Below are 57,671 nucleotides of genomic sequence, written 5' to 3' on the forward strand. Positions count from 1 at the left end.
CTTTTTACTTTATTACTTGATCTTATGCGTTGGCAAACTCGGCAAAAATCTTCCTTTCCCTTGCTTCCCCTATCCGGATTTTTGGCATTTATCGTCGTTTGTCTGATTATTTGGGCAAGTTCTCTCTATCCTCGTTCTAATGCTCTCGTGGGGGGTGATTATCTCCCCGCACCTTTTAGGGAGTTTCAACCAGAATGTGCGGATTATGTTCGAGAAAATAGTTCTTTTAAGGATATATCGAGAATTTTTGATTGTAAAACCTATAAAAACCTCTCCGATCGCGTGATTTTTTCCCTATCTCTCCAAAAAAACGATATTAGTCTCGATAATTGGCAAAATAACTCGACCACAGCGATCGAATTAGCCCCCTGGCCGGCAATTCATCCCCGCGCTCAAGAAACAAAAGTACCGATCTTAATGTATCACGACATTTTACCAAAAAAAGAGGTATTTTTTGACGTTACTCCCGCCGAATTAGAAGCCCATTTTCAATTTTTGCAGGAAATCGGGGCAACTCCTATCAGTATCGATTGGTTAATTTCCCATCTGCGGACAGGTATCCCCCTTCCTGCTAAACCGGTTTTATTGACTTTTGATGATGGTTATGGGGGACATTACCAGTATGTCTATCCTTTATTGAGAAAATATGGCTATCCTGCCGTTTTCTCGATTTATATCAATAAAATGACTCAAAAAACTGGCAGAACCAGTGTCACTTGGCAACAACTCCGGGACATGGCCGCCGATCCTCTAGTACAAATTGTCTCCCATAGTGTTAGTCATCCCCGGGATCTCAGATTATTGTCCGATGCAGATTTGGAGCAAGAAGTCAAGCAATCGAAACAAATCTTAGAAAAAGAATTGGGCATTACCATTAATTATTTCACCTATCCGGAAGGGAAGGCGGACGATCGAGTGAAGGAATTCGTCAAAAAAGCGGGTTATCGGGCGGCTTTATCGATGAATGACCTCGATGAGCATTTTGCGGGACAATCCCCCGATTTACTCACTATTGGACGCTTTGGGCAATCGCGCACGCGAGAAATTGTACCGCAAGCTTGGGGAGGTGATCCCTTGCCCCGTACCGATGGCGGTTTTAACTTTGCCACCACCATCCAAAAACGGGAAGTGGAATTTCCAACCAATACACTTGTTCTGATTAGTGGCGGGATTCCCAAAACCATCCACGCTGATAGTCGTTATCAAGTGGAGGAGATTATCGCTGGCACAGAAGCGATCGCCGCTGTGGACGGCGGTTTTTTCTCTCTCAAGGAATTGGACTCAAATCAGATGATCGGGCCGGTTTTAAGCGAAAATGGCGGCTTTATCCCGGGATATGAGGGAGAAATCGGCAAGTTAGAGGGTCGTCCTTTAGTAATCATTACCGATCAATGGGTGCGTTATCTTCCTTTTGATCGGGCCCGTCATAATACCCTAGAAGGAATCGCGGCGGAGGCTGGAGATGATCTCAAGGTTACGGATGCTTTTGTCGCGGCCGCTTGGTTAGTCAAAGATGGACAACCACAATCACGAGAATCCTTTGGTACACTTTACGGTTTTGATGCCCTGCGTCACCGGGCTTTTTGGGGGATTAATCAGGCAGGACAGCCAGTAATCGGGGTTTCCAGAGAGCCGATCGATTCGATGGCTTTGGGAGAATTATTAGTACAGGCAGGTTTTCGGGAGGCGGTGATGTTAGACTCAGGAGCAAGTACCTCCCTCGCTTATCAGGGCCAATCGCAAGTGCATTATACTCCCCGTCCCGTTCCCCACGTTGTCGCTTTATTTCCCCCCACAGAAACCTATATTGTTCCCATTAGTCATGTGGGTATTCCCTGCGTAATTTTCGCCGATTCCTGTGCCGCAGCAAGTTAGGGGACAATACTAAATCCGTTAACTATAGGTAACAGATCACGATAGGCAAAAGGGGAAATAAATAATCAGTCTTTAATAACCGGATTTAGTAAGCTAAGACGCATTTATAGCACTTATTCTTAAGATTAGCCGAATCTCCCCCAATCCCTTTACTGTTGCCTCTTGCCCCTTGCCTCTTGCCTCGTCTCAACAAGCAATTTAAATGCGCGGGCAGCTTATCAAGTTGGGAACTAGGAAGAGAGGTCAACTCCTAGTCCCCTATTTTTTGGAATATCAATTCCGCTTAAGGTACTTCAGTCCAGCGCCTAAGCTTCCTAGTACCAGCAAACTCAGCACAGTTGAGGGTTCGGGAATCGGGGCAGGGGCAGGGGCAGGGGCAGAAAAGTTAGAAATCGTCACACTAGCCCGTCCGAAGAGGTTGTCCGCAGTGGCAATACGGAAACCGAAACTGTCGCCAGCTAGGACGTTAAACGTCGATGTCCCGCTCTGAGTTGTACCTCCAGAAGGATTGAGTGGGATAGTCCCTACCCCGTTGACGAGGACAATGAAAGGGTCACAGAAACTATTAGGAAGATTGCTACAGGAATCATTCACCAAAAGATCCGTAGTCGAATAGTTCCAATTAAACGTCACCGTCCCAGCCGCAGCCGCAGTGGTGGTGTAGTTTGTGGTTCCAGAACTGCCAGAACCATTGTTCCCCCCAGTCAGGCTAATAGACGCGGGAGCGCCGCTGGTATCGACGAACCCGTCGGCATTACTATTGGTCAATGTCCAATTAATGGGATCGTAAGCGTCTTGGAAACCGAACACTGTTGCGGCACTAGCACTAGAAGCAGCGGCTAGAGTGAGGCTAACAGTAGTGACAGTCATTGCGGTCATAGACCGCAATGACTCGAATAATTTTGGCGATTTGGTGGCCATGGCCCTAAAAATAAATTAAATTACAGCCCAACTGTACAATCGGTCAAAATATTTTTCAAGAGGATTTGTATAGAAATATTACAATCCTATCTATAGAAATAAGTAAATGGTTGGTTCTCTTATTCTTTGTGTGATCAGTTCAATTTATAGCATTTCTGATTCACAAGAGGTACAGTCTCGATCCTGAACAGCTTAATCAGCAAAGGTTTAACTGTGCCGCACAGATGCGAGAAACGCTATATATAAGTACCTAAGCAAAATTAATTACACATATCTAACCACCTCTTGCCTCCTGCCTTTTGCCTTTTGCCTATCTTCACTAGGAAATTAATTTTGCACGACTACTTAGTAGCGATCGATCTTTGTGTCCTTTGTGCCTGGAGTGGTTCTTTCCACTCATTCCCCCGCAAATCTACTCGAATCTGGCGCTGCTGATTTTTTATCTCAGTTTGAAGAGGGGCTAAAAACTGGCGCAATGTGGACATCGATCGAAAGACTAAGCTAAACTGGTAATGACTATGTATTAGGGCGGAGGTCAACGGATACAACTATGGACAATTTGGAGGTAAAACAAAAACCAATCCGGTGTTTAGAAGATGCGATCGAAAGGTGTCAAACTTTAGGAATGCGGGTTAGTCGTCAGCGTCGCTATATTTTAGAATTGCTGTGGCAAGCGCAGGAACACCTATCAGCGCGAGAAATTTATGATCGTCTCAATCTGCAAGGAAAAAACATCGGTCATACCTCAGTGTACCAAAACCTAGAGGCCCTATCGGGTCAAGGAATTATCGAATCTGTGGAACGCTGGGACGGCAGACTCTACGGTAACATCAGCGACTCCCACAGTCACATCAACTGTCTAGACAGCCAAGAAATCATCGATGTGCATATCCAACTTCCCCCAGAATTAATTAAACAGATCGAGGCATCGACGGGGGTAAAAATTACCGATTATCGCATCGATTTCTATGGCTATAAACAAAATAAATGAGCCAGATAACTGTATAATTGACCCTGTGAATAGTATCCGTTGACAGGCTGCAACTCTTGTGATTGATCGCCCTCTCACCTTAATTATCATCGATAATGACCCGATTTTCCGCTTGGGTCTGGTGCAGGCCCTGTCGCAGATAGAAAATATTAGTATCGTCACCGAAGGGGATTTAGAAACAATTTTCGCCTTGACTCTGAATCCCTCCCCCGAAATTATTATTATCGATCCTCTCTTTGATTGGTCCTACTGTGAAATTCTCCACTCTCGCTATCCCGAAAGTAAAATTGTTTTATTAACCTTTCCTCTCGACTCCCGACAGCAACTAATCGCCAGAGAATTAGGCATCGCCGGTTATATTCCCAAAGGCACAAACCTAGAGCAATTTATCACTATTTTAGGGCAAATTTCCCGGGATGAATCCCACGATGTTGTCCCTTCCCCTCTCACCATTGCTACCCGTGCAAGTTTAGCCCCTAGCCATTGGTTAATCAGTGCCGGCAAAACGGGATTAAATCGCATCGAAAGTGAATTACATTTAATTGATCTGCATCTTAATCAACAGTCTTTATCCGGCTTTGATCGCTTTTATTGGCAGGGGAGAAAACGAGAACTTTTAGCAGCCCTATGGCTAGTGAGAAAACTAATTCCCCTGGAGGGTAGCTATTACAATTCAGCTGCAGTCACACCCCCGGTAATAATTAACAATATCGATCGAGAATTACCAATTTTAAGCCGCGAGCGTCCCCTGTGTGTTTCGGCGGTTTTTGAGTCCACTTTAGCGGTCATTCGATCGCCTGTAATTAATAGAACCAAGATTAGTTTTGAAATTGATGTTTTACAGGATAATCGGCAACGGGAATTATTGTATTTAGTTCTCGATGAAATTCGTAAAAATGTCGATGAAATCAGATATTTACAGGTTAGCAGTGGGGAATTAACCAGTCGCTTAAATCTGATTATTTACGATATCTGGGAGAAAGTGACCCGTAAATTTTTAGAAATTAATGCCTCGGTTTATGAGGAAATTAGTAAAGGCAGACTTAACGAAATTATTCTGGAAGAAAGAGAGGCAATTCAAACAGAAATCCTCAATAAAATTCCTTTTGCTCTTGACTTATTTTCCTATTTAGTGTACGAAAATAGTTTAACTATTGACGGAGTAGGATACCGGGCTAATGCTCCTGAAACTATCGCCAGAGCCGAAATTCTGCTGCAAAATCTCATTCATAATATTGCCAATGCAGTGACGGTAATTATTCTCAATAACTTCTCGGAATCGGAAAGAATCAAACAAAAACTTTACCGATCAGAATTTCTCATCGCCAGAAAATTAGCTAAAATCCGCAATGAATTATCTTGGAAATACCGACGGCAACAATATTGGCAAGAACCTAAAGATATCTTTGAAAGTCAATATCAATTATTTCACTATAGCGATGGACAAATCAAATCCCTAGCCATTTATTCCCCCCGACAGGAAGAATTGAACAGTTTAACAGGCATACCCTGGTTAGCTTCGATCGCCTTAGAATTAAGAGACTCCTTATCTCCTCGTTTACGCGCTTTTTTTCGGGTGGTGGGTAAGGGAGTAGTCTATATCCTTATCCAAGTTATCGGTAGGGGTATTGGTTTAGTAATTCGCGGGGTTTTACAGGGAGTCGGTAACACTTGGCAGGAAGTCAAAGGTAAAAAGGGATCATGAATTATGAATTATGACTGATAACTGATAACTGAAGTGACCCTAACTTTTACAATTCCTTGTCAAAACTGTATTTATCGCGAATTTGTCCGACAAAAAACTGTCCTTTCGATGGTGCAGACTGAAAGTCTTTATATACTGCCAAAGGTAGATCATGATAAAGATAGATACCACCGTGATTAAATTCCACTTTCAGAATTTTTTTTTCCTGATCGTAGTCAAAAGATTTAATCGCTGTACTTTGACTTTTTAATAAGGGGAAAGCAATCACATCGCGAATACTGGCAGAATTGGTTAATAACATGATCAGGCGATCGATGCCAATTCCTAAGCCTCCCGTGGGGGGCATTCCGTATTCTAAAGCGGTTAAAAAGTCCTCATCAACTCCCTGCGCTTCCAAATCGCCGGCCGCTTTTTTGAGTGCCTGTGCTTCCAGTCTTTGCCGTTGATCGATGGGATCGGTTAACTCAGAAAAACTATTAGCTAATTCCCGTCCAACCACATATAATTCAAATCTTTCCACGAGGTCAGTTTTTGAGCGATGGGGTTTAGCTAAAGGGGAAATTTCCACGGGAAAATCTAGCACAAAAGTGGGCTGTATTAGGGTTTCTTCGACTTTTTGTTCAAAAGCTTCATTTAGGAGCTTACCGATGGTTTTACAGTCCTCTGGAACGCCAATGCCAGCATTTTCTGCGGCAATACGAGCCGACTCGAAATCCTCAAAACTATTCAAGTCAACCCCAGTTATTTCTTGGACTAATTCGTGCATAGTCACTCGTCGCCAAGGAGGAGTTAGGTCAATTTCCCTGTCTTGATAGGTGATTTTCAGCGTACCTAAAACATCCTGTGCGGCGTTAACAATAATGTTTTCGGTTAACTCCATCATGTCATAATAATCAGCATAGGCCTGATAGATTTCGATGGAAGTAAACTCGGGGTTGTGTTTAGTAGAAACCCCTTCATTGCGAAAAATTCGGCCTAACTCAAAGACTTTTTCAAAACCACCGACTATCAATCTTTTTAGATGTAATTCGGTGGCAATGCGGAGATATAACTCCATCTCCAGCGTGTTATGATAGGTGATAAACGGTCTAGCATCGGCTCCTCCCGCTTCACTTTGTAGCACAGGAGTTTCAATTTCAATAAAGTCTTGTTGATCTAAATATCTCCGAATAGCAGCGGTAATTTGGGCGCGACGGCGAAAAGTTTGTCGCACTTCGGGGTTAACAATTAAATCCACATATCTTTGTCGATAACGCTTTTCTACATCGGTTAACCCGTGCCATTTATCCGGGAGAGGTAAGAGGGATTTGGTGAGAATTTCGTACTCGTTTACATAGATAGATAATTCGCCGCGTTCTGTGCGTTTAATCGTCCCTTTTGCTCCTAAAATATCGCCTGTATCGGTTAATTTAATCACCGTGTTAAAGGCATTCGGCACAGCGGCCATGGTTTCACTAATGCGTTTTTTATCGAGGTATAATTGAATCGTTCCCGTTTCATCTTGCAGGTTAAAAAAGGCTAGTTTACCCATAATTCTTCGGGCAATAATCCGACCAGCAATGGCTACTTCTGTGCTAATTTCTTCCCCCGGTGCTAAGTCAGCATACTGCTCTTGTAATTGTTGAGCGTGAGCGGTAGATTTCCACTGATAAGCGTAGGGATTTAAGCCAGCTTTTTGCAATCCTGCCACTTTTTCTAAACGAGCGGCCCGGATTTCTTCGAGGGTAGAGGAGGGTTGATTTTCAGGATTTTGTGCTTGAGATGCCATCGTTTTCTAAGAGGAACAATTCTGGGGTGTTTTTAGGTGTTGGGGATTTCAGTTATCAGTTATCAGTTATCAGTTATCAGTTATCAGTTTACTGTTCACTGCTCACTGCTCACTGCTCACTGAAAAATTATCGTCCCATTTCTCGCTTTAATTTTTTCAATTCTTCTTCCATTTCCCATTCTTTAAATTCTAGATCGAGATTATCGTAGTTCGATCGCTGATAGTCCGATTCTTGGGGTTGATCCCAAAAAGTGGTTTCCCAGTCACGGGACTGATTTTTAGGGGCTTTTTCGGCTTTAATTTGCACTTCTTGACGACGTTGTTGGACCTGTTGTAGTAACTCTTGGGATTGAGTCAGACGTTTTTTTACCCCTTCCATCCGTCCCCAAAGTTGATTACCCTGACGAAATAGGGCCGCCTCGCGTTCACTAGCAGCCTTAACCAAGTCCTGCCGTCCGGCGGCCTTAGCCTTATCAATTCTAGCGTGCCAAGTTTGGATATCTTGGGCAGTGGCCAAAATTTGCTGTTCGAGACGTTGACGCTCATTTTCTAGGGCGCTAATCAGTTTAGCAGTATCGCGCTCCTGTTCGCGCAGTTGTTCCACCAGTGCCTGTAATTCTAATTGGGGATGACTTCTGAGAAATTCTTCCAGTTGGGTTTCAAGAAAGCGACTGACATCATCAAATAGATTGCCCATCTGTGCAGTATCCTAAATTTGCAATTAAAGTCTAGGAGCGATCGATTTTAATCCCCCTCTTTTCAGCATAGGCTAGATCAACCCTCGGTTTAAATATATTTGGGAAAAGTAGTACAAAGATGTTATTCGGATGCAGGTTAGGGACGGGGAAACCAGTATAATAAAACTAGAGTGATATTTCCAGAAAACCTCTTAATTGTTTGACTTAAGTGACAACTTCACCAGCTTGGACAGAACGCATCGGTTATCAACGGGATTGGGTGTGGCGCGGTTGGCAAATTCGTTATAGTTTTATGCCAGCAAAAAACCCCCAAGATGCCGATAATCCCCCTTTAATTTTACTGCACGGATTTGGAGCGGCGATCGAACATTGGCGCCATAATATTCCTATCCTCAGCCAAAATCATCGAGTTTACGCGGTAGATTTATTAGGTTTCGGTGGTTCCCGTAAAGTGCAGGTTCCCTATACCGTTAATCTCTGGGTGGAACAAATACACGATTTCTGGCAAACTTTTATCAATAGACCGGTGGTATTAGTGGGAAATTCGATCGGTTCTTTAGTTAGTATGGCCCTAGGGGGTAAATACCCGGAAATGGTAGCCGGATTAGTTATGCTCAGTTTACCCGATGTCAGCCGTCGGCGGGAAATGATCGCCGATTGGTTATTAAATATCGTCACTCCCATCGAAAACTTTTTCACTTCGCCTTGGCTATTAAAACCGATATTTTACTATCTGCGTCGTCCGCAAGTCTTGAAAAAATGGACAGGAATCGCCTACGAAGACAAGAAAGCAGTTAGCGACGAATTAGTACAAATTATCGCCGCCCCCACCCTAGATGAGGGGGCAGCCGAGGCCTTTATTTCCCTAGCACAAGCTGTTAATCATCCCGAATATTGTCCACCAGCAAAGTTAATTTTACCACGCTTAGAAATCCCGATTTTATTATGTTGGGGCAAACAAGATCGTATGGTTCCCGTCCAGTTAGCTCAGGGTTTTGTCTCTCTTAATCCTAGGATAAAATATATAGAATTTGAACAGGCCGGTCATTGTTTACAGGATGAATGTCCCGACCGTTTTAACCCAATTTTATTAGAGTGGCTAGAATCTGTTGCTGTTCTTTGAGAGAATAGGGAGAGTGATTGTTGGTGATAGTCCTATGCAAACCTTGGAATCGACGCTCAACCCCCCCGCAACTGCCTCCGAATTCGACACCACGATTCACCGACGCAAAACCCGTCCCGTCCGGGTAGGTAGCGTTACCATCGGTGGTGTTTATCCCGTGGTCGTGCAGTCGATGATTAACGAGGATACCCTTGATATAGATGGTTCCGTGGCCGGTATCCGTCGCCTCCATGAAATCGGCTGTGAAATTGTCCGTGTCACCGTGCCGAGTCTAGCCCACGCCGCCGCTTTAGCTAAAATTAGGGAAAAACTGCTCGCCACCTATCAACCTGTGCCGTTAGTAGCCGATGTGCATCACAACGGCATGAAAATCGCCCTAGAAGTGGCCAAGCACGTCGATAAAGTGCGGATTAACCCCGGTTTGTACGTTTTCGAGAAACCGAAAGCCGACCGCAGCGAGTATAGTCAAGCAGAATTTGATGAAATTGGCGAAAAAATCGCCGAAACCCTGAAACCTTTAGTAATTTCCCTGCGAGATCAAGACAAAGCGATGCGAATCGGCGTTAACCACGGTTCTCTGGCCGAAAGAATGCTCTTTACCTACGGCGACACCCCCGAAGGAATGGTACAGTCGGCTTTAGAATTTATTCGCATCTGCGAATCCCTCGATTTTCGCAATCTGGTGGTTTCCCTGAAAGCTTCCAGGGTGCCGGTGATGGTGGCCGCCTATCGTCTCATGGTTAAGCGCATGGACGAGTTAGGTATGGATTATCCCCTGCATTTGGGCGTTACTGAAGCAGGAGATGGGGAATACGGACGAATTAAATCCACTGCCGGGATTGCCACTCTCTTAGCGGACGGTATTGGTGATACGATTCGCGTTTCTCTGACGGAAGCTCCCGAAAAGGAAATTCCCGTCTGTTACAGTATTCTCCAGTCCCTGGGACTACGGAAAACCATGGTCGAGTACGTTGCCTGTCCTTCCTGTGGTCGCACTCTTTTTAATTTAGAAGATGTCCTACAGCAAGTGCGCGAGGCGACTAAACACCTCACCGGACTCGATATCGCTGTTATGGGTTGTATTGTCAATGGACCGGGAGAAATGGCCGACGCAGACTATGGTTATGTGGGCAAACAGGCCGGTTATATTGCCCTTTATCGCGGTCGCGAGGAAATTAAACGCGTCCCCGAAAGGGAAGGTGTCACCGAGTTGATTAATTTAATTAAAGCCGATGGCCGTTGGGTAGAACCTTAATTAGTTTTACCATTGGGGGTTGACCTCTGTTCAACCCCTGATAATCAGCTATAATAAAAAGCTTGCTAGAAATTGCCGCTCCAGAGAGTTCATGCTACCCACACGCGATTGTGTTCGTCAAACCCCCGCTTACACTCCGGGAGAACAGCCCCAAACTGCGGGATTTACCAAACTTAACACCAATGAGAACCCCTATCCCCCACCGGCGGAAATTTTTGCCCACCTGCAAGAGCAATTAGAGAAAGTCCGACTCTATTCCGATCCTATCTCCAAAGAGTTACGGCAAACGGCGGCGGAATTATACGGCATAACAGCCGATCGCATTATCGCAGGTAATGGGTCTGATGATATCCTCAATATCGCCCTGCGTACCTTTGTTAACCCCGGCGAAAGTGTTGCTTTTTTGGATTTAACCTATTCCCTTTACGAGACAATTGCCCGGGTACACGGGGCAAATATTATCGAATTTCCCACTAATGCTCAATTTGAATTAGCAGGACCGATTATTTGTCCGGAAGCGAAATTAATTTTTCTCGCTTCTCCTAATCCTCCCCTCGGTAAACATCTTGATCGCGACTATTTAGAAGCAACCTGTGCTAATGCCTCGGGAGTGGTATTAATTGATGAAGCTTATGTGGATTTTAGTGATGACAATCATCTCGATTTTCTCTCCCGTTACGATAATGTCATCATTAGTCGCACTATGTCGAAAAGTTATAGTTTAGCGGGGTTAAGAGTCGGTTTCGGTTTTGCTGCCGGGGCCATTATCGAACAGATGGATAAGGTGCGTGATTCCTATAATTTAGATCGCATCGCTCAAACTTTGGCCACGGCAGCTTTAAAACACCATAATTATTTTGAGCAAGTTTGGCAAAAAGTCCGTCAAACCCGCAGCCGTTTAATTACTTCTTTGCGCGATTTGGGATTTATTGTTTTTGACTCGGAAGCTAATTTTATCCTCGCTTCTCCCCCACAGATTAGTGCCAGTGAGTTATATAGTCAACTGAAAGAGCGTCAGATATTAGTACGATACTTTAAACATCCTCGCATTCAGAATTATGTGCGGATTTCTATCGGGACTGATCAGGAGATTGATTGCCTTTTATCTGCTATTCAAGAGATTATGGGAACAAATTAATCTCTATTTTCGTCAGGGTTTTATTGGCACTTGAAACCCTGATAACTTCTTGAAAAAAAGGCTAGATCGATCGGAACAAAGCAGCGACAAACAAGGGTCTAATGGCCTGTCGTTTCTCCCGATTACTAGCCTTGGCTATCAAGATTATTAGTCCGACAAAAGGATTAAATACTAGCGCGCAAATTTTTGAACTTATGCAATTTTATCCCCAAGGAATCACAGTTCAAGAATTGAGCCAACGCTTAAATCGTCCCGTTTCTATGCTCAATCTTTGTCTGAAATCTTTGGTCGCTTCTAAAAAAATCCTCGCCAGAAAAAATCATAATCAGTGGGTTTATACTGTTGATAAAAAAGCTTAGTTTATCCAGATAAACATACTTAGGATATAAAAAAAGTGCTTATTATTAACCCTATTGCTGAATAACTATTTTAGGCTGTAGGTAGTATTCATCCTCTCTGACAACTATCTCACCAATGCCGAGAAATTGAGCATCTAAAGACTCCACAGCCACCAGAGAACCGATTATAACATTTGTATCGGTGAGATTAATTTTTCTGCCGTGAAACCAATCGATAACTCTCTCTGGTGTCAAAGAAATCCAGTCCAGATGTGCCAAGGCAATGCGAGGCGAAATTAAACCCTCAGAATTAGCCATTAAAGCTTCCAGATTAATACTATCGGCTAATTGAAAACCACAGCTTTCCGTGCGAGTTAAACTGGCTAAAGTGCCACCCACAGCTAACACCTTACCCAAATCTCTGGCTAGGGAACGGATATAAGTCCCCGATCCACAGTGAATATCTAGCTCTATTTGCGGAAATTCGCCCTCTAACCAGCCTAAAACCGTTATTTGGTCAATTTTGACCTGACGAGGCTCCACTGCGATTATTTCCCCTTTGCGAGCCAACTCGTAGAGACGGCGACCATCCTGGTGAATAGCACTATACATCGGCGGAATTTGGGCAATATTGCCAATAAATTCCGCTAAATGAGGCTTAACAGCCTCTAAAGTTAAATCGGGCCAGGGACAAGTAGCGATCGCTTTTCCCGTAATATCATCCGTATCGGTGCTGAGTCCTAACTGAATTTTTGCCCGATAAGCCTTATTTTCGGGTAAATAGGGCAGTAATCGGGTGGCAGCCCCAACGGCGATCGGTAAAACTCCCGTAGCCATAGGATCTAAAGTTCCGCCATGGCCGACTCGTTTTGTCTTCAGAATTTTGCGGACTTTGGCCACGCAATCGTGAGAAGTCCAATCGGGGGGTTTATTGAGATTTAAAAAGCCAAACATTATAAATTATGAATTATGAATTATGAAGTGGGGTGATGGGGTGATGGGGAGAATAGATAAAAGCAATCTCCTCAATTCTGAATACTGACGGCTGATAGCTAAAAATCTGACGTATTATATAATTGCATAACTTCACTTAAAGGTAAACGGGAACGAACACCGATAGAAAGGTCAGAAAAATGACCCAGATCATAATGATCAACGGCAGCGCGAGCAATCATAGCGGCGTTATCGGTACAGAGTTTAAGTGGCGGAAAATAGACGGTTAAATGATGATTTTTGGCGGCAGTTTCCAGATGATTTCTCAAGGCACTATTAGCAGCCACTCCTCCCCCGATCGCAATAGTTTGTAAGCCATAATCTAAGGCACAATTGATTGTCCGACGGGTTAAACTTCTGGCTACCGTATCTTGAAAACTAGCGGCTATATCAGCTACAGGTAAATTATCTGGCTCGAATTTCTCTACTAAGCGCAAAACAGCAGTTTTTAAACCGCTAAAACTGGAATCGTAGGCATGAAAACCGCCGGTTGGTAAAGATATTTTACCTTCAGGTAAGGGAAAAGCTTGGGGATTACCATCTTTAGCCATGCGATCGATGATCGGACCACCCGGATAACTTAAGTTTAATAATCGTGCCACTTTATCAAAAGCTTCTCCGGCTGCATCATCTCTAGTGGTTCCTAATTGTTGATATTTACCGCAGGCCTGCACATGGATTAAACTGGTATGACCCCCAGAGACTAAAAGAGATAAAAAAGGAGGTTTAAGATCAGATTCAGCCAGATAGGAAGCATAGATATGACCTTCGAGATGATGAATACCGATAAAGGGTTTATCGTGAACAATAGCCAGGGTTTTGGCTGCTGTCATTCCCACCATTAAAGCACCTACTAAACCGGGGGCAACTGTGGCGGCTATTCCATCAATTTCTGACCAATTTAAACCCGTTTCTTGCCAAGCTTTTTCTAGACAAAAATTAATGGTTTCTAGGTGTTGTCGGGAGGCCATTTCTGGCACAACACCGCCATAGAGACGATGGAGATCAATTTGAGAAGAAACCACACTACTCAACACCAGATTATTGTTAACAATAGCCACCGCCGTTTCATCGCAACTGGTTTCGATCGCTAAGATAATTGTCATAAATTAATCAGTAATAGGACAAAATTAACTTCTTGGTTAGGATGGGCAAAAGGCAAAAAGCAAAGGGCAAAACTGCCTCCTGTCTTCGTTATCGTTCAGCAATTTCCATAGCCACCACCGCCGGGGGTTTCAATAATAAAAATATCACCAGCGTTCATTTCTATAGTCGCTGTGCTGGGCAATTCTTCAATAGTTCCATCCTTTCTTTCCACGGCATTACGTCCTATTTTACCGGCTTTTCCTCCCGCTAGTCCAAAGGGGGAAATTAGGCGATTACCCGATAAAATATTAGCAGTCATCGCCTCTTGAAATTTAATTTTTCTTATCACACCATCACCTCCAGAATATTGTCCCTTACCGCCACTATCGGGGCGAATACTAAAACTTTCCACTAACACAGGATAGCGCATTTCTAATACTTCTGGATCGGTGAGACGGGAATTAGTCATTTGGGTTTGTACGGCAGCGGTTCCCGCAAAATTTACCCCCGCACCAGAACCGCCACAAATAGTCTCATAATATTGATATTTTTGATTGCCAAAAGTGAAATTATTCATCGTCCCTTGGCTGGCTGCTTGAATGCCTAAAGCCCCGTATAAAGCGTTAACTATTGCCTGGGAAGTTTCCACATTTCCTGCTACTACGGCCGCCGGATAAACGGGATTAAGAAAACAACCAGATGGGATAATTAAATGGAGGGGTTTGAAACAGCCAGCATTTAAGGGAATTGCCTCCTCCACAAGGGTACGAAAAACGTATAAAACCGCCGCTCTTGTCACTGCCAGGGGGGCATTAAAGTTATTGTTTAACTGGTTAGATGTGCCAGTAAAATCAATGGTTGCTTGACAATTATCAACATCTATGCTAATTTTTACCTTGATGACAGCACCGTTATCCAGATAATAGGTAAATTCACCATCTTTCAGGACAGATATAGCTTTTCTCACCGCTAACTCGGCATTATCTTGAACGAACTGTTGATAGGCTTTAACCGTAGCTAATCCGTAGCGATCAACCATATTATGTAATTCTCTTTCCCCCTTGGCATTAGCAGCTATTTGTGCTTGAAAATCGGCAATATTTTGGGCGATATTGCGCGCAGGAAAAGGACTATTAGTTAAGTGATTAATTAATTCTTGTTCCCGAAACTGTCCCGCCGCTACCAGCAAAAAATTATCGAATAAAATTCCTTCTTCGCTAATATGGACAGAATGGGGAGGCATAGAACCGGGGGTAATGCCACCGATATCAGCTTGATGTCCCCGGGAGGCAAGATAAAATAATATTTCCTGATTTTGGCGGTCAAAAATAGGACTAATTACTGTGACATCTGGCAGGTGAGTACCGCCATTATAAGGATTATTAGCTAGATAAACATTCCCCGGACGAATCGTCTCACCTTTATCCTGAATTAAACTTTTAACACTATCGGACATAGAGCCTAAATGGACGGGAATATGAGGAGCATTAGCGATTAAATTTCCCACCTCATCAAAGATAGCACAGGAGAAGTCTAGGCGCTCTTTAATATTGACACTTGCCGCCGTATTTTGCAGAGTAATCCCCATTTCTTCGGCAATAAATTGATAGAGATTTTTAAATATTTCTAGATAAATAGGATCGGCAACGGTAGTTATTTCTGAGTGGTGAGAATTGAGAGGGAACATAGGAAAGTAGGTTATCAGTTATCAGTTCTTAGTATATCTGCTACAAAAGTAGAGTATCGAGCCGCTATCGGGCTAAAATATCGAGAATATAGGATAAATTTGACATAATTTTAAGTTTTATAGCTTGGATAGTTATCTCTCTTATTTTTTGTCTGATCAGTTTAACTTGTATAGGATCGATCTTTGTGTCTTTGTGGTTCGTTCCACTCGACCGCTAGACTATATCTTAGAACACATTTTACCCACCAAACCCAAGAGAGCCTCGGAGTTCCCTGTCTCGTCACCTCAAGGAAGATTTTTGATTTTTGCAGGAGAGCCACTGATACGGGCTGACTGAGATATAATCGCAGTCAGTACCAGAGGGTGAATTATGGATAAAACCAGCTTGATCGATAAAGTGAAACAAATGGCTAATAAACGGGATTATTTACTGCAATTGCGCGATAAACCCGACATTGGGGGACTGAGATTGGATGTTAATCAAGCTCTTGAGGAGTTAGATGAGTTACTCGATGAGTTTCAAGCAACTTTTCCTGAAGAAAAACTTAGTTAACTAACCGACTCGACAGAATTGAGGTTTGTCCGATTGTGCTAATTTTCCCAAGTCATCGATCGCTTCGATCGACTCTTGGGAAGATATATTTTTAGTATCAGCTCGATTTTTTTTTCCCAAAACCCTTGACAAATGGCGAGACTTGCTTTATACTTTTTATATAATGGGAATCCGTGCGCAAATATATATAGGGTTTTTGGGCAAAGATAAGAGAGAAAAAAATAGACTCCAAAACCGGGTTGAGTAGGAAGAGGATAAAGGTATGAAGACGGAAAATTTCTCTCCCCGACAAGCATTAAACAAAGCATTCCTAAGAGTCAAACCGAGTCGTAGTCAGGTAGAGAAGTTTCAAACCCACCTAGAACAACTTTTGGGGAGTATCAACGAGACAGAATCAGAGGAGTTCCATAAAAACCTGCTTGCAGACTTTCTCAAACACAGCTACTATAGTCCCCAACATTTCATCAACACCAAAGGAAGGAATGATTTAGTCATCCATAATGGGAAAGAGTCGCGGGATTCCGTGGGGGTAATACTGGAAGTCAAGAAACCCAGCAATAAAAGCGAGATGCTGCGGAGAGACAAACTCAACTGTAAAGCATTACAGGAATTACTCCTCTACTTCCTACGGGAAAGAATAACCGAGAAAAACCTAGAGATAAAACACCTGATTGCTACCAATATATATGAGTGGTTTATCTTCGATGGGAATATCTTCGAGAGACTATTCGCACAAAATCAGGAACTTGTCAGACAGTTTAATGACTTTGAGACGGGGAGACTAACGGGAAAAACCACCGACTTCTTCTACAAACAGATAGGAGAACCCTTCCTTAACTCCATACTCGATTCCCTGACATACACCCATTTTGACTTGCGGGAATACTCCCAAACCATCCGGGAGGACGAACATAACCTCATCAGTCTCTATAAAATCTTTTCTCCCGAACACCTCTTAAAACTCCCCTTTGCGAACGATAGCAACAGTCTCGACAAAAACTTTTATAGTGAACTGCTGCATATCATCGGATTGACAGAGATAAAAGAGGGAGGAAAAAAACTCATCCAACGTCTGCAACCGGCAGCGCGACAACCCGGTTCGCTGCTAGAGAACGCTATCAGTCAAGTGGAGAGTTTAGATAAAATCTCTCGTTTACCCAATCCCGAGGAATTTGGGGAGACGGAAGAAGAGAGACTATTGAATATCGGTTTAGAGTTGGGGATAACCTGGATAAATAGAATCCTCTTCCTCAAACTATTGGAAGCGCAGATAATTAGGTATCATCGGGGGGATAAATCCCTAGGGTTTCTCAATTTAGGCAAAATTGCCAACTATGACGACTTAAATCGCTTATTTTTCAGCGTCTTAGCAAAAAAACAGACAGAAAGAAGCAAAGACATCCAGAATACCCATACTCAGGTTCCCTATCTCAACAGTTCCCTATTTGAACCCACAGACTTAGAACAATCAACCATAGTCATCAGTAACCTGCGTTCGGAGAATTTAGAGATTTTTGCAGGAACAGTCTTAAAGGATAGTCAGGGGAAAAAGCGAACAGGAGAAATCAACGCTTTAGCATACCTATTCGAGTTTCTCAATGCCTACGATTTTAGCAGCGAAGGTGGGGAAGCGATACAGGAGGATAACAAGACTCTTATCAATGCGTCAGTGTTGGGATTAATCTTCGAGAAAATCAACGGATATAAGGATGGTTCCTTTTTCACCCCCGGTTTCATCACTATGTATATGTGTCGGGAAACGATTCGACGCGCAGTGATAGAGAAATTTAACCAGAGTCAGGGATGGGATTGTCAGACAATCGAGGATGTGTATAACCGCATCAAAGACAAAACGGCAGCCAATGCTATTATCAATAGTCTCAAAATTTGTGATCCTGCGGTGGGTTCGGGACATTTTCTTGTTTCTGCTTTGAACGAGATAATCGCGATTAAGAGTGAGTTACAGATTTTAGTGGATAAAGAGGGGAAAACTCTCAGGGATTATCGGGTTGAGGTGGTGAACGATGAGTTAATCGTCACCGATGATGACGGTAATCTGTTTGAATATAATCCCCGCAGTCGAGAAAGTCAGCGCGTACAGGAGACTTTATTTCAGGAAAAACAGCGTCTGATTGAGGGGTGTCTCTTTGGAGTTGATATCAATCCCAACTCGGTGAAAATCTGTCGGTTGCGTTTATGGATTGAGTTACTCAAGAATGCTTACTACAAAGCAGATAACGAGTTAGAGACGTTACCGAATATCGATATTAATATCAAGGTTGGCAATTCTCTGATTAGTCGCTTTGGGTTATCCAATGATTTACAAGTCTTTTCCCGCAAAAATCGTTTAAGTATCGAGAGTTATAAGGATGCGGTGAGAGTCTATCGCAACGCAGAGGATAAATCGCAAAAGCGTGAGATGGAGAGATTGATAAGTGAGATTAAGAGTAGTTTTCGTCAGACTTTACAGGGAGATAATCCTCTGAAAAAGCGCTTGCGGGGTTTGGAAACGGATTTATATAGTCTAGAGAATCAAATTTTGTTATTTGAGGAGTCAGCTAAGGAAAAGAAAGCGCGGGAAAGGAAGATTAGTCAGTTAAGGAATGAGATTGATAAGTTACGTCCGCAACTGGAGGAGATTGAAAGCGGTAAGATTTATCATAATGCTTTTGAATGGCGCTTCGAGTTCCCCGAAGTTCTAGATGATAAGGGGAATTTTATCGGTTTTGATGTGGTAATTGGTAATCCTCCTTATGGAGTGAAATTCAAGGAAATGGAAAAGAGTTTTTATAAAACAAAATATCCTATTTCGAGTCAAGGGAAAATCGATTCTTTTAAATTATTTTATGAAAGAGCTTATCAACTTTTAAAATCTCAATACTATCAATGCTATATTGCTCCTAATACATTTCTTTATAACACTCAATCTGAATCTCTAAGAAGTTTTCTTATTCAAAATACACATATTATTAAAGCTATTGAGTTGAGAAAGAATATTTTTGAAGATGCTCCTGATGTAGTCACTGTAATAAATATTTCCCAATATATTAAACCGAAAAAAGACTCAACTACTTCTGCGATGGTTGCCTATCCAGATTATAAATATAATAATCTATATGATGATGAATGGGAAATTATTCAAGAAATACCATACTCAATTTTTATAAATGATAGAGAGAAGAAAATTAATCTCAGAAGAAAACTTATATTAGATGAAATTATAAACAATATGAACAAATTTAGAAAATTAGGCGAGCTTTTTCAACTGAAACAAGGTACAAAACCCTATGGAGATAAGGAAAATAAAAATACTGACCTATTATCTAATAATCAAATAGATCAAAGCTGGGAACCAGCAATTAATGGAAGAAATATTGCTTCCTATAGTATAGTATTTGAAAACTTATACGTTAAGAGAAGCAAAGAATTACATAGTTGTTTGCCAAAAGAAATAGTAGATACTGAAAAAATTTATTTTCAGAGAATGCGAAAAATATCATTATTTCCTAGAATAGTTGCTTGTTATGATAGGGATGGAATTCATGGATTATATACTTGTTCTGTTATTTATAAGAACAATTTAAATACGGTAAATTTAGATTTAAAGTATTTATTGGGAATTTTAAATTCTCATTTAATAAATATTTGGTATAAAAATTTTGATACTGATCTAGAAATAAAGCTTGTCTCGGTAAAAAGTATTCCAGTAAGAGAAATTAGTCAAGAACAACAGCAACCTATAATTGCACTTGTAGATCAAATTCTCACGGCTAAAAAATCTAGTCCCAAAGCTGACACCAGCGAGTTAGAAAAAGAGATTGACAAAATAGTGTATGAATTGTATGGATTAAGTGAGGAAGAAATCAGGATAATAGAGGGAGAAATAAAATAAATATAAATGTAGCACAGAAAACGGGTTTCTCCGAGAAACCCGTTTTCTACTCATGCACTCATGCAAAAAGGGGAATAAATAATCAGTCTTTAATAACCAGATTTAGTATTACCTAGGATTATTAGTATCCTATAATACCAATGCTTAGGAAACTATAAAGAAAATCCCAAGATTGAGCGAGTACCTTGGCGAAAAAAGCTATAATAGAATAAAATGCCTAATTTTTTCGACAAAATTGTTATGATAGTTACCAATAAACAAGAGCTAGAAGAACTGATACAACAGGTAAAAAAAGCTCAACAACAATTTGCCAACTATAACCAAGAACAAGTAGATCTTATCTTCAAAAAAGCGGCATTAGCAGCCAACAACGCGCGCATTCCTTTGGCTAAAATGGCAGTACAAGAGACAGGGATGGGAGTAATAGAAGATAAAGTGATTAAAAACCATTTTGCCTCAGAAATCATCTACAACAAATATAAACACAGCAAAACCTGCGGCATTATCGAAGAAGATAAATCCTTTGGATTGCAAAAAATCGCCGAACCCGTGGGCATTTTAGCGGGGATCGTACCCACCACAAATCCCACCGCCACAGCCATTTTTAAAGCCCTAATTGCCCTGAAAACCCGCAACGGCATCATTTTTTCCCCCCATCCGCGAGCCAAAGACTGCACGATCGCGGCGGCCAAAATAGTCTTAGAAGCGGCCGTCAAAGCGGGTGCGCCGGCTGGTATTATTGGTTGGATAGATCAGCCATCGGTGGAACTTTCCCAAGCATTAATGCAACATCCCAGCATTAATTTAATCCTTGCTACCGGCGGTCCTGGTATGGTAAAAGCGGCCTATTCTTCCGGAAGACCTTCCCTAGGAGTCGGTGCCGGCAATACCCCCGCTTTAGTGGACGAAACCGCTCACATAAAAATGGCCGTTTCCTCGATTATTCTCAGTAAAACCTTTGATAACGGCATGATTTGCGCATCCGAACAATCGGTAATCGTTGTCGATAGCATCTATGAAGAAGTTCGACAGGAATTTATTGATCGCGGGGCCTATCTTCTTTCCCCCGAAGAAAGGGAAAAAGTCGCCGAGATTCTCCTCAAAGATGGTCATATCAACCCCGATATTGTCGGACAACCGGTAGAAAAATTAGCCACCATGGCCGGAATTTCCGTTCCCGAAGATACCCGATTACTAATCGGAGAAGTAGAAAATATTGGCTTAGAGGAACCATTTTCCTACGAAAAACTCTCGCCAATTTTAGCCATGTACCGGGCCAAAGACTTTGAAGATGGGGTAAAAAAAGCCGAAAAACTGGTCTTATTTGCCGGTCGAGGTCATACGGCCGTGCTTTATACCGCACCCTCCAATCGGGAACATATTAAGCGCTTTCAAGACAACGTACAAACGGCCCGGGTATTAATTAATACCCCTTCCTCCCAGGGTGCAATTGGTGATATCTATAACTTCCGTCTCGATCCTAGTTTAACCCTCGGTTGTGGCACTTGGGGCGGTAATTCCATCAGCGAAAACGTCGAACCTACCCACCTATTAAATATTAAAACCGTAGCCGAGCGCCGGGAAAATATGCTTTGGTTCCGAGTACCACCAAAAGTATATTTTAAATACGGAGCATTACCCGTAGCTATTCGGGAATTAGCCGGCAAAAAACGGGCCTTTATTGTCACCGATAAACCTCTTTTCGACCTAGGAGTTACCGCAACTTTACAGGAAATTTTAGAAGAAATCGGCATCACGGTTAATATCTTTTATGATGTGGAACCCGATCCTTCCCTAGAAACCGTCGAACGGGGGTTAAATGTCATTAATACCTTCAATCCCGATGTAATTATCGCTATCGGTGGTGGTTCCCCCATGGATGCCGCTAAAATCATGTGGCTACTCTACGAGCATCCAGAGATAGAATTCGAGAGCTTGGCCATGCGTTTTATGGATATCCGCAAACGAGTCTATGAATTGCCCCCTTTAGGCGAAAAAGCTCTCATGGTTTGTATTCCCACCACTTCGGGAACAGGATCAGAAGTGACTCCCTTCGCCGTCGTGACCGATCGCCGTAATAATATTAAATATCCTTTGGCAGATTATGCCCTAACTCCCAGCATGGCCATCGTCGATCCAGAATTAGTGCTGAATATGCCGAAAAAATTAACAGCCTACGGCGGAATTGACGCTTTAACTCACGCTCTTGAGGCCTACGTCTCGGTTTTAGCCTCAGAATATACTAATGCTCTTGCTCAAGATGCCATCCGACTGCTGTTTAAATATCTGCCCAGTTCCTATCATAACGGAGCTAAAGACCCGAAAGCGCGGGAAAAAGTCCATTACGCGGCGACAATGGCAGGAATGGCCTTCGCTAATGGCTTTTTAGGCATCTGTCACTCCATGGCTCACCAATTAGGGGCAATTTTCCATATTCCCCACGGTCTGGCCAATGCCTTGATGATTTCCCACGTCATCCTCTATAATGCCACCGATGCCCCCTTTAAACAGGCCACTTTCTCTCAGTACAAATATCCTAACGTGAAGTGGCGCTATGCCAGAATCGCTCATTCCTTGGGATTGGGAGGAGAAAGCGAGACCGAAAGTGTGGAAAGATTGGTATTAGCGATCGAATGTTTAAAACGGGAAATCGGTATTCCGGCCAGTATTAAAGAGGTAATTCCCGAAACTGAAGCCGAATTTATGGCCAAATTAGACCATTTAGCTGAACAAGCCTTCGATGATCAGTGTACCGGAGCCAATCCCCGTTATCCCCTGATTGAGGACTTAAAAACCCTGTTAATCCAAGCTTATCACGGCAATTTGCCCCTAGAGGTGGCGGTAAATGGTCACGGTGAGGTCAGTCTTGCCGATTTGAAGTTAGATCCGCAACCCTTGAGCTTGTAGGGATAGATTTTGCCTTGGATCCCCCCTACCCCCTAGTAGGGTTGATTCATGAATCAACCCTACCTATTGCCTATTGCCTTTCTTCACTGGGAAATTTATTTTGCACGACTACTTAAAAATTATCTTTTTTCCCCCGCAGCCGCGCAAACACTTGTACTGGTTCATTGCTATCCATAGTCATTGCCAAAGCGGGACTATCCCAACGCAAAAAAGGATTAGTCAGCTTTTCCGTCCCCAAAATTGCCGGAATCGTGGGAATATCTTCAGCGCGATCTTTCACCACTTCCCGATAACGCTGTTGCAGAGCAGCATTATTAGGGTCAACTGTCAAGGCAAACTTTAAATTATTTAACGTATATTCGTGAGCGCACCAAACCCTAGTCTGGTCAGGCAGCGATCGCAATTTAGTTAAAGAAGCCACCATTTGGCCCGGTGTTCCCTCAAATAAACGACCACAACCCCCAGAAAACAGGGTATCACCACAGAATAACTCGCCGTAATCTCCGGGGTTAACCGCGGGAAAATAATAGGCAATATGGGCGCGAGTGTGGCCGGGAACAAAGAAAACCTCGGCCCAGCGACCGGCAAATTCCACTCGGTCCCCCTCCTCTAAAAACAGCTGCTGCCCCGGAATACGACCGCGATCCTCCTTTCCCCCATAAACACAAAGATGGGGATAACGATTAATTAAAGCCTGATTAGCCCCCACATGGTCGCCGTGGTGATGGGTATTGAAAATAGCGACTAAATCCACCTGTAAAGCCTCTAATCGCCTGAAAACCGGTTCAGGTTCCGCCGGATCCACCACAGCCGCGATTTTTTGCGATCGATCGTAGAGGAGAAAAATATAATTATCGGAAAGGGCGTTAAGACGTTCGATCTCCATGGTAAAATCTTGGGCTAAAGTTTAACTCGATCATACCTATGGCAGCACCTTTTAGAAATCAGGCTAGAAGTCTCAACCACTAGGACAAAAAACTTTAATGTCACCGCTCAACAACCCCAAGAGAGCAGAAAAAAAGCGAACTTCTCTAGGGAGAAATTCGCCTTAATTTCCAGAAATTCTGAATTTATTAATTAGGCGCGAGCTTCGAGACGACCGTAGAAAATGCCGCGAATTTTCACTTCTTCAGCATCTTTTGCCCCTAAATCAGTGTCGGAAGGCTGTTCACTTTCAAAAACACCAGCAAACTCCCCAGTAGAAGCGTCAACTTTAGTTACCTGTAAAGACATAGTACCTTTACCCAGTTCCGTCGCTTTCACGTTAGCACGCTGGAAATCTTGACTATCAGCACTAGCGGGTAAAGCGACAGCATTATCATAACCCGTCACCACACCCCGACCTTTGGGATCCAAGAAACCAGCACCACGATAGGAAGGAACTTTAAAGTCGCCCTCAAAATCCGTGGAACTGTTGATAGAGCTAAATCCAGCTTCGGTTTTGCCAGTGAAACCTTTCATGGTAAAGAAGAAGGGAACTCTTTCACCTCCGGGCAATTGTACGGTAACGGGTTGGAAATCGATACCGTCCTCTTCCTTGAGGGTTAAAACACCGTCTTCACCTACGGTTAAGGTCGCTGTCATCTGTTCTAAACTGGTGGTATCTCTGGTTAAGAGTTTACCCGGAATAAAGGCAGCTGCTTCCCGCTTATTAACTGGTTCACCCTTGACAAAATATTCTTGGGGTTCCAAACATAAATCTGTCACCACATAACTTTCGCCGCTTTCTAAGGGGAGAGTACCCCGGGTAAACTCGGAAATCTGCGGACATTTGTTAGCTAATCCAGTGTTTAAAATTTCATCATAGGTTAGCTCGTTTCTATTCAGGACGGCACTAGGTGCGTCGCTACAAGCTGTCAACACCCCTAAGCACAAGGCTAAAAAGGCAACTAACAAGGCACGAAATCTCATCTATGTCAACCTCTCTTTGTCAATCTTTACAATTACTACCCTTGATCCATAGCCTGATCAATTATCGAATCGGTTGCGCCAATTCACCGAAACTCAGTTTATCAAAGATCAGTGACCATTGAGAAGATGGGAGGCAGGGGCAGCAGGCTCTGAGTAACTGATAACTGATGACTGATATGATCGGTGTGACTGTTTTCAGATGCAAAAATTTCGATGAATAGCCGATTGCCGGGAGATAATAGCCAATTAGATAGCCAACTGTATTCCCTTGTAACGACGGTGACAGCGATCGCCGAAGAACAGCAGGGAAATTGTAACGGTTTGTTAATGTTGCTGCGAACTTTAGAAAATTTACATCGGCAAATTCGCGAGCAGATGTTCGAGCCATCTTTACCCAATACCCGTAAGGACTTATACGGATTACTCCGGGATATTGAGGAAACCGGGGGATGGCCCTATATAGAACGGATGAAGTTACAAATGTTAATGGAAAAATTATTAGCCAGTGAAGTCGGCGCCCTCGATCCGGCAGCCAAAACCGATGATCGGGAAAAATGAAAAGGTGTTGGGATTTCAGTTATCAGTTATCAGTTATCAGTTATCAATGGGTAAGTTATCAGTTATCAGATTTGAATTTTAAGTGTGCAGTATTAAATAGAATTTTCCTACTGTGTTTTCACTGATTACTGATTACTGTTTACTGATCACTGAAAAATCCCCCATCTCCCCTATCCCCCCATTGCCTATCGCCAAGGGGTACGGAGCGGGGTAAAGTATTGGAAAAATGGATATTTAGGGGTAAATCATCACCACCGTGAACCCGATTAAATTTGGAACCGATGGCTGGCGCGGGATTATCGCCGCCGATTTTACTTTCGATCGAGTCGCTCTGCTCGCTCCCTTGGCGGCTCAGGTTTTAGCAGATAATTATGGTCAGATCACAGGTTCGCGGACAATTATCGTCGGCTATGATCGGCGGTTTATGGCGGAGGATTTTGCTCAAACTGCGGCGGAATCGCTGCAAAAAGCTGGTTTTGACGTGCTTGTCTCCCAATCCTACGCTCCCACTCCCGCTTTTAGTTGGGCAGCTCGAGCAGAAAATGCTCTCGGTGCGATCGTGTTAACCGCCAGTCACAACCCGGCTAAATATCTCGGTTTGAAGGTTAAAGGTTATTTTGGTGGTTCTGTCTCGCCAGAAATTACCCAGCAAATTGAAGCTTTATTGTCTAATCCGCCGCAGTTTAACGCCAATGCGGGTAAATTAAGCACTTTTGAGCCTTGGTCAAGTTATTGTCAGGGTTTACGCCAAAAAGTTAATATTGCCGCTATTGCCAACGCGATCAAATCGGGACAACTAAAAGTTTATTCCGATGTCATGCACGGTGCGGCGGCTACCGGTTTAGAGCGTCTTTTGGGGGTGGGGATCACGGAATTACGCGGCAATCGCGATCCTTTGTTCGGTGGCGGCTCTCCAGAACCTTTACCGAGAAATTTGAGGGAAATCATCGATAAGCTGGCTCAAAGCGCAAATTTAGCCCCTTTGCGAGTAGGTTTGGTCTTCGATGGCGATAGCGATCGAGTGGCGGCGATCGATGGTCGGGGGAATTTTTTAAGCACCCAAAATCTCATCCCGATTCTAATCGAGCATTTAGCCGGCAAAAAGGGAATGAGAGGAGAAATCGTTAAAACGGTAAGCGGTTCCGATTTAATCCCCAAATTAGCCAGTTTATACGGTTTATCGGTCTTTGAAACCCCGATCGGTTATAAGTATATCGCCGATCGAATGTTGACCACTCCTGTGTTAATTGGTGGGGAAGAATCCGGAGGTGTCGGTTATGGTACTCACATTCCCGAACGGGATGCTTTATTATCAGCTTTATACGTTTTGGAAGCAGTGGTAGAATCGGGCCAAGATTTAAGCGATCTTTACGCACAATTACAGGATAAAACCGGGTTTCATTCTCAGTATGATCGCATTGATTTACCCCTAGCTAATATGGAAGCTCGCGATCAGTTAATTACTGCTTTGGCTAAGGAACCCTTAAGGGAAATTGCCGGTAAACCAGTGACTGATTGTAATACTATGGACGGTTATAAATTCCGTTTAGAAGATGGCAGTTGGTTGTTAATTCGCTTTAGTGGCACAGAACCGGTTTTGCGTCTCTACTGTGAATCTTCAACCCTCGATCGAGTTGATGAAATTCTTGCCTGGGCAAAATCTTGGGCTACCTATATCTAGAATTTTACCATGGCGGTACGACGATCAATTAAAGTACCGCCATTAATTTTAGAATTTAACAAGATTAGAGAAAAAAGTTGACCGGGAGACAAGTAAGCTAGAGAGTGGAAGTAACCACAAAGACACAAAGGAGACAAAGATTGAGCGCTCCTATATAGGGTTGGTTGAAAAAGTTTTTCGTGGCGGTAGGTTTCGGCCGTGAGACTTCGGACGTTCGGCGAGTCCAAATAAACTTGAAGCATTATCTTTTTCCTTACTATAGTCATTGCAATTAAGATTGAGAATATCAATGCCAGAGTTCCTAAGGATTCAACCGGTCTAGATTGTATCAGACTTATCTGCAATGACTATATTTTTCATCCAAGTCAATTTATGAATGAAAGAAGATGGCTCTTAAGCGAGTAGTTATGATATATTAGCAGAAAATAATCGACGCAAGCCCTGCCAAGTAAGGATCGCCATAATTCAAAAAAGCAATTTTAATAAAAAAAGCTGGCTCTTCTAGATTCTGTGTGATAAGTTTAACTTACATAGGATTGATCGATCTTTGTGTCCTTTGTGTCTCTGTGGTTCATTCCACTCACTGCCCCAAGACTGTATCTTAGAATACACTTTACCCACCAAACCGGGGAGAGCCAAAAGCTTTTGGCTTTGTTGGATTCCAGGATATTTAAGGGTTTAGGCTCATTTAAACTACTAATTTGCTATAACCAGTCTAGGAGAGCCAAAACATCGCCATAAATCAAACAATCTACGCTATTGGGCAGAATGATAGTCCCTAAATCCAAGGACTCGACATTGCCGACAATGACTTGATCCAAGCGAGTTTTCGCAATTTCGGCCGCTTGGGCATTCAGTTCTATGCCAATATAATTAGCATTGGGATTAATTTCCTTATAATACTGCCCCAACACGCCTGCGCCACAACCCACTTCCACAATCACCGAGGCATCTGGCGGTAATAAGCGCAATAGGTCAGGATTCACCCGGTCATAGTAGTCCAGACTGGTAAGGGAAGCACTCGGCATTTCTATCTTCAACTCAGTTGCTCAAAACAACACAATAGGGACTCAATTTTGTTAAGTCCCCAGATAGTATATCAGTCCAACAGGAGACCACTAGCGGCAGTCTTGAAGATGACAACAAACCCCAAAGCCTATCCAGTCGACCTGAAGAAAATCAGGAGTCGCCTAATATCCATTGGGTTGCCACCTCAGTTTCCCCCCCAGGGAACTGCCGGACTTCAGCCGAGACAAAGTGGGAAGCCAGACTTTCGATCAGTTTAACCAGAGTAGAATCAGTCACCACGGCCACCTTACTGACGTACTTGTGATGGTCGCGTATCAGCCGGAAATGAGCGACCAGGGCACCAAAACTTTCCCAGCCAGTGAACGTAGGGACTTCAATGATTACGCCAGCAAGGCCACCAGTGGCTTCAATGTGGGGATCCACTGCCTCCGCAATCTTGACAAAATCTTCCGCCGCGAGCGCAGACTTAGGTTGCATATAGAGAATGCTATGCGCCGCATCCAAATTATAATCTATCATAGTTTGCCTCTCCCAAATGGTCGAAGTCTAACTACATACTATCACGATTGACGCTTTTACTCACATCTCTAGACGACTTATAATCGCCACACCGTAACTTATCTTAACAGCAAACAGGTATCTACAACCAACTTGCCAAAACGAAAAATTCCTATCTCACCATTAAGATAACTGTTATCGATGCTTAACAGCTTATCTAGACAAGAATTTTGGGAAAGCATGAAAATTATCGCCTACACCTATACTAACCCCCTGCTCGATAGTCCCCCCGATAACTCGATTTTGTCCTATTCTCCCGAACAAGTGTATCAAGATTTTGGCGATCGCTCACAACGCCAGCAACTACTCCGCGATTGTCAAGGAACCCCCCCCCAACTGCTGATCCTGCGTCGCCTAGCAGAATTGGGAGACAATGGCACAGAAGTTAGCAAAATTTTACAATCCTTAGAAGCCCTCGACATAGATATAATCGCCCTAGAAGACCCAGATTATAAGCTAAATTTTGCCAATATTCTGCAAGAAATATCAAAAAACGAACTAAGTAATCGTTTAAAAGCAGGTCACGCTCACAATCGTCTGCAAGCTTTGCCTCCCCCCGGAAAAGCCCCCTACGGTTATCGTCGTGGCAAGGAGCGTTATATACTCGATCGCAGTACCGCACCAGTAGTCAAAGACTTTTTTGATCGCTTTTTGATTTCTGCTTCCCTGCGTTCTACGGTGCGCTATCTAGAAAAACGCTACGGCAAAAAGATATCGGTAGCTACTGCCCATAAATGGCTGACCAATCCCGTTTATCGCGGCGATTTGTGCTATCTCGGCCAAGATATTATCCCCGATACCCACACTCCGATTATCTCCCGGGAAGAAGCAGCCCAGATCGATCGCATCCTGAGAAATAATCGCAAATTACCCCCCCGCAGTGCCAGCGCCCCGCGTTCCTTAGCGGGTTTAGTCGTCTGTAGTCAATGTCAATCCGGGATGACGATTACCAAAGTCACAGCGCGAGGAAAAGGCCTAGAATACCTCTATTTGCGACCATTGCAATGTCCCCGGACAAAAAAATGTTCGGCGATCGCTTATGAAAAAATTCTCGATAGCACAATCGAGCGCATTTGTCAAGATCTACCACCGACGATCGCTCAGATATCTTTACCTGATTTAGAGGCGATCAAACGGGGAATGAGCGAGGAAATAGGGCAAAAAAACGATATTTTGTCGCAATTGCCCTCCCTAGAAGCGGCGGGAATTTTAGATCAAGAAACGGCTAATCTACGGGCCTATAAACTGAAAAACGAGATCGCACAAATCCAAGGACGTTTAGACCAATTACCCCCGGATAACCTGACTATTATCGCTCGTGCCGTTGCTTTTCCGCAATTTTGGCGAGATTTATCGGAAATCGAGCGCCGTTTTTATTTTCGCGAGTTTATCCGTCGCATCGAAATCGAGAGAGAAACGGCTAATAATTGGCATTTACGTTTAATCTTTGTTTTTTAACAATCTGGGACAATCTTAAAGTTAGCTAAAAATTGCCGAATTTTTGAGCAATCAATGCTAAGAAAAAGGCCAACAGCGATCGATCTCAACTATGAGCAATAACAAAAGATTAACTAGGTATAAAAAAGGGCGAAAATCTTCCCAGACAAAACCCCACCTTTACGATTATCACTATAACCAACCTGGTACGATGCCGGGGTTAATCACCATCGATGAAAATGCCCTTGCTACGGAGATATTTTTAATTAATTATAACCCCCAACAAGCCACTAGAGTTAATAATCTCTTACCCCAAGACTGTCTTAAATATTTATCCAACGATTCCATCTCTTGGATCGATATCGTCGGTTTGGGTAATGAAGATAAACTGCAAGAGTTGGGGGCAATTTTTCATTTACATCCCTTAACCCTTGAGGATATAGTCAGTATTCCCCAAAGACCAAAAGTGGAAGAATGCGAGAATTATATTTTAATAATAGTGCCAATGGCCATCCTGATCGATCATCAGGGTTTTTTGCTAGAACAAATCAGTTTAATAGTCGGGAAGAATTATGTTTTAACCGTGCAGGAAGAAGGACAATACGATTCTTTAGAGGGGATTAGGGAAAGAATCCGTTTAAATAAAGGTTCCATCCGGCAGCAAAAATCGGGTTATTTAGCCTACTCGATTTGGGATGCCATTATTGACGGTTATTTTCCTGTTTTAGAGTCCTACGGAGAAAGAATCGAGGAGTTAGAAAACGAAATTTTAGCCAGTCCCACGGAACAGACTTTATCAAAAATTTACCAAATACGTCAGGAATTACTCTCCCTGCGACGGGCAATTTGGCCGCAAAGAGACACCCTCAATACCCTTTTACGGGATGAGTATATTGTCATCGATACAACGATTAAACCCTATCTAAGGGACTGTTATGACCATGTGGTACAAATTCTCGATGTTATCGAAAATTACCGGGAATTTGCCAATGGTTTAATGGATTTTTACCTGTCTTCCGTGAGTAATAAAATGAACGAGATTATGAAAACTTTAACGGTAATCTCGACGATTTTTATCCCTCTCACCTTTATTGTCGGTGTTTATGGCATGAACTTTAATACTGATAAATCCCCCTATAATATGCCCGAATTAGAATGGTATTGGGGCTATGTATTCGTCTGGGTGTTGATGCTAACCGTTGCTTTCAGTTTAATCATTTTCTTTTGGCGACGCGGCTGGTTTAAGAACCTATCGACAGGGAAGAAAAGATAAACTGTTAAGCAGATTAGACAGACGGGATGACAGGGCCAGCATCTAGCAAGAAAAAATGGCTATTGCAGAGAAATTAATAGTTTAGTATCTGCGGTATTTTTTAACACTTTTAGTTGATGGCTTCTAATTTTGTCTAACCAACTATAGTGCTGGTTGCGACATTGATAGACGATATCGATGTCACCAATCTCTGACTTAACCTGAGCCAAGTAGTTTTCTAGTTCGCTAATTTTCATAACCAATCTCGCTTGCGCTGAAGGACATCAACCCTAAACCAAGAATTATCCCTAAAGAATAGGGGTGACTACAGTTATTATTATAGGCCAATCACTTGACTAAATTAGCGATCAAAAGCTAAAACGGAAGCCTAGTCTCGTAAAATAGCAAGGGGCAAAGACCATCTTTTCCTAACTGGTTTGGATCGTTAAGGAAAAAAAGCGAGTAGGAGTGAGAAGAAAAGACTATCGAAGGGGGACTTCTACAGCATCAGTATCAACGGCATTGGTGGGGGAAGAAACTTCGGTTTGATTCTTCACTCCTCCCGGACGGCGAGTGCGATAATCAAGAACTAATCGCGATAATTCCGTGGTTAAAAGAGTGAGGACAATCCCATCATCAATCCAACCAATAATCGGGAAAACGTCAGGAGAAATATCAAGGGGGCTAAACAGATAAACCATAGTTCCCAGAATGATAATCCAACGATATTTAGGGTGAGTGATTTTGCTGCTGTACCAGTTGTAAAAAGATTCAACAATCGGTTTCATTAATTTTTCCTCATTGACTGGGATAATTTAATTTTGTCAGGTTCCCCTTGAGTCTGATAGTGCGGTTTTACCCCCCATTATGTAGGGTTATCCCCGCTAATTATCCACTAAAAAAGCCCAAAAGAAAATTCACCTTTATGGATGAGCCTGAAGTATTATTACTGGATGCTTAAGAGGGGAGATAGTGGCATCTTTTCCCCGTCCTGGCCTTGGTTAGCTAACCAGTCAACTATCTACTGGCCGCTGGAAAAATCCTAACGTATTCGTTCACGGATTTCCATCAATAGCTGACCCAGCCTATTCAATCCAGTTCCATCTCCACCATCACCCCAGTATCTATCATTTTTTGTCTGCTCAATCAGCTTTAGATCACCTGTTAAAAGTATCTTTTCAGTCAAGTCAGGATGTTGTGTAAATTTGGCATATAGAGCCTCTCGCATGACATCATCTTTTATGATTTGCCAATCTTGACGCAGTGGTCTGCGACGATCCCGTCCCATCTCGGCCGCCTCTCGTGCGGTTTTGGCTTGTCGAATTTCTTCTTCATCAGGAGTATTAACAAACTTCTGAGCCTGAAAATAATGTTCTGAGGTAGGCCATATTCTATCTTTTAGATAGATTGGGTATGGTGCGAAGTTCGAGAAAAACCCGTAAGGCTTATTTAAATGGTAAAACTTAATAGACTCACCCATAGCCTCCCTTGCATAGTCAATAGCATGATAACCTAATTTGGTATCGAGGACTGACTCCCCAAAAGGAAAACTTCCGATCTCGCTATTAAGATAACTGCTATAACCGAGTATTCTAGGAAAGTGATCGGATTTCAGCCTTGAATCTATGGAAACCCTCTTTCATCTAGTTACTTTTGCCTTTGTCTTCGCTTTTGGTGCCTCGGTGGGCAGTTTTTTAAACGTGGTCATCTATAGATTACCCCAGGGGATATCTCTAGTTTATCCCCCTTCCCACTGTCCGAAATGTCACCATCGGTTAGGTAAAAGCGAGAATATACCCGTTTTCGGCTGGTTATGGCTAGGGGGTCGCTGTCGCTGGTGCAAAACGCCGATTTCTGTCCGTTATCCAGCGATCGAAACTTTTACCGGTTTGTTATTTTGTCTGGTTTTGAGAGATTTTAGCTTTTCTTGGCAGACCCTCGGCCATTGGATTCTCCTCAGTTGGTTATTAGCTTTAGCTTTGATTGATTTTGACACGATGACCCTTCCTAACTCCCTCACCCAATCGGGATTAGTTTTAGGGATAGTTTTCCAAACTCTTTTAGGTTGGCAAAATAATCAAACTGTTATCTATCTCTTTTCAGCGATCGCTAGTGCGGTTTTAGGAGTCTGGTTATTTGATCTGATCCGGTGGGGGGGGAGTTTGGCCCTCGGACAACAGGCCATGGGGGGAGGAGATGCCAAATTAGCGGCTATGATCGGCGCTTGGTTAGGATGGCAAGCATTATTAGTCACCGCTTTTCTGGCCTGCGCTGTCGGGGCGGCCATCGGTATGACGGGCATTTTTCTTGGTAAAATGGGGAAAAAACAAGCTATGCCCTTTGGGCCATTTCTTGCCCTCGGCGCTCTGATGAGTGTCTTTTGGAGTGATAAGATCATCTCGGCCTATCAAACCATTTTTTTCCCTTTCTTGTAAAAAAAGCTATCTTGTAATTAAATCTTGATACAATAGTCTTCCGTATCTTGGATCACCATTAGAACAACTTCCAGTCTAGGGTAAGCCGATTGGCTAGAGGAAATGCTCAAAGCTCACCACATCCCCAGTCGCGTTATCGCTATTGGCCCCGGTATTTATTGCGGCCAGGGGCATCAGGCCGCCCTACAAGTCCGTCCCCAAGATCGCTGGACAGCACTTTTATTATTAAGTCCTCTAGAGGAAAGTCGATAAATTGTCTTTGTTTTAAACTATGTCTCTATTTGATTGGTTTGCAAATCGCCAAAAAACAGAACCCAAGGTTCAACAACAACAGGAACGAGAAATAGCCGATGGTTTGTGGACAAAATGCCCAAATTGCGGGGTTTTGGCCTATACGAAGGATTTATTAGCTAATCAACTGGTTTGTCTCGATTGCGGTCATCATAATCGGGTGGAAAGTGAAGAAAGAATTCGCCAGTTAGTGGATGCTAATAGTTGGAATTGCCTCGATGAACAGATTCGACCGACGGATCCTCTCAAATTTCGCGATCGGAAAAGTTATAGCGATCGCCTGCGGGAAACCCAAGAAAAAACCGGTCTGACGGATGCTGTCCGGACAGGAACAGGGACGATCGATGGTTTACCCTTCGCTTTAGGGGTGATGGACTTCCGTTTCATGGGGGGTAGCATGGGATCGGTGGTGGGAGAAAAACTCTGTCGTTTGACGGAACGCGCTACCGATGAAAGTTTGCCCCTGGTGATCATCTGCGCTTCTGGCGGGGCGAGAATGCAGGAGGGAATGTTAAGTTTAATGCAGATGGCCAAGATTTCCGGCGCCCTTAACCGGCATCGGGAAGCAAAATTACTCTATATTCCCGTCTTGACTAATCCCACCACGGGAGGAGTTACGGCCAGTTTTGCTATGTTGGGAGATATTATTATCGCTGAACCGAAGGCTACTATCGGTTTTGCTGGTAAACGGGTAATTGAACAGACTTTGCGGGAGAAATTGCCGGAAGGTTTCCAAACATCGGAATATTTGTTAAAACATGGGTTTGTCGATGCGATCGTTCCTCGTCCCCATCTCAAAAAAACTCTCGCTCAATTGATTAGTTTACATCAGCCCTTTTTCCCCTTGTTATCCCCCCTCAACAGTCATCTTCACTACAGTCAACCGGAGTTAATCCCTCTGAAAACAGTCCAAGGCCAAACAACAGTTTAACCTCTGTCAGACAGCACTGGAGTTGGCAGGGCCAGAGTTGTCATTCCGAGCATTTGTACTAAAAATTACCCGGTCGGCAGTTTCAATGTAGTACCGCTTACCTAACTGGGTTGACAGCGATCGCAAAGTCCAAAAAATTCGAGAGTATGGTAATAAACCTTGAATTGGTGGGATTTTTCGAGTTTTTCTTCCAATTCGTGAACGGGACACTCATTAAAGACTATAGACCGACCGCAATGAATACAGGTAAGATGGTGTTGATCCTGCTGAACGGAACTGTAGAGGGATTCTCCTGTGGCTAGGGTTCTCACCTGCACTGCACCCTGTAATTTTAGGGATTCTAGGGCGCGGTAAACAGTGGCTAACCCCATATTTTGGTCACGCTGACGGAGTTCCACAAACAATTCCTGAGCGGATACTGCCCGATTTAAGGTTTTGAGTAAGTGGATAATGCGCTCTTGCGATCGGGTGCGTTGGGATTTCATATCAAAAAGGTCAGCGATCAAAGTTAATTCTATGCCAAAAAATTATCAGTGCTTTATTTATGTTACCCTGCGCCCCTCGGTGCTCGATCCGGCGGGTACGGCGGTAGAGTCGGGATTAAAGCAATTAGGTTATGATACTGTGGCTGGGGTGCGAATTGGTAAGTATATTGAGCTTACCTTGACAGCAGCGGATGAAATCAGCGCCCGCGCACAATTGGATCAAATGTGCGATCAACTATTGGCTAATCCTGTAATTGAAAATTATCGCTTTGATTTGCATTGTCAGTAGATGGAAGTCAGGAGTCAGAAGACGGGAGGTAGGGCAAATAAGTAAAATTTACCTGTCACCTTCTGCTAAAAAACTTAACCAAGTTAAAAATTATGAAGTTTGGGATTATTGTTTTCCCCGGATCGAATTGCGATCGAGATGTGGCAACGGTGACGGAGGGGATTTTTCAGCAACCTACCCGCTATATTTGGCATCAAGAGACGGATCTAGGGGATGTGGATGTGATCGTGGTGCCAGGGGGATTTAGTTACGGCGATTATTTGCGCTGTGGTGCGATCGCTCGATTTTCGCCAGCGATGAAAACTGTCCGAGAAGAAGCCGAAAAAGGTAAATTAGTTTTAGGCATCTGTAACGGGTTTCAGGTATTAACGGAAATTGGGCTGTTACCCGGTGCCTTAATTCGCAATCGCGATTTACATTTTATCTGCGATCGAGTGCCGGTAAAAGTGGAAAATAATCAATCTGTCTGGACGCGGGGTTATCAACCGCAACAGGTGCTTAATTTGCCCATTGCCCACGGGGAAGGGCGTTATTATGCCGCAGAAGATACGTTAAAATCTCTGGAAGATAACGGACAAATTCTCTGGCGTTACTGTACTCCCACAGGAGAGGTAAATGAGTCGGGCAATCCCAACGGTTCGTTAAATAATATTGCAGGAATTACCAATAAAGCAGGAAATGTGCTGGGAATGATGCCTCATCCCGAACGCGCCGCCGATCCGCTGCTCAATTTGACCGATGGTAGTCTGTTATTTCGGCAGATAATCAATTGTTGTAGCGGGTAAGGGGTCTCCATTCAATTAATTTCTAAGTGCGAGTAGAGAAGCCCACATTATTTATTTTGGTGGGCTTTATTTTTGGTTTCCATTCAATTAATTTCTAAGGGTAAGTAGAGAGACGGTAGGGGTAATTCATGAATCAACTCTACCAAACTAGGAAGTTTCTATTCAATTAATTTCTAAGCGCAATTAGAGAGATTTCATTATAACATATACAAACAAAAAAGGAGTTTTTCCCGTCCAACTGTACTACTTTTTTGCGAAAAAAGTAGAGTTCGCTCGATTTTTAGGCTGTGAGATAAGGAAAATATCCCGATGGGGTATTTAGCCTTGTTGTCTTTATCTAGTCTGGTTAAGGCTTTAAACCACTAGGTAGGTTCTCGATTATGTCATGGTGACAGTCCTACCAAGTCTCAAAAATGTATCAAAAAGCACAAGGTATAGTTTCGCTTATATATAGCTATATAAGTGAAACTATACCTTGTGGTGAACCCTATACACAGTAATGGTTTTCAGTTTATAACCCAAAAATCACTTTACTAGTACATATATATTGATTAAATGTCGTCGCTTGGGTGTACTATATTTTTCAAAGGTACAAAAACAGGCAATAAATAGAATAAAAATAACCAACTAAACAAATAAAAGGTTTCCATCTAATTAATTTCTAAATGCAAGTAAAGAAACAGTAGGGTTGATTAATGAATCACCCCTACTAAGATGTTTCCATTCAATTAATTTCTAAGTGCAATTAGAGAGCAAATAACAAACAACAAACGAACAAAGGAGACAAAATGTTTCCATTCAATTAATTTCTAAGCCCGAGTAGAGAGTTAGAAGAGAGTACAGGTACAAAAATAGAATTTGAGCGGTTTCCATTCAATTAATTTTCAAGCGCAAGTAGAGAGCGTCTCCTCTTGCAATTTTACCCCTTGCTGTCACAGCAAGAGGTTTTATTTTAATTCAAATTACAAGCTTTAACATCCAATTTATTTCTTTTAGTCTTTCGATGGAAATAGCAAAAGGATTTCTGTTTCCTAGCGACAAAGTATAAAAAGGAGATTCAGGTACATTAGCAAGAGAAAAATTAAAAACACAAACCCAATAAGAAGACTTTACACCTAAAACCCCATTACTTAAGTTGCCTACAGCAATGATTTTATCTTGGTCATTCCTTAAAACAACAGTGCCACCAGACTCAATATCGCCAAAACCGCCCAATGCTACACACGGACTGCCTATTGTCCAAATACCGTTAATCGGAGCAACTTTATTAATAATTGCTACACTACCAGTCAAGGTATTAACTGGACTAGCAAAAGATGCCGACTGCATAGTTAATAACAAACCGAGAGAGAAGATTTTAGCTTTAATCATCATATAACCTTAGAGTCAATACAAATACTCTACAGTTTTAAAATTTCTTTTTCCTGAAAAAATTTATAATAAATTGAAATTAATTAGACCATAACCTATTAAGGTTGCTAAATTAATCTTAGGAATTTATTACCAATTATGTTGCCATTCAATTATAGCGTTTCTGATTCACAAGAGGTACATTTACGATTATGAACAGCTTAATCAGCAAAGATTTAAGTGTACCGCACAGATGCGAGAACCGCTATAATTTTTAAAGGCGAGTAGAGAGACAGTAGGGGTGATTCATGATTCATGAATCACCCCTACCAAACTAAGATGTTTCCATCCAATTAATTTCTAAGTGCGCAATTAGAGAGTAATTCGTCAAGACTTTTACGAATTTATTTTTGAGCGTTTGTTTCCATTCAATTAATTTCTAAGTACGCGAGTAGAGAGTTGGGCAGTTGAAAACTTGAAAGAGGGATAATTCATTTGTTTCCATTCAATTAATTTCTAAGCGTAAGCAGAGAGTAAGATTTTAGGGGAAGGGATAAGACGATTCTGTTACAAATGTTTCCATTTAACTAATTTCTAAGCGCAAGTAGAGAGAGCCAGTAGGCAAACGTCCGAACAGGATTGGGGTTTAGAAGCCAGTTGCGACGGATAAGTTAATTATAGCTAGATACGGTCGTAAATCAGCTATATAAACCGCCAAAATCTCTATCTTATGGTAGGTCAAGAGATTTTACCAGATAGGGGGTTGTATTTGCCTAACACTATCCAAAGATGATAATCATAGAAAAAAATCTATACAAACAGAAACTTAGACAGGATCAGCTTTTGAAGCTTTTTAGAAAAATCGGCTCTACCGAACCTGTCATGTAAAACTATCAACAACTCATGCTTGTAAAGCTTGTATCCTAAAACTTTTAGCTTTTGTCGGATTGATATTTATCAACTTTAGAACCTTGCTGAACAGAGAGGGAGCTTGAGGAATTTTCTACAGTGTAAGTTCGGAAGAACCTTAATTTCTAAGTGCGAGTAGAGAGCGGAATCTCAAACTGACTAGGTGGTAAAACATGACCAGTTTCCATTCAATTAATTACTCTAGCGAGTAGAGAGTTTGCCAGTCATTTAGCATCTAAATCGTCTCATAAACAAGGTTTCCATTCAATTAATTACTCTAGCGAGTAGAGAGAAAAACCATGGAACGCTTGGATGATCTTAACCAATTGTTTCCATTCAATTAATTACTCTAGCGAGTAGAGAGTTTAACTCTATGAAGCCATTATAGCGGTAAGCGCTTGAGTGAGATACAAACCAAGCTTTGCCTAGCATGGTTTATAGCTCGTGACACTGTACCTCATACGACTGCACACCGCTATAATTTTTATTAATGTGTTTCCATTCAATTAATTACTCTAGCGAGTAGAGAGGAAAAAGCAACAAAAGTTATTGAAAAAGCTAAAATTTAGTTTCCATTCAATTAATTACTCTAGCGAGTAGAGAGGATTTAAAGATTATCAATAATACTTTAGACATTCGGTGGGTTTCCATTCAATTAATTACTCTAGCGAGTAGAGAGTCAATGGAATTACCAGAACTTGACTACAGACGAAGAGATGTAAGTTTCCATTCAATTAATTACTCTAGCGAGTAGAGAGGTGGCTCAAAGAAGTCGCAGCGCTATCCCAGAAACAAGTATTAAGTTTCCATTCAATTAATTACTCTAGCGAGTAGAGAGATTACATCCTATACAATAATGGAATTGAAACACTTATGTTTCCATTCAATTAATTACTCTAGCGAGTAGAGAGGAAACAACAACATTAACACTTTATGCCGACTTTGACGTTTCCATTCAATTAATTACTCTAGCGAGTAGAGAGGAAATTAATATCACAGAAAACAAAATAAAGATAACCTCAGTTTCCATTCAATTAATTACTCTAGCGAGTAGAGAGTTAATCATGCACCATGTAATCGCCTGTGAACGAGAAATCGTTTCCATTCAATTAATTACTCTAGCGAGTAGAGAGTGCCAGTAGGCAAACGTCCGAACAGGATTGAGGTTCAGAAGCCAGTTGCGACGGATAAGTTAATTATAGCTAGATACGGTCGCACCGTCAACCCCATAAACCACAAAACCCTTATCCTGTGGTAGATCGAGGTATTTTACCGGAAACCGAGGTTATCTGCTCCCCCCCCTATCCGTCGCTAGTCGATGATACCGAATCAGATGATCGTAGAACTTGGCGGTTTAGTTAGCGGGACACCGCCTAAAGTCTCTATTTGTGCTAAAGTATGGCCAGAGATGGGGTAAAATCGAATACTATCCTCGTTTTCTTTGATTTGCTTTTGCAGGCGTTCTCTTAACTGATTGTATAGAGATTTGCTTAAAACACACTCGAAAACTGAATACTGAACCCGTTGGCCGTATCCTTCTAGTAAATCAGCCACTTTTTTACGTCTTTTATTGCAGGGAATATCATAGGCGATGACATAAAATAACATGATTAACGGATCAAATAAGGCTGATACCCATTACTGGGGGAATAAACAAAGGATTTAAAGCATTTAACCTGTTGGTATAACAAATCCCAGCGCGGTTGTTTTTCCTCCTCGCCGGATTGTAGTTCTTCTTCCATTCGCTGAACAAAAGCTCTTAACATTTTTTTTCGCCCGGAACTATTTAAATAACAGCCACCATTTCGATAGTCAAAATCTTCTAGAACACTGATCACATTTCGATTAACAAGATACAACATCAAAGAATCGATAATCGGTGCGCGAAATTCCTCGATTAAATCAGAAGCTAAGGCAGCGTGACGTTCCGAACTATGATGCAAACAAGCATCATAAGGATCGAGTCCTTGAAGCTCGATTAAAGCCAGCAAATGGTTCCATAGTACCTGATAACCGAAACTCAAAATCGCATTGACCGGATTACCCGGAGGACGACGGGAACGACCTAAAAAGGTGAAATCAGGATTGATCAAACAGTCTCCCAACGCCGAAAAATAACTGTGGGCTGCCGCTCCCTCAAAACCGATCAGACGATCAATACTCTGGGCCTTGGCCGACTGTTCGATCAGATACTCGATACTTTGAATCGAGCGAGCCATATTATCCGTTCCCCTTTTCCTCTGTTGTCGGAGCAGAATAACCCGACTATTTTTTAATTTCGCCCCCACGATCGTCCTGGCTACTATTAATCGATCGCTCGCGCTCAACTGCTGCTGGTAACGACTTAGATAACGATAACCCCGCTCGATCGAGATCGAGCGCCCGTAACAATAACCCATGCGTGACAGATAAACGATCGGGATATTTTTCCGTAAACAAGCGCGGATCGCCTCGGTAGTCATCTGAGACTTGCCAAAAATCAAAACCTGTTCCACCAGAGGTAATTGTACCGACCCTAGAACCTGCCCTTCTCGCTTAACCAGCAGGTTTTCCCCCTTGACAGACACATAACAACCCTGTTGGGAAACATACAGACATCTCATCTGGATACCTCCCTCACTCGTCCCGTCTTCTTTCGATCGAGCGATTGGCTTCTCGATGGGTGAGTCTGTATGTTCCTCTGATACTATCCGGTAATCGATCTTGCCAGAGCCAGATCACCACTCGATCGCCGAGAGAAACAACGATAAATGTGGAAAGCGTGATCAGGGCCGTGTTCACAATCACCGCCAGTAATCCTAAAGGTGCAATTAAGAGGATAATCAGCGTAATTGTTCCATTAACTCCCGATACCGTACAATTCCGAATGAAAGCACTCCTTTTGGATATATACATAACCTTTTTTTCCTAGATAGAGAGCGACAGTCCCTACCAAGATAGCCCTAAATATCTCTTCAATACCCTAAAAAGCCAATAATTTAACCCCTCGATCGATCAGCTAATTTTTCCAGTCCTGATCGGATTTTCTAGCCCTCGGGGTGAAGTAAATTTATATCGGCTTTCCCCTTGACTGAACCGATTGCATCTGTATGACTCTAAATCCAGTTATTAAAAACTGATTATTTATTCCCCTTGCCTTTTGCCCCCTGCCTTTTGCCTCTCCTCATAACTAGCCTGTACTCAACGGATTTAGTATGACTCAGCCCCCCAAATCCCCTAGGGAAAGAACACTGCGTGAACGAGATAGTCGCGAATTCCAGCGACTTATGCTCCTGATCGCCACCCTCGTCCGACACCCCGGAGTCGGTTATCAAACCCTCGATCCCTCGGAAAATTACCATTCGGGGAAAGATCACAACGCATTAACAGAAGTACAGGAACGGGTGAGAGAACTCGCCGCCACCCTCGCCCTCGGTTGGCCCGCGGAATATCCCTCCATTGCCACCCTGAGAAAAGACATAACGACCCTACGGGATTACAAAATTCTCGATCGCCACATCTATCGCTGGGGGTATTATCTCGGCACCGGGGTTATGAGTCCCGACGAACTTAAAATCGCCTTTGATGCACTCCGCTCCCGAGCCCTCTATCAGGGTGATCCGAGAATCCGTCAGGTCTATCACCAACTCGATCGCCGTCTTCAAGGGTTTACACTCGGATCCCGGGCTGACTTTCTCTATCCCGTCTGGGAACAACTCGATCGACCGATCAACTATACCGATCCCGAAGAGATGATGGAACGGGGAGAATATCGCCAAACTTTATACGAGAAAATCGACACCGTAGAACAGGCCATTGTTCGGGGAGAAGTAATCGAGATCGCCCGACCGATCGATCCCTATCAAAAGAAATTTATCGGGCCCTTCCCGATCTATCCCCTCCAGTTAATTTACCGTGACATTGGCTGGTATCTCCTCTACGAAACCTATGCCGAGGGCTGTCTGGCCATCGGCCGACTCAATCGTTTCGCCGGTCATTGTCGAATCCTCCCAGAACCCTCTCGCTCCCTCGAAGAACAGCGCCACAGCCTCAATAACGCCCACAAACTGATTAAAAATGGCTGGGGCTTGAATTTGGGGGATTTAGCAGCGCAAAAATTGGAATTAGCGGCACAATTAACCCTAATTACCGTTAAAGTTCGCTTTTTTCATCCTGTGAGTTACTTTATCCAGGAGGGAGAAGCGCGTCACCCCCGGCAGAAGTTGACAAATCCCCAGATCGACCCGCAGACGAAAATCCTTAAGTCGATCGACTACCACATCGCTCTCCCGTCCCGTTCCCTGGAAGAATTCCTCTGGTGGGTACAGCGCTATCTCGAACAGGCCCAGATTCTCTCTCCCCCAGAAATGGCGGAAAAACACCGGCGATCGGCGGAAATGTTGGTCGATCGATATTCTCCCCCAAAAGATGATAATCATAGTAAAAAATTCATACCACCAGAAACTTAGACAGGATCAGCTTTTGAAGCTTTTTAGAAAAATCTTCAAAATATCGTGTTATCTCTAGCGGTTTCTAGTGCATATTGAATATAGTGGGAACATCAGTCAGCAAGGAGTTGAGGCGTTTATGGCTCTAGGATACTGGCAAGCGAAAATCTGGGGATTACTACACGATCCTATCTTCAAAGCCCTACATAGCAACTCAGGACGGGGTGATAACAGCTTCTGGAGAGATTTAGAAGTAATGAAGTTGTGGGGAAAACATAATCCCGAAGAATCGACTAAAAAAATTCTCAAACAAATCAAACTAGCTGACTATATCACCTCGGCCAGCGATCGATCGGCGATCGGTAGTTTAACCCAATTCGTTAACTACGATCGAGAAACAGGTCTGGAATTGCGTCACCTCCTCTCCGGAGAACCCTTAAATCTCAAATTAGCTAACATAACCCATAAGAAAATCGCTTCTAACCGCACAGATTACTTAAAAGAACAGGAAAAACGGCTATTTAACCAAATTCCCGACAGATTACGCACAGGAATCTCAGAAACCGATGCTAAAGAACTATTTTGGTGGTTATGGCGCTGTCTTCCCCAAGCGGCGACGAAATTACTCGATGACGAAAATCTGCTTTTAATGCCCGCCGAAACCAGAATACCGGACGGATCGATCTGGAGTCATGCCAGTTTAACGGCGGCCATCGCCGGGACCCTAGCGGGATATGATCTCACCCCCGAAGATGTGGTCAATAAATGGCCGACAGGAAAACAATTATCCCACGCTTATCTCGTTAGTTTCACCTTTTCCCCTGTGCAAGAACTAATCAAAGCCAGCCGCAAAATGCGCGATTTTTGGGCAGGTTCTTGGATTCTGCACTATCTATCTGCTCAAGTCTGCTGGCAACTGGCCCAACAATACGGCCCCGATAGTTTAATCTATCCCTCTCTCTACGCACAACCCTTAATCGATCGATGGCTATTAGAGAAATATCCCGATTTTAAACCCTGGATCGACCCACCGAGCGATCGACAATTACTAACCGCCGGATTTCCCAACATTATTATCCTCGTCTTGCCCAAAGATAAGGTGGCAGCGGCCATGCAAACCGCTAAATCTAGTTTATTAAAACAATGGAAAGAAATTAGTCGGCAAGTTTTCGAGGAATTGGCAGAACGTCACTGGATGCCCAAATTAAAAGAAAATAGTCGTACCTGGGACAATTGGTTAAATGCCCAATGGCAAACCTATTATGTGGGGATCCCCATCGGTAGAGAAGACCAACCCCTCACCAGTGGCGAAATTTACCAAGAAAACGAAAATAGTGCCGAAAATCAAGCCGAAGACCCAGAAAAAGCGCAAAGCTGGCGAGATCAACAAAACGAACTTTATAATCTCTACGATAAAAAAGCTCTATTCTTAGAAAAAGAGCAGGAATTTCTGCAAAAAGCCGGAAAATTACGTCTTCAGAAATGGAAAAAATATCCTTTTAGTTCTAATGTTGGTTCTTGGTGGAGTAGTGCTTTTGATCAAAACCGTTCCGCCCTTGCTGCCGTCAAAAACGCCCGTGATTGGCAGATTCCCACCGCTTTCGGCCCCCGTTCCACCATTTCTGGACTTGGCCCCGTCGTCCATCCCGATAGTAACAACGATTGGATAACTGAAGGTCAAACACAACAATATTGGAAACGAAATGCCGGATTATTCGATGGGATCGAACAACTCAACGCCACGGAAACCGTTAAACGGGGATTACACCTAATCCTGCCAAAACTCTTAAAAAATAGCGACCAAAAGCGTCTAGACGCTTATCCCGATTTAACCGTGGGAGTCGCCGGTTATCTCAAAACAGGCGGTGATCTCGACCATTTCCATCACGCTTGTGGCACCATCTCCCGTAAGTTAAGAGAAGACGGTAAAAAGATTCCCCCGGCACTTACCCAACCCTGGGGAATCCCCTACATTGACGATCACATCGAACCAGAATATAAACGTTATCACCCTCGATTTCTCAATGCGGGATGGTTAGTAGAAGAACTAGAGATTACCGATGAAGAAATGGCTAATTATCACCATCAATTAAGCCAATTAATTGACCAAAACTATCCCAACAATAACCCGGCTGATTGGTATGTTATCGCCGCAGGAGACGGCGACGGAATGGGGGAATGGTTAAAAGGCCAAAAAATGAGACCCTATCGAGAATATATCCCTAAGTCACTTCATCAATACGCCGATCACCCCCCGACAGAAACCGATACCCTAGAAAAAGAAGTTCAAAAAGCTTTTGGCGATTTTGTCACCCTCGATAAACGCATGGGACCATCTACCCATAGCGCCCTCAGTCGCGCCCTTTTAGACTTCTCTAATCAACTCGTTCCCTACCTCACCGAACAGCGTTATGCGGGACGCTTAATCTATGGTGGCGGTGATGATGTTCTCGCCTATACTAATCTCTGGGAATGGGATAAATGGTTATGGGATATCCGCCAATGTTTTAAGGGAGAAAAAGACCCCCATGGGGAATTTGATAACGCCGGTGACTATTGGCAATGGCAAGGCGAAAAACCTGCCGAAAATCTCGCCAAACGTCCCCTATTTACCATGGGAAAGCGGGCGACTATCAGTTTCGGTATTGTCATCGCTCACCATTCCGTACCCCTTGCTATCGCCCTAGAAAATCTTTGGGAGGCTGAGAAAAAAGCCAAGGAACACGCCTATAAAGACTTTGACGGCAAAAAAGTCAAAAAAGACGCTGTACAAGTGCGCGTTCTCTACGGTAACGGTAACGTCCTCGAATCTACGGCTAAGTTTGATGTTTTCCATCAATGGCAAAAACTTCTCGCCAGTAATTCCGATGCCAGTTTATTCGAGGCAGTGGCCACCCTTTGGCAACAGCATCCTATACCAATGATAGAAGCGATCGAGGTTTGGGTCAATGCCTTCTCTAGCCGTCGGGAAAATCTAACAACAGAGAACAGAGAAGCTTTTCAAAAAGACCTAAGCAACTTTCTCAAACATCTTTGGTTAACCACGGAAAATGATCCTAATGATCTTAACGAAGCCGTGCGTAGCTGGATGAAATTAGCGGCTTTTATGACTCGAAAAAGAGAGATTAAGATCGGAGGTTCCATTTAATGTATTGGTACACAATCACTCCCCTAGATGTTCTTCTCCTACGGGATGCCAAACCCTTTAGCCCCGGAGAAAGAGCCTGGGCCGGAAGTACATTTCCCCCCAACGGTCACACGATCGCCGGCGCTTTAAGTGCTTTACTAGATCGCTCTAAAAATAGTTATTTTAAAATCACCGGTCCATTCCTATCCTTTGCCGGAGATACTTTATATTTACCCCGTCCTTTAGGATTCGCCAATTCCGACCCATTAATTCCTATTTCTTGGAGTGATAATTTAACTATTTCAAAAAACCATATATTTTGGGATCGATTAAAACCTGCCCCCTTAGCTAAGACTAAACCTCACAAAAATCGCCAAAATCGAGAAAATGAAGCGGAAGAGAAGAACGAAAGTAAATATCGTCAGTATCTACCTTTTAAAGTTATTCTCGATTATTTAAACACAGGAGCGATCAACCCTTGCCAATGGTTAGTAAAACACAAGGGAGAAGATAAACCCTGGCAAGAAGAAATTCGTTCCCATAATGCCATGAAACCGGGAAGTAAACAGGTAGAAGATGCCGATGGATACTTTGTGGAAAAAGCGATCCGAATGCTACCCGGTTGGAGTATAGCGATCGGAATTGATGTTGATATTCCCACTCCCGCCACTTTACGGTTAGGAGGAGAAGGACACCGAGTTATGCTGGAAAAATGTGATGATTTAGGTCAACAATGGCAAGAATTACAACAAAAATCCGAGGAGAACTTTAAACAAATCAATAAAGCGATCGCCTATCTCGTTACCCCCGGTATTTTTGAACGCCGTCACGATAATAATCAAGCCATTTGTCGCTCTTGGCCCTGGGAATGGAAACTCGCCCATACTGTTAATAGTAATCAGAAACCGGGCAATCTAGTCAGTGTCGCAACCGATCGAGCTATCCCGATCAGTTGCCGCATTCAATCAAAAGAAAATACTAGCATTCCCGCCCCCCAAGTCTTCGCGGTCCCCGCCGGTAGTCAATACTATTTAAATAAACCCGATCGCCTATTTCAAGATCGGCCCGATAGTCCCGAATATCACCAACGCTGGCGCAAATTAGGCTACTCAGAATTACTTTGGATCAACTATAAAGGAGAATAATTAATCATGAACTTAATTCACTTTTATCTACTTTCTCCCCTACACACCGGAGGAACCACTCAAGAGGGTAATCTAGTGGGTATTGCTCGTGAATCCCATACCACTTTACCCTATGTTCCCTCCAGTACAATTCGCGGGAAAATCCGTTCTTTAGCTACCGAAGAAAACCTAAAATTTAAGTTATTCGGTAATGAAATCGATAAAGGTGCAGAAAACTTGGAACAGGGAGACATCTGGATAGGAGATGGTTCGATTCTCTGGTTGCCCATTCCTTCCCTTAGTCACGGTGTTATCTGGATCACTTCTCCTTTACTTTTTCGTCGTTGGACAAGATTAACTAATCCTAGCCTGACAATTCCCCCCGAATATAGCTGTAGTTTTAAAAAGGCCACCACCAACGTCTATCTCAAGGATGCCATTCTCAAGGTCGATGATCTAAAAGACTGGTCAAATTGGCAAAGTTTTATTCCTCAAAACTCTGTCAGCAGTGGCATTAATAAAGTCTTAGTATTACCCGATCAGCATTGCACGACTCTAATTCAAATGAGTTTATGGAGACAAGTTAAAATTAAATTAGATGAGCATAAATCCGTCGATGGAGGATTTCGTTATGAAGAAGCTATTCCCCCCGACACCTTAATGTATTTTCCTTGGGGTATTACCTCTCAAGCTAATGGAACCAGACAACAATCCCAAACTGATTTTAAACAGTTATTAGCAGATAATGACATTCTACAAATCGGCGGACAGGAAAGTTTAGGACGTGGTTTTGTGCAACAATGGTAGAGGTAATTTATGACAGCTAATCTTGCCCTAGCTAAATGGTCAGTGGTCGATTATCATCGCATGATTGCGGCGGGAATTTTAATCGATCGGCGTGTAGAATTACTGAATGGAGATATTCTCGAAATGAGTCCAGAAGGCCCCTTACATAAAGACAGTGGAGAAGGATTAGCTAACTTTCTCGGTCAACGTCTCAAGGATAAAGCATGGGTAAGAGAAGTTGGATCCATTACCCTAGAAAACTCGGAACCTGAACCGGATATTGCTGTAGTTTTTCCCCCTCGTTCTCGCTATCGAGATCATCATCCCTATGCTGATGAAATTTTTTGGTTAATCGAAATTTCCGACTCAACTCTCAGTCAAGACTTAACCGAAAAAAAACGCATCTATGCCGAAGCTAGTATTGCAGAATATTGGGTAGTTGCCATCAAAAATCGAGATATTTATGTTTTCCGTCAACCCATAAATTCTGATTATCAATATCAAGAAAAATTTAGTACAGGAACTTTATCTGCTGTTGCATTTCCCGATATTGTTATCTCTCTTGATGCCCTTTGGTCAGGTAATATTTTTTAACTTTTGGAGCCAAAATAACCATGACATTCGACCCTAGAACGATTAGCAATCCCGTATTCACTGCCTTGCAAGAATTGTCCTCAACTACTCTTGATAATAGTCGCCGCAAAGAACAAAAAAATCAAGCTCTTGAACTTTATACCTATCTTTCTACTTCGGGAATGATGCGCCTAAAAGCCGAAGAAACTGCCCTCAATCAAGAAGGAAAAAAACAGGTGGTTAAAAAGTATTTTCAATGCCTAGAAAAGTTATCTAAAAGAGATAATCTTTCTAATTCTCAAGGATTAACTACTCTTAAGGATTTATCTACCGATGATTATCTAGGATTAACGGGTTTAGGCTTGGAAATCGCCCAAGAATTTAGCTTCTGGGCTAATGCCATCTATTCCGATGTGGAAAGTGAGGACTAGCTCAGGTAAATTGTCACCACAGTTTTTATAATTCATTGAACTAGAAAGGAAATTATAATTATTATGTCCCATAGCCCCTTACCACGTCCTAATCCCCCTCAAAAACCCACCCTAAAAAATCAAGCTATAAAACCCACAAATAATCACCAACCCCCCCAACAGCCTCCTAGGGGTGGCGGCGGCAATAATAACGGCGGTGGCGGCAATAACAATCCTCCTCAACCCTCACCGTGGTTAAACCCCGAAAACCAACCTCAACCCGACCAATCAGCCAGTTTTGTCGAATATCTCCGTTGGATGCGTGCTGCTGACTATCCACACAAAGATGCGACTAAAACCCAAATTCTGCAAAAAGCCCAAGAAAATGCTAACTATACTCAGCGTCTTGAGCAACTCCATCGGCGTATCCAACTGTTAGCGAGAGACGGAATCGCTTTTCCAGTCAAATCCACTTGGCGTATTCGTGTCGGTGGTCATCGCGGACCGGAAAGTATTCTTTTACCTGCCTTTGATGCCCTCGGAATGCCCTATATTCCATCTAGTACATTGCGGGGTGTTGCCAGAACCCAAGCCATCCGAGAAATCATGGCGGCAAATAATCTGGAATGGAAAGACGCGGAAAAAGAAATCGCTCCCTATTTCGGTGATATAAACGCCAAAGAGGAAAAAAATAAAACGGGTAAAGTTGTCTTTTTCGATGCCTATCCTTTACCTTCTAAAAACGGGGGGTTAGAAATGGACATGGCTAATAATATTTGGTCATGGAAAGATGATTCTATGGAATATTCTCCTAGCCCCAATTATTTTTTCTCTCTCAAAGAATCAACTTTTTTAATTGGTTTACGTCTAAGTAGCCAGTGCCAAGATAAAAATATCCTAGAAAAAGCAAAAAAATGGTTAATTAACGGCTTGCAATATGGTATAGGCTCCCAAGTCAATACAGGTTATGGACAATTAATCTTATCTGGAAACAACCCAAGATTAGAATCGGAATTTTATCGATTGGATTTTGAGCTAGAAGGTCAATTAATTCATGGTTATCAACGATTCACCCAATGGCAATGGAATTACCGACGCAATGAATGGCAAATGCGCGGCGCACCGGTCGCGGAAGTTCGTCCGACAGGCTTTAAATCGATGATGCGATACTGGTTTCGTGTTTTTGTATCCGGAGTTTTACCTATTAACGAAGTTCAAGAGATTGAAGCTGAATTATTTGGAGGTATTAATCCTAAAAAATACGGTTATCTGCGAGTCAATATTCTTGAGGGTAAAGTTACCCAAAGAGAACCTCGGCCTAATGCTCAGGGTAAAAATGATCCCTGTGGTGAACAGCAGGGAACTTTAGTCTTATCTTTGTCTTCCGAAACTCCAAAAGATAAACAAGAAGCTGTCAAAAAATTAGCTAAATATTTGACTTGGTTTTTAGCTAATATGGGTGGTCTTGGTCAAGGTGCGAGAAGACCTATTTATTCTCGCAAAAGTCGTGAACGCGCCCCCTGGTTCCGTGGCTCTACATTTTGTATTGACAGTGAAGAAGATTTTTGGGCAATTCCCGATGATGTGCAGGAATTTAAACAACAATTTCAGCAAAGATTGCGAGATTTTTATAAATCTTTAAATCAAGTTACTGGCACTAATATAAACTCTAATAATTTAAGGATAGCTGGTCAAGTTTCTCAAAGTAATTGGATTGATGCGGCCGATAGTAATTGTCAAATTTTTGTCTGTGCGGGAAATGAACAAAGAGGTAAACCCCATGCTTTAGCGATTCTTCACAGTGATACTTTGAAAATTACCAGTAACAATGGTCAAAAAGAATATGATGGTAATCTCTGTGGTAAAGTCATTGGTGGAGCTAAACCTTCTCCTGTGTGGATTGCTGATTTAGGAGATTACCAGATAGTTACTGTATTCGGTGCTAATCTGAATCCCCGTCAAGAGTTTATTAGGCAATTAAGAAGTAATACAAGTCCTCAAAATTTTGCTCAAATATTCCCTTTATAATCTCATGAAATCAATTTTAGTCGCAACGATCGGAACCAGAGATTTAATGTTTCAAGTCACCACTGGTGACTGGTATAATATTGGCGATGATCGTATGAAAGGTGATATTCTCGGAGAACAGATAGAAGTGGTGTCTGATTTAGCTCTGACCGAAAAATCATCTTTTCGAGAAATATCCCAATACCTTTGGGAAAACATTGAATATTATGGCGAGCGAGTAAAACCAGTCATTCTGGGTAAGCTTTTGGAAGATAAAATTAATGATCTCGAAAAAGTTTATTTAGTAGTAACTGATCAAAATGAAACAGTAAAAGAAAGAGAAAAAGATACTCTTTACTCAGGAGAATTAATTAAGTATTGGCTAAATAAATTAAATTCTGATTTGGTAGTAAATATTCTCTATATAGGTAGAAATGATGAAAACCCTTCTAACTTCGAGGAAATGTTCCGTTGGTGGCAACAAGTATGGAAAGAAAAGATAAAACCTCAACCCAATCAACCCATTTTATTGTGCTTAAAAGGAGGAGTTGGACAAGCTTCAGAAGCGTCGAGAATTTCGGGATTGAGTTTTTATGGAAGCGATATTAAATTCTATGAATTTATTCCCACTCCCCATGACAATCAAAAGGGCATTTCTTCAGATTACACAGGCCATTTTTTAGGGACTAACTATCTTTGGGATCGCACTCAAAAACAGGCTTTAAAGCTATTAGAGCGTTATGATTATGCAGGAATTGAGGAGTTATTTAAACCCTATTACGAACAGAATAAATCTGAATTGAAAAAGCTTTATCAACTAATCCAAGCAGGAGTAAGCTGGAATCAAGGACAATTTGAAGTTTTTTTTCAATCCGCTTCTTCTAGTTTTGATAATCAACAAAAAGAGCAGCATCAACAATATTGGTGGATGGCCTATGAACAAGCTTATACCGCAGTAGTTAGACTAAAACAAAAAAATACAACCGAGGCTATGCTTCATAGTTTCCGAGCGGTAGAAGGCTTAATTTATGAGTGTTTAAAACATGAATTTAAAGACTATATGGTTAATTCTGAATATACTTATTCAGAATTAAAATCATCTGTGTTGAATAAATATCCTGCTCTTAAAGAACTTTTTGTTAATAATGGCAATCCTGTCCCTGAAATTAAGCTAGATAGTCGCACTCAACAGAGATTAATAGAGAAGTATATTGCTCTCACTTCTCCCCAGGCAAACTTTAAGGATTTAAAAGCTTGGGGTTCTGAAGAATTGCGTAATCATAGAAATCGATTATCTCACAAATTAGGAGGTATTACTGAGAGGGAATTATATCAAGCTTGGGGAAAAGATACTTACAATCAAAAAGACTGGGAAAAGCAAATTTTAAATTGTCTCAATCTAATCACAGAAAATAAATTTTCTTTTTTATGGCAAGGAAGTTTATTTGCTTCTATTCATCAGAGAGTCCTAAAAGATATCGAAAACCGTAATGTTGTTTAAAGTACAAAATGCAATTAGCTCCTACAATATACACCTGGGATGCTGCCGATACATGGCTCTCTTATTCTTGGTGCGATCAGTTTAACTTATATAGAACCGATCGATCTTTGTCTCCTTTGTGTCTTTGTGATTCGTTCCAGCATGGGTTAGCGGTAGCGTAACCCATGCTACAAATAATTGTGCCTCCCTACTTAAGTGCTACATCAAAGAAAAACCTTCGTAAAACGACGGGGTTTTAAACCCAAATTTTCGATAACAGGTGAGGAATGATGATAATGAGTCGCCAAAAAGCTCTAGACTACAATTTTGGCAATAATTGGTCGTAGGACTGGATCATTCTTTCGTAAGTAAAGCGAGTGGCATTGATAAAACCCTTTTTCCTCAAATCTTCCAGGCGATCGGGAGCGAGAAGATTTTCTGCAATAATAGTAGCGGCGGCCTCGTGTTCAGTGGGATCAAAGTAAACGGCTGCATCGTCAGCGATAACAGTCATGGGGAGACGATTGGAAGTAAAGACAGGACAACCACAGGATTGAGCTTCAATAACGGGAACACCGAATCCTTCCTGAAGGGAGGGAAAGATTAAAGCGGTTGCTAGACAATAAAAGGCGCGTAAGTCATCATCAGAGACGGTTCCTAATTCAATTACTTGTGCGGACAAGTTATTCTGATTAACAAATTCTCGCATATCCGGCAGCAAAGGTTTTCCCATCAGGATCAATCGGCAATTTTCCAGACCAGGGAAAGTGATTAACCTCTTGAATATTTTTAGCAATCCCAATCGATTTTTATACCATTGGCCGCCGCCGACATGAATTAACCAGGGATGATCACGATTGATATTAAATTTTTCCACTAGGGCTGCTGCTGCTGCTTTTGTCATCGGACCGTATCCTTGATTCAAGCAATCCTCAATTACTTCCGTTTGTTCGGGAGCAATTTTAGTTAAACGGAGAACATCGGCACGAGTAGCTTCGGAAGAACAGACAACATATTTAGCCTGTTTTAATCCTCGCAAAATTAGCGCCTGATACTGTTTTCCCGTCCAACTGGTGGGATTTTCAGGAATTTCTCCTAGGGCGGAACGAATGGCCAGCATATCGTGACAGATGACAAAATATTTGCGATCTTTTAGATAGGGAGTTAAATAGGATAAAGCTTGATCACAAATGCAGACGATATCAGCCCAATCAAGCTGCTGACGTAACTGCACTGGGAAAATAATTAACTTATCGATGTACCCTAACCACTTGCCGATTCCCTGGGGAGAAGGCTTCAGTTGACCGAAAATAGGCGGTGCTTGCACTCGCCGAATTTCGTGTCCTTTTTGCCTGAGTCCTTTCTCAACTAAACCGACAAAACGATTGATACTGATCTGCCGATCATTGACGTAATTTCCTACTATTAAAACTTTCATGATTAGGCTCCAAAAAATCAATTTTTATAGCGGTAAAACCCTCAAACAATCTCGGGGGAGATTTCGGGGTTCAGAACAATATTAGTCCCGCAAAATTTCCTCGTACCTTTGTCCCGCTCGCTCCCAGGTGTACTCCGATTCCACCATCGCCCGGGCATTATGGGACAGTTGTTCTCGCAGAGAAGGATCATCGAACAACCTAGCGATCGCTGTGACGTACTCAGCAACGCTATTGGCGCGCAACGCCCTAGGGGGAATTCCCGCTGCTGCCACCGTTAAACCCTCTAAACCGCGATCGCTGGCGACAATCGGAATCCCAGCGGCCATGGATTCTAGGGTTTTGCACTTGATTCCCAATCCCACCCGCAGGGGAACCACAGCAATGGTTCCTCGGTGTAAATATTCTACTGTCGAGGGAACAGTCCCCGTCACGCTCACACCGGAATACTTGGCGAGTTCGAGAACTTCCGGTGCTGGGTTTGCCCCCACTAGGGTTAAAGTGGTGTCGGGATATCGCTGTTGAATGACTGGCAGGACTTCTAAAACAAAAAAACGGGCGGCATCGATATTATGGGTAGAACTCATGGCACCGACAAAGACCAAATTATGGCCGCCAGGATCCCGAGGACGATAGGGAAACAGGTCTAAATCCACGCCATTAGGCACGATCTCCACCCGTATATCTGGGAGGATCTTTAACAATTGTTCGCGATCATAATCGGTCGTGGCCACCAACTGCGAAAACTTGGCACAGTAACGTTTTTCGTACTGATAGAGTAGGGGCAGATAGAGAAAATCCCGCAGCGGATAGGCGGAGGCTCCTCTATCTAGATGATTGCGTGTCCAACCGTACACGGAACTGTGAATATCTACTACTGTTTTGACTCGCTGACGGTATTCTGGCCGGATAAAAATCTCGCTGATACTGTGAGCGCAGATAATTACATCACATTTTTGCTGCTCGACGTATTCATCTACTCGCTCTTGAATGAGCGGCGAACGATAACTAAGAACATTAGCAGGGGTCATCTGTCCTATTGCCTCCAGAAAGCGCCCTGTTTGACCGATTAGTTTTGTCAGTCCCTTGCCTTGATCGGGAATTTCCCGGGGCGGAAATAAGACAAGATGATCGGTAAAGGTTTTTAATTCTTCGATCTGAGTTTCGGTGACATTCTCCACCCGACGGGCGAACAGGGTGACATCGTGGTTTTGATGAAGATATTTGATCAGGTTAAAAGTTCTAACCTCGGTTCCCCCGCGACTAGGTGGATAGGGAAAGTTATTGCAAGAAAGGACTAATATTCTCATAATTCTGCCTCGGCAGCGGTTTTTGACAACAATTCTACCGTTTCCTTTAGTTGGCCATACACGGGAATCTCAACTGGGTATTTCTCGATCTCCCCAAGGGTGACTTTTCCTCGTCCTGTTAAGAGCAATACGGGCTGACAACCAGCTTCTAGGGCGCATTCTAGATCGCTGGGCGCATCACCGATAAACAACGAGCGGGCTAAATCGATTCCGTACTGGTGGGCGGCTGTCAGCAGCAGATAGGGGGAGGGTTTGCGGCAGGGACATCCTTCGTCGGGATGGTGCGGGCAGATGGCAAGATCGTGAAAATGCACGCCCGATTGTCGGTATTCCTCGATCATGCGCCCGTGAATCGCCGCTAGATCGTCCCAAGTGAAATAGCCCCTAGCAAGTCCCGATTGATTGGTGATGATGATCAGCAGATAACCGGCATCCTGCCACTGTTTTAAGGCAGCCGCTGCCCCGGCGGGAATGCTCACCTGTTCTGGTTTACTCAGATAGGGAATATAGTCGATAACTACTCCATCTCGATCGAGAAATAAGGCTTTGTTCTTTTTTGCTCTATCTTCGCTTTTCTGGTCAGAATTGCCGGGAGGTGGCGGATACGGGGATTTTGGGTCGTCGTCATTGACGGAAATTGCGGGGAAAGGATTCATTATGTTGGACTTTTTCGAGTCGGGGACTAGAATTCTCAGTTCTTCTGTCAGGGACGAGAGCTTGAACCGATGGACAGACAAAATCCGAGGGATTGTCGCAATTTGTGCTAGTTTTCTCGGCTAAATTGCTTCTCCTTACTATTTAAGTGTCAGAGTATAGCAATCACGGCATATTATACGCCGTCAGGCCTTTGGGCTTTTGATTATATCGGCGGTATTGTCAGGAATTGTTAACATTTTTGTCCAGCCAAACAAAAGGCCAAGACTGGCAAAGGTGGAATCCCCCGATCAGAAATCCCCCATCCCAGCCAGAATACATCAAAAATTTATTTACAAACAAAACAAATTGTGCTAAGGTTGGGGCGTTTGTGGTATATTCCCAGAGTAACTGGCAAAAGATCACTCTTTTGACTCGATTCCCGTGATAAATTCTACCATTGCAGGAGTTTTGTCCCCAATTAATGGACAGCGATTCTGGTCTTTTGATACTATTCAATGTAATGACAGAATGATTGAGAGTTAAATTTATTCAACTAATAAAAATTGGAAAATCAAACCTATGCGAATGGTGGAAAAATCAAACAAAAAATTGGATAGTTTCCAGAGTGATCCGTCTCTGTTACGTTTAATCAAGACTGAATTGGAAGAAGCTTATAACCTGAAGAAAACTCTACTAACCGAGACAAAATATCTAGAGAAAATTCAAGAAATCTGCCAAGTATGTATCAATGCTTATCGCAACAACCACAAAGTATTAGTGGCTGGTAATGGGGGCAGTGCCGCCGATGCTATCCATTTTGGCGGTGAGCTACACGGCCGATTTCTGAAAGAAAGAGAGTCTTTACCGGTTCGCATCCTCAATAGCGATATCGCTAGTTTAACAGCGATTGCTAACGATTATGGTTACGAATATATTTTTAGCCGCCAGATAGAAGCGGAAGGAAACCCTGGCGATGTTTTTATCGGAATTTCCACTTCGGGAAATTCCGCTAATATCCATCAAGCTCTCCAAGTTTGTCAAGCAAAAGGTCTCACTAGCATCGGTTTAACTGGGGCGAAGGGATTAGCTCTAGAGGAAAAAACCGATTATTGTTTGATGATTCCTAGCACCAGTACCCCGCGCATTCAAGAAGGTCATGGTTTTGTTCTTCATACTATTTGTTTAGCGATCGAAGAAGCACTCTTTCCTAACTAAAATCTCCTAGCAAAAAATCAACCTAAACAGCATAACCATGATCATCAGAACCAAAGCTCCTTTAAGATTAGGTTTAGGTGGTGGCGGTACCGATGTGGAACCTTACTGTAGTCTTTATGGGGGTTACGTTCTCAACGCTACTATCGATCTCTATGCCTACTGTACAGTCACGGAAATTACTGACAAACAAGTCATTTTTGTTGCCGCTGATCGAGGAGAACAACAAATAGAAACCCTCCAGTTTCCTCTACCTTATAACGGCGTTCTCGATCTGCATAAAGCGGTCTATAATCGTTTGATTAAAGACTT

51 protein-coding genes and 1 CRISPR repeat array (1 of these 52 cut by a window edge) are annotated in these 57,671 nt (G+C 42.8%); of the genes, 29 read left to right on the forward strand and 22 right to left on the reverse strand.

Going from position 1 to position 57,671, the window contains the following annotated elements; genetic code table 11:
- Nucleotides 1-24: 24 nt before the first annotated feature.
- Nucleotides 25-1,875 carry a polysaccharide deacetylase family protein gene (locus MiAbW_RS05670; protein WP_151695286.1) on the forward strand — a complete coding sequence of 617 codons (1,851 nt, stop codon included), beginning with the start codon at nucleotides 25-27 and terminating at the stop codon, nucleotides 1,873-1,875.
- Between the two features lie 273 nt (nucleotides 1,876-2,148).
- Here the strand turns inward: MiAbW_RS05670 and MiAbW_RS05675 are convergent, their stop codons facing one another.
- Nucleotides 2,149-2,754, reverse strand: coding sequence for a PEP-CTERM sorting domain-containing protein (locus MiAbW_RS05675; protein WP_238707199.1), 606 nt, complete (start codon nucleotides 2,752-2,754; stop codon nucleotides 2,149-2,151).
- A gap of 592 nt (nucleotides 2,755-3,346) precedes the next feature.
- On the opposite strand from MiAbW_RS05675, the gene MiAbW_RS05680 reads away from it, so the two are divergent.
- Together MiAbW_RS05680 and MiAbW_RS05685 are read left to right on the forward strand one after the other, a co-directional pair.
- A complete protein-coding gene (locus MiAbW_RS05680) occupies nucleotides 3,347-3,787 on the forward strand; it encodes a Fur family transcriptional regulator (protein ID WP_002731825.1) in 441 nt (146 codons plus the stop codon).
- Nucleotides 3,788-3,845: 58 nt separating this feature from the next.
- A complete protein-coding gene (locus MiAbW_RS05685; protein WP_151695287.1) occupies nucleotides 3,846-5,492 on the forward strand; it encodes a DUF3685 domain-containing protein in 1,647 nt (548 codons plus the stop codon).
- Between the two features lie 46 nt (nucleotides 5,493-5,538).
- On the opposite strand, the gene lysS is transcribed toward MiAbW_RS05685, so the two are convergent.
- Nucleotides 5,539-7,260, reverse strand: coding sequence for a lysine--tRNA ligase (gene lysS, locus MiAbW_RS05690; protein ID WP_151695288.1), 1,722 nt, complete (start codon nucleotides 7,258-7,260; stop codon nucleotides 5,539-5,541).
- 127 nt (nucleotides 7,261-7,387) lie between these two features.
- Nucleotides 7,388-7,957: a TIGR04376 family protein gene (locus MiAbW_RS05700; RefSeq protein ID WP_151695290.1), complete on the reverse strand. Its 570-nt coding sequence runs from the start codon at nucleotides 7,955-7,957 to the stop codon at nucleotides 7,388-7,390.
- A gap of 209 nt (nucleotides 7,958-8,166) precedes the next feature.
- Between MiAbW_RS05700 and MiAbW_RS05705 the strand changes: the two genes are divergently transcribed.
- From MiAbW_RS05705 to MiAbW_RS05725, 4 genes are all read left to right on the forward strand, one after another.
- Nucleotides 8,167-9,081 (forward strand): alpha/beta fold hydrolase, encoded by a 915-nt coding sequence (locus tag MiAbW_RS05705; protein WP_151695291.1) that lies wholly within the window; start codon nucleotides 8,167-8,169, stop codon nucleotides 9,079-9,081.
- 34 nt (nucleotides 9,082-9,115) lie between these two features.
- Complete coding sequence (ispG, locus tag MiAbW_RS05710; RefSeq protein ID WP_151695292.1) at nucleotides 9,116-10,336, forward strand: (E)-4-hydroxy-3-methylbut-2-enyl-diphosphate synthase; 1,221 nt, start codon at nucleotides 9,116-9,118, stop codon at nucleotides 10,334-10,336.
- A gap of 91 nt (nucleotides 10,337-10,427) precedes the next feature.
- On the forward strand, nucleotides 10,428-11,474 hold the full coding sequence (gene hisC, locus MiAbW_RS05715; RefSeq protein ID WP_151695293.1) for a histidinol-phosphate transaminase: 1,047 nt from the start codon (nucleotides 10,428-10,430) through the stop codon (nucleotides 11,472-11,474).
- A gap of 101 nt (nucleotides 11,475-11,575) precedes the next feature.
- On the forward strand, nucleotides 11,576-11,833 hold the full coding sequence (locus MiAbW_RS05725) for a winged helix-turn-helix domain-containing protein (protein ID WP_151695294.1): 258 nt from the start codon (nucleotides 11,576-11,578) through the stop codon (nucleotides 11,831-11,833).
- 51 nt (nucleotides 11,834-11,884) lie between these two features.
- Here MiAbW_RS05725 and truB read toward each other — a convergent pair whose 3' ends face one another.
- The 3 genes from truB to MiAbW_RS05740 form a co-directional block, all read right to left on the reverse strand.
- Nucleotides 11,885-12,766, reverse strand: a complete 882-nt coding sequence (gene truB, locus MiAbW_RS05730) for a tRNA pseudouridine(55) synthase TruB (RefSeq protein WP_151695295.1) — start codon at nucleotides 12,764-12,766, stop codon at nucleotides 11,885-11,887.
- Nucleotides 12,767-12,864: 98 nt separating this feature from the next.
- The gene (tsaD, locus tag MiAbW_RS05735) at nucleotides 12,865-13,911 is read right to left on the reverse strand and encodes a tRNA (adenosine(37)-N6)-threonylcarbamoyltransferase complex transferase subunit TsaD (RefSeq protein WP_151695296.1); all 1,047 of its coding nucleotides are present in this window, start codon (nucleotides 13,909-13,911) and stop codon (nucleotides 12,865-12,867) included.
- A 95-nt stretch (nucleotides 13,912-14,006) separates the two neighbouring features.
- Entirely contained in the window at nucleotides 14,007-15,578 is a 1,572-nt protein-coding gene (locus MiAbW_RS05740) for a hydantoinase B/oxoprolinase family protein (RefSeq protein WP_151695297.1), read from the reverse strand.
- Nucleotides 15,579-15,948: 370 nt separating this feature from the next.
- Between MiAbW_RS05740 and MiAbW_RS05750 the strand changes: the two genes are divergently transcribed.
- The 3 genes from MiAbW_RS05750 to adhE all read left to right on the forward strand — a co-directional run bounded on the left by MiAbW_RS05750 (nucleotide 15,949) and on the right by adhE (nucleotide 22,930).
- Nucleotides 15,949-16,131 (forward strand): hypothetical protein, encoded by a 183-nt coding sequence (locus MiAbW_RS05750; RefSeq protein WP_002734024.1) that lies wholly within the window; start codon nucleotides 15,949-15,951, stop codon nucleotides 16,129-16,131.
- 262 nt (nucleotides 16,132-16,393) lie between these two features.
- On the forward strand, nucleotides 16,394-20,023 hold the full coding sequence (locus MiAbW_RS05760; protein ID WP_151695299.1) for a DUF7149 domain-containing protein: 3,630 nt from the start codon (nucleotides 16,394-16,396) through the stop codon (nucleotides 20,021-20,023).
- Nucleotides 20,024-20,263: 240 nt separating this feature from the next.
- Nucleotides 20,264-22,930 carry a bifunctional acetaldehyde-CoA/alcohol dehydrogenase gene (gene adhE, locus MiAbW_RS05765; protein WP_151695300.1) on the forward strand — a complete coding sequence of 889 codons (2,667 nt, stop codon included), beginning with the start codon at nucleotides 20,264-20,266 and terminating at the stop codon, nucleotides 22,928-22,930.
- Between the two features lie 112 nt (nucleotides 22,931-23,042).
- Here the strand turns inward: adhE and gloB are convergent, their stop codons facing one another.
- A complete protein-coding gene (gene gloB / locus MiAbW_RS05770) occupies nucleotides 23,043-23,816 on the reverse strand; it encodes a hydroxyacylglutathione hydrolase (protein WP_151695301.1) in 774 nt (257 codons plus the stop codon).
- Between the two features lie 191 nt (nucleotides 23,817-24,007).
- Nucleotides 24,008-24,841, reverse strand: coding sequence for a photosystem II manganese-stabilizing polypeptide (locus MiAbW_RS05775; RefSeq protein WP_151695302.1), 834 nt, complete (start codon nucleotides 24,839-24,841; stop codon nucleotides 24,008-24,010).
- A gap of 213 nt (nucleotides 24,842-25,054) precedes the next feature.
- Between MiAbW_RS05775 and MiAbW_RS05780 the strand changes: the two genes are divergently transcribed.
- Nucleotides 25,055-25,399: a hypothetical protein gene (locus MiAbW_RS05780; RefSeq protein ID WP_151695303.1), complete on the forward strand. Its 345-nt coding sequence runs from the start codon at nucleotides 25,055-25,057 to the stop codon at nucleotides 25,397-25,399.
- 247 nt (nucleotides 25,400-25,646) lie between these two features.
- On the forward strand, nucleotides 25,647-27,080 hold the full coding sequence (locus MiAbW_RS05785) for a phosphoglucomutase/phosphomannomutase family protein (RefSeq protein ID WP_151695304.1): 1,434 nt from the start codon (nucleotides 25,647-25,649) through the stop codon (nucleotides 27,078-27,080).
- Here the strand turns inward: MiAbW_RS05785 and MiAbW_RS05790 are convergent.
- The 3 genes from MiAbW_RS05790 to MiAbW_RS05800 form a co-directional block, all read right to left on the reverse strand.
- A complete protein-coding gene (locus tag MiAbW_RS05790) occupies nucleotides 27,077-27,322 on the reverse strand; it encodes a hypothetical protein (protein ID WP_151695305.1) in 246 nt (81 codons plus the stop codon). The genes MiAbW_RS05785 and MiAbW_RS05790 overlap by 4 nt on opposite strands.
- A 462-nt stretch (nucleotides 27,323-27,784) precedes the next feature.
- Nucleotides 27,785-28,108, reverse strand: a complete 324-nt coding sequence (locus tag MiAbW_RS05795; protein WP_238707200.1) for a class I SAM-dependent methyltransferase — start codon at nucleotides 28,106-28,108, stop codon at nucleotides 27,785-27,787.
- Between the two features lie 151 nt (nucleotides 28,109-28,259).
- Nucleotides 28,260-28,628, reverse strand: coding sequence for an STAS/SEC14 domain-containing protein (locus MiAbW_RS05800; RefSeq protein ID WP_151695306.1), 369 nt, complete (start codon nucleotides 28,626-28,628; stop codon nucleotides 28,260-28,262).
- Nucleotides 28,629-28,847: 219 nt separating this feature from the next.
- Between MiAbW_RS05800 and MiAbW_RS05805 the strand changes: the two genes are divergently transcribed.
- Both MiAbW_RS05805 and corA read left to right on the forward strand, forming a co-directional pair.
- On the forward strand, nucleotides 28,848-30,125 hold the full coding sequence (locus MiAbW_RS05805) for a recombinase family protein (RefSeq protein WP_151695354.1): 1,278 nt from the start codon (nucleotides 28,848-28,850) through the stop codon (nucleotides 30,123-30,125).
- 91 nt (nucleotides 30,126-30,216) lie between these two features.
- Nucleotides 30,217-31,377, forward strand: a complete 1,161-nt coding sequence (corA, locus tag MiAbW_RS05810; protein ID WP_151695307.1) for a magnesium/cobalt transporter CorA — start codon at nucleotides 30,217-30,219, stop codon at nucleotides 31,375-31,377.
- A 59-nt stretch (nucleotides 31,378-31,436) separates the two neighbouring features.
- Here the strand turns inward: corA and MiAbW_RS19530 are convergent, their stop codons facing one another.
- The 3 genes from MiAbW_RS19530 to MiAbW_RS05820 form a co-directional block, all read right to left on the reverse strand.
- Complete coding sequence (locus MiAbW_RS19530; protein ID WP_008199960.1) at nucleotides 31,437-31,613, reverse strand: hypothetical protein; 177 nt, start codon at nucleotides 31,611-31,613, stop codon at nucleotides 31,437-31,439.
- Nucleotides 31,614-31,838: 225 nt separating this feature from the next.
- Entirely contained in the window at nucleotides 31,839-32,144 is a 306-nt protein-coding gene (locus tag MiAbW_RS05815) for a YkvA family protein (protein ID WP_151695308.1), read from the reverse strand.
- 254 nt (nucleotides 32,145-32,398) lie between these two features.
- Nucleotides 32,399-32,836 (reverse strand): NADAR family protein, encoded by a 438-nt coding sequence (locus MiAbW_RS05820; RefSeq protein ID WP_151695309.1) that lies wholly within the window; start codon nucleotides 32,834-32,836, stop codon nucleotides 32,399-32,401.
- Between the two features lie 145 nt (nucleotides 32,837-32,981).
- On the opposite strand from MiAbW_RS05820, the gene MiAbW_RS05825 reads away from it, so the two are divergent.
- The 3 genes from MiAbW_RS05825 to accD all read left to right on the forward strand — a co-directional run bounded on the left by MiAbW_RS05825 (nucleotide 32,982) and on the right by accD (nucleotide 35,013).
- Nucleotides 32,982-33,791, forward strand: coding sequence for a prepilin peptidase (locus MiAbW_RS05825; RefSeq protein ID WP_151695310.1), 810 nt, complete (start codon nucleotides 32,982-32,984; stop codon nucleotides 33,789-33,791).
- Between the two features lie 102 nt (nucleotides 33,792-33,893).
- Nucleotides 33,894-34,043, forward strand: a complete 150-nt coding sequence (locus tag MiAbW_RS19535; RefSeq protein WP_172967345.1) for a hypothetical protein — start codon at nucleotides 33,894-33,896, stop codon at nucleotides 34,041-34,043.
- A 19-nt stretch (nucleotides 34,044-34,062) separates the two neighbouring features.
- The gene (gene accD, locus MiAbW_RS05830; protein WP_151695311.1) at nucleotides 34,063-35,013 is read left to right on the forward strand and encodes an acetyl-CoA carboxylase, carboxyltransferase subunit beta; all 951 of its coding nucleotides are present in this window, start codon (nucleotides 34,063-34,065) and stop codon (nucleotides 35,011-35,013) included.
- Between the two features lie 101 nt (nucleotides 35,014-35,114).
- On the opposite strand, the gene MiAbW_RS05835 is transcribed toward accD, so the two are convergent.
- Entirely contained in the window at nucleotides 35,115-35,498 is a 384-nt protein-coding gene (locus tag MiAbW_RS05835) for a Fur family transcriptional regulator (protein WP_002734059.1), read from the reverse strand.
- A gap of 31 nt (nucleotides 35,499-35,529) precedes the next feature.
- Here MiAbW_RS05835 and purS point away from each other — a divergent pair, with 31 nt between their 5' ends.
- The gene (purS, locus tag MiAbW_RS05840; protein ID WP_151695312.1) at nucleotides 35,530-35,787 is read left to right on the forward strand and encodes a phosphoribosylformylglycinamidine synthase subunit PurS; all 258 of its coding nucleotides are present in this window, start codon (nucleotides 35,530-35,532) and stop codon (nucleotides 35,785-35,787) included.
- Between the two features lie 92 nt (nucleotides 35,788-35,879).
- Complete coding sequence (gene purQ, locus MiAbW_RS05845) at nucleotides 35,880-36,572, forward strand: phosphoribosylformylglycinamidine synthase subunit PurQ (protein ID WP_151695313.1); 693 nt, start codon at nucleotides 35,880-35,882, stop codon at nucleotides 36,570-36,572.
- A 957-nt stretch (nucleotides 36,573-37,529) separates the two neighbouring features.
- On the opposite strand, the gene MiAbW_RS05850 is transcribed toward purQ, so the two are convergent.
- From MiAbW_RS05850 to csx18, 4 genes are all read right to left on the reverse strand, one after another.
- Nucleotides 37,530-37,943, reverse strand: a complete 414-nt coding sequence (locus MiAbW_RS05850; protein WP_238707201.1) for a hypothetical protein — start codon at nucleotides 37,941-37,943, stop codon at nucleotides 37,530-37,532.
- Between the two features lie 1,382 nt (nucleotides 37,944-39,325).
- Nucleotides 39,326-39,964: a CRISPR direct-repeat array (repeat unit 36 nt; unit sequence GTTTCCATTCAATTAATTACTCTAGCGAGTAGAGAG).
- 196 nt (nucleotides 39,965-40,160) lie between these two features.
- Complete coding sequence (gene cas2, locus MiAbW_RS05855; RefSeq protein ID WP_151695315.1) at nucleotides 40,161-40,439, reverse strand: CRISPR-associated endonuclease Cas2; 279 nt, start codon at nucleotides 40,437-40,439, stop codon at nucleotides 40,161-40,163.
- 2 nt (nucleotides 40,440-40,441) lie between these two features.
- A complete protein-coding gene (gene cas1 / locus MiAbW_RS05860; RefSeq protein ID WP_151695316.1) occupies nucleotides 40,442-41,434 on the reverse strand; it encodes a CRISPR-associated endonuclease Cas1 in 993 nt (330 codons plus the stop codon).
- 13 nt (nucleotides 41,435-41,447) lie between these two features.
- Nucleotides 41,448-41,726, reverse strand: a complete 279-nt coding sequence (gene csx18, locus MiAbW_RS05865; protein ID WP_151695317.1) for a CRISPR-associated protein Csx18 — start codon at nucleotides 41,724-41,726, stop codon at nucleotides 41,448-41,450.
- A 299-nt stretch (nucleotides 41,727-42,025) separates the two neighbouring features.
- On the opposite strand from csx18, the gene MiAbW_RS05870 reads away from it, so the two are divergent.
- The 8 genes from MiAbW_RS05870 to MiAbW_RS05905 all read left to right on the forward strand — a co-directional run bounded on the left by MiAbW_RS05870 (nucleotide 42,026) and on the right by MiAbW_RS05905 (nucleotide 52,786).
- Nucleotides 42,026-43,279: a helix-turn-helix transcriptional regulator gene (locus MiAbW_RS05870; protein WP_151695318.1), complete on the forward strand. Its 1,254-nt coding sequence runs from the start codon at nucleotides 42,026-42,028 to the stop codon at nucleotides 43,277-43,279.
- A gap of 118 nt (nucleotides 43,280-43,397) precedes the next feature.
- A complete protein-coding gene (gene cas10 / locus MiAbW_RS05875; protein ID WP_151695319.1) occupies nucleotides 43,398-46,406 on the forward strand; it encodes a type III-B CRISPR-associated protein Cas10/Cmr2 in 3,009 nt (1,002 codons plus the stop codon).
- Nucleotides 46,406-47,530, forward strand: coding sequence for a type III-B CRISPR module-associated Cmr3 family protein (locus MiAbW_RS05880; RefSeq protein ID WP_151695320.1), 1,125 nt, complete (start codon nucleotides 46,406-46,408; stop codon nucleotides 47,528-47,530). Before cas10 ends, MiAbW_RS05880 begins: the two co-directional genes overlap by 1 nt.
- A 6-nt stretch (nucleotides 47,531-47,536) precedes the next feature.
- Nucleotides 47,537-48,316: a type III-B CRISPR module RAMP protein Cmr4 gene (gene cmr4, locus MiAbW_RS05885; protein ID WP_151695321.1), complete on the forward strand. Its 780-nt coding sequence runs from the start codon at nucleotides 47,537-47,539 to the stop codon at nucleotides 48,314-48,316.
- Between the two features lie 9 nt (nucleotides 48,317-48,325).
- The gene (locus tag MiAbW_RS05890; RefSeq protein WP_151695322.1) at nucleotides 48,326-48,889 is read left to right on the forward strand and encodes a Uma2 family endonuclease; all 564 of its coding nucleotides are present in this window, start codon (nucleotides 48,326-48,328) and stop codon (nucleotides 48,887-48,889) included.
- A gap of 20 nt (nucleotides 48,890-48,909) precedes the next feature.
- A complete protein-coding gene (locus MiAbW_RS05895) occupies nucleotides 48,910-49,299 on the forward strand; it encodes a hypothetical protein (protein WP_151695323.1) in 390 nt (129 codons plus the stop codon).
- 63 nt (nucleotides 49,300-49,362) lie between these two features.
- Entirely contained in the window at nucleotides 49,363-51,306 is a 1,944-nt protein-coding gene (cmr6, locus tag MiAbW_RS05900) for a type III-B CRISPR module RAMP protein Cmr6 (protein WP_151695324.1), read from the forward strand.
- A 4-nt stretch (nucleotides 51,307-51,310) separates the two neighbouring features.
- Complete coding sequence (locus MiAbW_RS05905; RefSeq protein WP_151695325.1) at nucleotides 51,311-52,786, forward strand: hypothetical protein; 1,476 nt, start codon at nucleotides 51,311-51,313, stop codon at nucleotides 52,784-52,786.
- A gap of 298 nt (nucleotides 52,787-53,084) precedes the next feature.
- Here MiAbW_RS05905 and MiAbW_RS05910 read toward each other — a convergent pair whose 3' ends face one another.
- From MiAbW_RS05910 to MiAbW_RS05920, 3 genes are all read right to left on the reverse strand, one after another.
- The gene (locus MiAbW_RS05910; protein ID WP_151695326.1) at nucleotides 53,085-54,203 is read right to left on the reverse strand and encodes a glycosyltransferase family 4 protein; all 1,119 of its coding nucleotides are present in this window, start codon (nucleotides 54,201-54,203) and stop codon (nucleotides 53,085-53,087) included.
- Between the two features lie 81 nt (nucleotides 54,204-54,284).
- On the reverse strand, nucleotides 54,285-55,511 hold the full coding sequence (locus MiAbW_RS05915) for a glycosyltransferase family 4 protein (protein ID WP_151695327.1): 1,227 nt from the start codon (nucleotides 55,509-55,511) through the stop codon (nucleotides 54,285-54,287).
- Nucleotides 55,508-56,167 (reverse strand): D-glycero-alpha-D-manno-heptose-1,7-bisphosphate 7-phosphatase, encoded by a 660-nt coding sequence (locus MiAbW_RS05920; protein WP_151695328.1) that lies wholly within the window; start codon nucleotides 56,165-56,167, stop codon nucleotides 55,508-55,510. Before MiAbW_RS05920 ends, MiAbW_RS05915 begins: the two co-directional genes overlap by 4 nt.
- 559 nt (nucleotides 56,168-56,726) lie before the next feature.
- Here MiAbW_RS05920 and MiAbW_RS05930 point away from each other — a divergent pair.
- Together MiAbW_RS05930 and MiAbW_RS05935 are read left to right on the forward strand one after the other, a co-directional pair.
- Nucleotides 56,727-57,362 (forward strand): D-sedoheptulose-7-phosphate isomerase, encoded by a 636-nt coding sequence (locus MiAbW_RS05930; protein ID WP_151695329.1) that lies wholly within the window; start codon nucleotides 56,727-56,729, stop codon nucleotides 57,360-57,362.
- A gap of 37 nt (nucleotides 57,363-57,399) precedes the next feature.
- A protein-coding gene (locus MiAbW_RS05935) for a GHMP family kinase ATP-binding protein (protein WP_151695330.1) crosses the window boundary here: on the forward strand, nucleotides 57,400-57,671 show its 5' portion. 754 nt of this gene lie beyond the right edge of the window; only the first 272 of its 1,026 coding nucleotides appear in the window; its start codon is at nucleotides 57,400-57,402; the stop codon falls past the right edge of the window.

Source organism: Microcystis aeruginosa NIES-4325, assembly GCF_008974145.1.
Lineage (GTDB): Bacteria > Cyanobacteriota > Cyanobacteriia > Cyanobacteriales > Microcystaceae > Microcystis > Microcystis aeruginosa_G.

Bases quoted from the DNA above. Each gene is read 5' to 3' on its own strand.
- MiAbW_RS05790 (WP_151695305.1), bottom strand. From the start codon at position 27,322: ATGCTTCAAGTTTATTTGGACTCGCCGAACGTCCGAAGTCTCACGGCC.
- adhE (WP_151695300.1), top strand. From the start codon at position 20,264: ATGATAGTTACCAATAAACAAGAGCTAGAAGAACTGATACAACAGGTA.
- MiAbW_RS05905 (WP_151695325.1), top strand. From the start codon at position 51,311: ATGAAATCAATTTTAGTCGCAACGATCGGAACCAGAGATTTAATGTTT.
- MiAbW_RS05880 (WP_151695320.1), top strand. From the start codon at position 46,406: ATGTATTGGTACACAATCACTCCCCTAGATGTTCTTCTCCTACGGGAT.
- gloB (WP_151695301.1), bottom strand. From the start codon at position 23,816: ATGGAGATCGAACGTCTTAACGCCCTTTCCGATAATTATATTTTTCTC.
- MiAbW_RS05920 (WP_151695328.1), bottom strand. From the start codon at position 56,167: ATGAATCCTTTCCCCGCAATTTCCGTCAATGACGACGACCCAAAATCC.
- MiAbW_RS05870 (WP_151695318.1), top strand. From the start codon at position 42,026: ATGACTCAGCCCCCCAAATCCCCTAGGGAAAGAACACTGCGTGAACGA.
- MiAbW_RS05670 (WP_151695286.1), top strand. From the start codon at position 25: ATGCGTTGGCAAACTCGGCAAAAATCTTCCTTTCCCTTGCTTCCCCTA.
- accD (WP_151695311.1), top strand. From the start codon at position 34,063: ATGTCTCTATTTGATTGGTTTGCAAATCGCCAAAAAACAGAACCCAAG.
- csx18 (WP_151695317.1), bottom strand. From the start codon at position 41,726: ATGTATATATCCAAAAGGAGTGCTTTCATTCGGAATTGTACGGTATCG.
- MiAbW_RS05895 (WP_151695323.1), top strand. From the start codon at position 48,910: ATGACATTCGACCCTAGAACGATTAGCAATCCCGTATTCACTGCCTTG.
- MiAbW_RS05825 (WP_151695310.1), top strand. From the start codon at position 32,982: ATGGAAACCCTCTTTCATCTAGTTACTTTTGCCTTTGTCTTCGCTTTT.
- cmr6 (WP_151695324.1), top strand. From the start codon at position 49,363: ATGTCCCATAGCCCCTTACCACGTCCTAATCCCCCTCAAAAACCCACC.
- MiAbW_RS05820 (WP_151695309.1), bottom strand. From the start codon at position 32,836: ATGGGTGAGTCTATTAAGTTTTACCATTTAAATAAGCCTTACGGGTTT.
- MiAbW_RS05910 (WP_151695326.1), bottom strand. From the start codon at position 54,203: ATGAAAGTTTTAATAGTAGGAAATTACGTCAATGATCGGCAGATCAGT.
- corA (WP_151695307.1), top strand. From the start codon at position 30,217: ATGAGCAATAACAAAAGATTAACTAGGTATAAAAAAGGGCGAAAATCT.
- MiAbW_RS05780 (WP_151695303.1), top strand. From the start codon at position 25,055: ATGAATAGCCGATTGCCGGGAGATAATAGCCAATTAGATAGCCAACTG.
- purQ (WP_151695313.1), top strand. From the start codon at position 35,880: ATGAAGTTTGGGATTATTGTTTTCCCCGGATCGAATTGCGATCGAGAT.
- MiAbW_RS05700 (WP_151695290.1), bottom strand. From the start codon at position 7,957: ATGGGCAATCTATTTGATGATGTCAGTCGCTTTCTTGAAACCCAACTG.
- tsaD (WP_151695296.1), bottom strand. From the start codon at position 13,911: ATGACAATTATCTTAGCGATCGAAACCAGTTGCGATGAAACGGCGGTG.
- MiAbW_RS05680 (WP_002731825.1), top strand. From the start codon at position 3,347: ATGGACAATTTGGAGGTAAAACAAAAACCAATCCGGTGTTTAGAAGAT.
- MiAbW_RS05835 (WP_002734059.1), bottom strand. From the start codon at position 35,498: ATGAAATCCCAACGCACCCGATCGCAAGAGCGCATTATCCACTTACTC.
- MiAbW_RS05795 (WP_238707200.1), bottom strand. From the start codon at position 28,108: ATGCCGAGTGCTTCCCTTACCAGTCTGGACTACTATGACCGGGTGAAT.
- MiAbW_RS05725 (WP_151695294.1), top strand. From the start codon at position 11,576: ATGGCCTGTCGTTTCTCCCGATTACTAGCCTTGGCTATCAAGATTATT.
- ispG (WP_151695292.1), top strand. From the start codon at position 9,116: ATGCAAACCTTGGAATCGACGCTCAACCCCCCCGCAACTGCCTCCGAA.
- cmr4 (WP_151695321.1), top strand. From the start codon at position 47,537: ATGAACTTAATTCACTTTTATCTACTTTCTCCCCTACACACCGGAGGA.
- MiAbW_RS05805 (WP_151695354.1), top strand. From the start codon at position 28,848: ATGAAAATTATCGCCTACACCTATACTAACCCCCTGCTCGATAGTCCC.
- MiAbW_RS05800 (WP_151695306.1), bottom strand. From the start codon at position 28,628: ATGATAGATTATAATTTGGATGCGGCGCATAGCATTCTCTATATGCAA.
- MiAbW_RS05675 (WP_238707199.1), bottom strand. From the start codon at position 2,754: ATGACCGCAATGACTGTCACTACTGTTAGCCTCACTCTAGCCGCTGCT.
- cas10 (WP_151695319.1), top strand. From the start codon at position 43,398: ATGGCTCTAGGATACTGGCAAGCGAAAATCTGGGGATTACTACACGAT.
- MiAbW_RS05890 (WP_151695322.1), top strand. From the start codon at position 48,326: ATGACAGCTAATCTTGCCCTAGCTAAATGGTCAGTGGTCGATTATCAT.
- cas1 (WP_151695316.1), bottom strand. From the start codon at position 41,434: ATGAGATGTCTGTATGTTTCCCAACAGGGTTGTTATGTGTCTGTCAAG.
- MiAbW_RS05915 (WP_151695327.1), bottom strand. From the start codon at position 55,511: ATGAGAATATTAGTCCTTTCTTGCAATAACTTTCCCTATCCACCTAGT.
- MiAbW_RS05750 (WP_002734024.1), top strand. From the start codon at position 15,949: ATGGATAAAACCAGCTTGATCGATAAAGTGAAACAAATGGCTAATAAA.
- lysS (WP_151695288.1), bottom strand. From the start codon at position 7,260: ATGGCATCTCAAGCACAAAATCCTGAAAATCAACCCTCCTCTACCCTC.
- MiAbW_RS19535 (WP_172967345.1), top strand. From the start codon at position 33,894: ATGCTCAAAGCTCACCACATCCCCAGTCGCGTTATCGCTATTGGCCCC.
- MiAbW_RS05930 (WP_151695329.1), top strand. From the start codon at position 56,727: ATGCGAATGGTGGAAAAATCAAACAAAAAATTGGATAGTTTCCAGAGT.
- MiAbW_RS05775 (WP_151695302.1), bottom strand. From the start codon at position 24,841: ATGAGATTTCGTGCCTTGTTAGTTGCCTTTTTAGCCTTGTGCTTAGGG.
- MiAbW_RS19530 (WP_008199960.1), bottom strand. From the start codon at position 31,613: ATGAAAATTAGCGAACTAGAAAACTACTTGGCTCAGGTTAAGTCAGAG.
- MiAbW_RS05740 (WP_151695297.1), bottom strand. From the start codon at position 15,578: ATGTTCCCTCTCAATTCTCACCACTCAGAAATAACTACCGTTGCCGAT.
- hisC (WP_151695293.1), top strand. From the start codon at position 10,428: ATGCTACCCACACGCGATTGTGTTCGTCAAACCCCCGCTTACACTCCG.
- MiAbW_RS05815 (WP_151695308.1), bottom strand. From the start codon at position 32,144: ATGAAACCGATTGTTGAATCTTTTTACAACTGGTACAGCAGCAAAATC.
- truB (WP_151695295.1), bottom strand. From the start codon at position 12,766: ATGTTTGGCTTTTTAAATCTCAATAAACCCCCCGATTGGACTTCTCAC.
- MiAbW_RS05850 (WP_238707201.1), bottom strand. From the start codon at position 37,943: ATGATTAAAGCTAAAATCTTCTCTCTCGGTTTGTTATTAACTATGCAG.
- purS (WP_151695312.1), top strand. From the start codon at position 35,530: ATGCCAAAAAATTATCAGTGCTTTATTTATGTTACCCTGCGCCCCTCG.
- cas2 (WP_151695315.1), bottom strand. From the start codon at position 40,439: ATGTTATTTTATGTCATCGCCTATGATATTCCCTGCAATAAAAGACGT.
- MiAbW_RS05760 (WP_151695299.1), top strand. From the start codon at position 16,394: ATGAAGACGGAAAATTTCTCTCCCCGACAAGCATTAAACAAAGCATTC.